The sequence below is a fragment of the Salipiger sp. H15 genome (assembly GCF_040409955.1).
Classification (GTDB): domain Bacteria; phylum Pseudomonadota; class Alphaproteobacteria; order Rhodobacterales; family Rhodobacteraceae; genus Salipiger.
Window position 1 is genome coordinate 1,229,875 of record NZ_CP123385.1, and the last position, 55,370, is coordinate 1,285,244.

At 64.1% G+C, this 55,370-nt stretch carries 55 protein-coding genes and 4 pseudogenes (2 of these 59 only partly in view); 44 read left to right on the forward strand and 15 right to left on the reverse strand.

Features of this window, described 5'->3' with window-relative positions:
* From PVT71_RS20035 to PVT71_RS20055, 5 genes are all read left to right on the forward strand, one after another.
* On the forward strand, positions 1-323 hold the final stretch of the coding sequence (locus PVT71_RS20035) for a TRAP transporter substrate-binding protein (protein WP_353474218.1). 652 nt of this gene lie to the left of the window's left edge; only the last 323 of its 975 coding nucleotides appear in the window; its start codon lies beyond the left edge, outside the window; the stop codon is at positions 321-323.
* A gap of 88 nt (positions 324-411) precedes the next feature.
* Positions 412-960, forward strand: a complete 549-nt coding sequence (locus PVT71_RS20040) for a TRAP transporter small permease (protein ID WP_224917391.1) — start codon at positions 412-414, stop codon at positions 958-960.
* On the forward strand, positions 957-2,150 hold the full coding sequence (locus tag PVT71_RS20045) for a M20 aminoacylase family protein (protein ID WP_353474219.1): 1,194 nt from the start codon (positions 957-959) through the stop codon (positions 2,148-2,150). Before PVT71_RS20040 ends, PVT71_RS20045 begins: the two co-directional genes overlap by 4 nt.
* Positions 2,137-3,504, forward strand: a complete 1,368-nt coding sequence (locus PVT71_RS20050; protein ID WP_353474220.1) for an MmgE/PrpD family protein — start codon at positions 2,137-2,139, stop codon at positions 3,502-3,504. Before PVT71_RS20045 ends, PVT71_RS20050 begins: the two co-directional genes overlap by 14 nt.
* Positions 3,504-3,998, forward strand: a complete 495-nt coding sequence (locus PVT71_RS20055) for a DUF3237 family protein (protein ID WP_353474221.1) — start codon at positions 3,504-3,506, stop codon at positions 3,996-3,998. The genes PVT71_RS20050 and PVT71_RS20055 overlap by 1 nt, the downstream gene beginning before the upstream one ends.
* Positions 3,999-4,090: 92 nt before the next feature.
* On the opposite strand, the gene PVT71_RS20060 is transcribed toward PVT71_RS20055, so the two are convergent.
* The 3 genes from PVT71_RS20060 to PVT71_RS20070 form a co-directional block, all read right to left on the reverse strand.
* Positions 4,091-4,984: a LysR family transcriptional regulator gene (locus tag PVT71_RS20060; protein ID WP_353474222.1), complete on the reverse strand. Its 894-nt coding sequence runs from the start codon at positions 4,982-4,984 to the stop codon at positions 4,091-4,093.
* 122 nt (positions 4,985-5,106) lie between these two features.
* Entirely contained in the window at positions 5,107-5,601 is a 495-nt protein-coding gene (locus PVT71_RS20065; RefSeq protein ID WP_224917317.1) for a hypothetical protein, read from the reverse strand.
* A 45-nt stretch (positions 5,602-5,646) separates the two neighbouring features.
* Positions 5,647-6,165 (reverse strand): DUF6152 family protein, encoded by a 519-nt coding sequence (locus PVT71_RS20070; protein WP_353474223.1) that lies wholly within the window; start codon positions 6,163-6,165, stop codon positions 5,647-5,649.
* A 289-nt stretch (positions 6,166-6,454) separates the two neighbouring features.
* Between PVT71_RS20070 and PVT71_RS20075 the strand changes: the two genes are divergently transcribed.
* The 3 genes from PVT71_RS20075 to PVT71_RS20085 all read left to right on the forward strand — a co-directional run bounded on the left by PVT71_RS20075 (position 6,455) and on the right by PVT71_RS20085 (position 9,339).
* A complete protein-coding gene (locus PVT71_RS20075; RefSeq protein WP_224917321.1) occupies positions 6,455-7,390 on the forward strand; it encodes an SDR family NAD(P)-dependent oxidoreductase in 936 nt (311 codons plus the stop codon).
* A gap of 90 nt (positions 7,391-7,480) precedes the next feature.
* Positions 7,481-8,149, forward strand: a complete 669-nt coding sequence (locus tag PVT71_RS20080) for a hypothetical protein (RefSeq protein WP_353474224.1) — start codon at positions 7,481-7,483, stop codon at positions 8,147-8,149.
* A gap of 26 nt (positions 8,150-8,175) precedes the next feature.
* Positions 8,176-9,339, forward strand: a complete 1,164-nt coding sequence (locus PVT71_RS20085) for an arabinose transporter (protein ID WP_353474226.1) — start codon at positions 8,176-8,178, stop codon at positions 9,337-9,339.
* A gap of 15 nt (positions 9,340-9,354) precedes the next feature.
* Here the strand turns inward: PVT71_RS20085 and PVT71_RS20090 are convergent, their stop codons facing one another.
* Together PVT71_RS20090 and PVT71_RS20095 are read right to left on the reverse strand one after the other, a co-directional pair.
* Entirely contained in the window at positions 9,355-9,696 is a 342-nt protein-coding gene (locus PVT71_RS20090) for a cyclophilin-like fold protein (protein ID WP_353474227.1), read from the reverse strand.
* Positions 9,697-9,818: 122 nt separating this feature from the next.
* Positions 9,819-11,015 (reverse strand): MFS transporter, encoded by a 1,197-nt coding sequence (locus tag PVT71_RS20095; RefSeq protein WP_353474228.1) that lies wholly within the window; start codon positions 11,013-11,015, stop codon positions 9,819-9,821.
* Between the two features lie 224 nt (positions 11,016-11,239).
* Between PVT71_RS20095 and PVT71_RS20100 the strand changes: the two genes are divergently transcribed.
* From PVT71_RS20100 to PVT71_RS20115, 4 genes are all read left to right on the forward strand, one after another.
* A complete protein-coding gene (locus tag PVT71_RS20100) occupies positions 11,240-12,331 on the forward strand; it encodes an alpha/beta hydrolase (protein ID WP_353474229.1) in 1,092 nt (363 codons plus the stop codon).
* A gap of 234 nt (positions 12,332-12,565) precedes the next feature.
* Positions 12,566-13,207, forward strand: coding sequence for an aldehyde dehydrogenase iron-sulfur subunit PaoA (paoA, locus tag PVT71_RS20105; RefSeq protein ID WP_353474230.1), 642 nt, complete (start codon positions 12,566-12,568; stop codon positions 13,205-13,207).
* Positions 13,204-14,154: a xanthine dehydrogenase family protein subunit M gene (locus tag PVT71_RS20110; protein ID WP_353474232.1), complete on the forward strand. Its 951-nt coding sequence runs from the start codon at positions 13,204-13,206 to the stop codon at positions 14,152-14,154. The genes paoA and PVT71_RS20110 overlap by 4 nt, the downstream gene beginning before the upstream one ends.
* A 4-nt stretch (positions 14,155-14,158) precedes the next feature.
* Complete coding sequence (locus tag PVT71_RS20115) at positions 14,159-16,342, forward strand: xanthine dehydrogenase family protein molybdopterin-binding subunit (protein WP_353474234.1); 2,184 nt, start codon at positions 14,159-14,161, stop codon at positions 16,340-16,342.
* Positions 16,343-16,404: 62 nt separating this feature from the next.
* On the opposite strand, the gene PVT71_RS20120 is transcribed toward PVT71_RS20115, so the two are convergent.
* A complete protein-coding gene (locus PVT71_RS20120) occupies positions 16,405-17,307 on the reverse strand; it encodes a LysR family transcriptional regulator (protein ID WP_353474235.1) in 903 nt (300 codons plus the stop codon).
* Between the two features lie 292 nt (positions 17,308-17,599).
* Between PVT71_RS20120 and PVT71_RS20125 the strand changes: the two genes are divergently transcribed.
* Positions 17,600-18,067 (forward strand): cyclophilin-like fold protein, encoded by a 468-nt coding sequence (locus tag PVT71_RS20125; protein WP_353474236.1) that lies wholly within the window; start codon positions 17,600-17,602, stop codon positions 18,065-18,067.
* Between the two features lie 407 nt (positions 18,068-18,474).
* Here the strand turns inward: PVT71_RS20125 and PVT71_RS20130 are convergent, their stop codons facing one another.
* Together PVT71_RS20130 and PVT71_RS20135 are read right to left on the reverse strand one after the other, a co-directional pair.
* Complete coding sequence (locus PVT71_RS20130; protein WP_353474238.1) at positions 18,475-19,221, reverse strand: SDR family oxidoreductase; 747 nt, start codon at positions 19,219-19,221, stop codon at positions 18,475-18,477.
* A gap of 87 nt (positions 19,222-19,308) precedes the next feature.
* A complete protein-coding gene (locus PVT71_RS20135) occupies positions 19,309-19,662 on the reverse strand; it encodes a cyclophilin-like fold protein (protein ID WP_353474239.1) in 354 nt (117 codons plus the stop codon).
* A gap of 335 nt (positions 19,663-19,997) precedes the next feature.
* Here PVT71_RS20135 and PVT71_RS20140 point away from each other — a divergent pair, with 335 nt between their 5' ends.
* From PVT71_RS20140 to PVT71_RS20190, 11 genes are all read left to right on the forward strand, one after another.
* Entirely contained in the window at positions 19,998-20,456 is a 459-nt protein-coding gene (locus PVT71_RS20140; RefSeq protein WP_353474240.1) for a cupin domain-containing protein, read from the forward strand.
* Positions 20,446-21,453 (forward strand): PQQ-dependent sugar dehydrogenase, encoded by a 1,008-nt coding sequence (locus PVT71_RS20145; RefSeq protein ID WP_353474241.1) that lies wholly within the window; start codon positions 20,446-20,448, stop codon positions 21,451-21,453. Before PVT71_RS20140 ends, PVT71_RS20145 begins: the two co-directional genes overlap by 11 nt.
* Positions 21,454-21,509: 56 nt before the next feature.
* Complete coding sequence (locus PVT71_RS20150) at positions 21,510-22,439, forward strand: LysR family transcriptional regulator (protein ID WP_353474242.1); 930 nt, start codon at positions 21,510-21,512, stop codon at positions 22,437-22,439.
* A 109-nt stretch (positions 22,440-22,548) separates the two neighbouring features.
* Positions 22,549-23,310: a carboxymuconolactone decarboxylase family protein gene (locus tag PVT71_RS20155; RefSeq protein WP_353474244.1), complete on the forward strand. Its 762-nt coding sequence runs from the start codon at positions 22,549-22,551 to the stop codon at positions 23,308-23,310.
* A 51-nt stretch (positions 23,311-23,361) separates the two neighbouring features.
* On the forward strand, positions 23,362-24,000 hold the full coding sequence (locus PVT71_RS20160) for an NAD(P)-binding domain-containing protein (protein WP_353474245.1): 639 nt from the start codon (positions 23,362-23,364) through the stop codon (positions 23,998-24,000).
* A gap of 29 nt (positions 24,001-24,029) precedes the next feature.
* Positions 24,030-24,425, forward strand: coding sequence for a cupin domain-containing protein (locus PVT71_RS20165; RefSeq protein WP_194137993.1), 396 nt, complete (start codon positions 24,030-24,032; stop codon positions 24,423-24,425).
* 215 nt (positions 24,426-24,640) lie between these two features.
* Entirely contained in the window at positions 24,641-25,357 is a 717-nt protein-coding gene (locus PVT71_RS20170; RefSeq protein WP_353474246.1) for a dihydrofolate reductase family protein, read from the forward strand.
* Positions 25,354-26,733 carry an MFS transporter gene (locus PVT71_RS20175; protein ID WP_353474247.1) on the forward strand — a complete coding sequence of 460 codons (1,380 nt, stop codon included), beginning with the start codon at positions 25,354-25,356 and terminating at the stop codon, positions 26,731-26,733. The genes PVT71_RS20170 and PVT71_RS20175 overlap by 4 nt, the downstream gene beginning before the upstream one ends.
* Before the next feature lie 182 nt (positions 26,734-26,915).
* Positions 26,916-27,362: a (2Fe-2S)-binding protein gene (locus tag PVT71_RS20180; RefSeq protein WP_353474249.1), complete on the forward strand. Its 447-nt coding sequence runs from the start codon at positions 26,916-26,918 to the stop codon at positions 27,360-27,362.
* A 3-nt stretch (positions 27,363-27,365) separates the two neighbouring features.
* Positions 27,366-29,561 (forward strand): xanthine dehydrogenase family protein molybdopterin-binding subunit, encoded by a 2,196-nt coding sequence (locus PVT71_RS20185; protein ID WP_353474250.1) that lies wholly within the window; start codon positions 27,366-27,368, stop codon positions 29,559-29,561.
* A 57-nt stretch (positions 29,562-29,618) separates the two neighbouring features.
* Positions 29,619-29,921, forward strand: a complete 303-nt coding sequence (locus PVT71_RS20190; protein WP_353474251.1) for a cytochrome c family protein — start codon at positions 29,619-29,621, stop codon at positions 29,919-29,921.
* Positions 29,922-29,994: 73 nt separating this feature from the next.
* On the opposite strand, the gene PVT71_RS20195 is transcribed toward PVT71_RS20190, so the two are convergent.
* Positions 29,995-30,459, reverse strand: coding sequence for a group III truncated hemoglobin (locus tag PVT71_RS20195; protein ID WP_353474252.1), 465 nt, complete (start codon positions 30,457-30,459; stop codon positions 29,995-29,997).
* Positions 30,456-31,058 (reverse strand): metalloregulator ArsR/SmtB family transcription factor, encoded by a 603-nt coding sequence (locus PVT71_RS20200; RefSeq protein WP_092430582.1) that lies wholly within the window; start codon positions 31,056-31,058, stop codon positions 30,456-30,458. The genes PVT71_RS20195 and PVT71_RS20200 overlap by 4 nt, the downstream gene beginning before the upstream one ends.
* A 151-nt stretch (positions 31,059-31,209) precedes the next feature.
* Between PVT71_RS20200 and PVT71_RS20205 the strand changes: the two genes are divergently transcribed.
* The 3 genes from PVT71_RS20205 (at position 31,210) to PVT71_RS20215 (ending at position 32,751) form a co-directional block, all read left to right on the forward strand.
* The gene (locus tag PVT71_RS20205; protein WP_353474253.1) at positions 31,210-31,812 is read left to right on the forward strand and encodes a superoxide dismutase; all 603 of its coding nucleotides are present in this window, start codon (positions 31,210-31,212) and stop codon (positions 31,810-31,812) included.
* 67 nt (positions 31,813-31,879) lie between these two features.
* A complete protein-coding gene (gene fdxA / locus PVT71_RS20210) occupies positions 31,880-32,218 on the forward strand; it encodes a ferredoxin FdxA (RefSeq protein ID WP_353474254.1) in 339 nt (112 codons plus the stop codon).
* The gene (locus tag PVT71_RS20215) at positions 32,215-32,751 is read left to right on the forward strand and encodes a flavin reductase family protein (RefSeq protein WP_353474255.1); all 537 of its coding nucleotides are present in this window, start codon (positions 32,215-32,217) and stop codon (positions 32,749-32,751) included. Before fdxA ends, PVT71_RS20215 begins: the two co-directional genes overlap by 4 nt.
* Before the next feature lie 10 nt (positions 32,752-32,761).
* On the opposite strand, the gene PVT71_RS20220 is transcribed toward PVT71_RS20215, so the two are convergent.
* Both PVT71_RS20220 and PVT71_RS20225 read right to left on the reverse strand, forming a co-directional pair.
* Complete coding sequence (locus PVT71_RS20220; RefSeq protein ID WP_353475568.1) at positions 32,762-33,058, reverse strand: helix-turn-helix domain-containing protein; 297 nt, start codon at positions 33,056-33,058, stop codon at positions 32,762-32,764.
* Positions 33,059-33,778 carry an AraC family transcriptional regulator gene (locus PVT71_RS20225; protein ID WP_353474256.1) on the reverse strand — a complete coding sequence of 240 codons (720 nt, stop codon included), beginning with the start codon at positions 33,776-33,778 and terminating at the stop codon, positions 33,059-33,061.
* 232 nt (positions 33,779-34,010) lie between these two features.
* Between PVT71_RS20225 and PVT71_RS20230 the strand changes: the two genes are divergently transcribed.
* The 8 genes and pseudogenes from PVT71_RS20230 to PVT71_RS20265 all read left to right on the forward strand — a co-directional run.
* Positions 34,011-35,141, forward strand: coding sequence for an S-(hydroxymethyl)glutathione dehydrogenase/class III alcohol dehydrogenase (locus tag PVT71_RS20230; RefSeq protein WP_353474258.1), 1,131 nt, complete (start codon positions 34,011-34,013; stop codon positions 35,139-35,141).
* A 279-nt stretch (positions 35,142-35,420) separates the two neighbouring features.
* The gene (locus PVT71_RS20235) at positions 35,421-36,281 is read left to right on the forward strand and encodes an aldo/keto reductase (RefSeq protein WP_353474259.1); all 861 of its coding nucleotides are present in this window, start codon (positions 35,421-35,423) and stop codon (positions 36,279-36,281) included.
* A 292-nt stretch (positions 36,282-36,573) separates the two neighbouring features.
* The gene (locus PVT71_RS20240; RefSeq protein WP_353474260.1) at positions 36,574-36,723 is read left to right on the forward strand and encodes a hypothetical protein; all 150 of its coding nucleotides are present in this window, start codon (positions 36,574-36,576) and stop codon (positions 36,721-36,723) included.
* A gap of 1,217 nt (positions 36,724-37,940) precedes the next feature.
* The gene (locus PVT71_RS20245; RefSeq protein WP_353474261.1) at positions 37,941-38,894 is read left to right on the forward strand and encodes a TniB family NTP-binding protein; all 954 of its coding nucleotides are present in this window, start codon (positions 37,941-37,943) and stop codon (positions 38,892-38,894) included.
* Positions 38,895-38,913: 19 nt separating this feature from the next.
* The gene (locus PVT71_RS20250; protein ID WP_353474263.1) at positions 38,914-40,746 is read left to right on the forward strand and encodes a TniQ family protein; all 1,833 of its coding nucleotides are present in this window, start codon (positions 38,914-38,916) and stop codon (positions 40,744-40,746) included.
* 490 nt (positions 40,747-41,236) lie between these two features.
* Positions 41,237-41,485, forward strand: a complete 249-nt coding sequence (locus PVT71_RS20255; RefSeq protein ID WP_353474264.1) for a hypothetical protein — start codon at positions 41,237-41,239, stop codon at positions 41,483-41,485.
* A 256-nt stretch (positions 41,486-41,741) separates the two neighbouring features.
* Positions 41,742-42,945: pseudogene (locus PVT71_RS20260) on the forward strand (IS3 family transposase).
* A 157-nt stretch (positions 42,946-43,102) separates the two neighbouring features.
* A pseudogene (locus tag PVT71_RS20265) lies at positions 43,103-43,834 on the forward strand (IS3 family transposase); the annotation flags it as partial.
* Between the two features lie 329 nt (positions 43,835-44,163).
* Here PVT71_RS20265 and PVT71_RS20270 read toward each other — a convergent pair.
* Positions 44,164-45,433, reverse strand: a pseudogene (locus tag PVT71_RS20270) (IS3 family transposase).
* 46 nt (positions 45,434-45,479) lie between these two features.
* Here PVT71_RS20270 and PVT71_RS20275 point away from each other — a divergent pair.
* Positions 45,480-45,632, forward strand: coding sequence for a hypothetical protein (locus PVT71_RS20275; protein ID WP_353474266.1), 153 nt, complete (start codon positions 45,480-45,482; stop codon positions 45,630-45,632).
* Between the two features lie 180 nt (positions 45,633-45,812).
* Here PVT71_RS20275 and PVT71_RS20280 read toward each other — a convergent pair.
* Both PVT71_RS20280 and PVT71_RS20285 read right to left on the reverse strand, forming a co-directional pair.
* Positions 45,813-46,283, reverse strand: a pseudogene (locus tag PVT71_RS20280) (transporter substrate-binding domain-containing protein); the annotation flags it as partial.
* A 330-nt stretch (positions 46,284-46,613) separates the two neighbouring features.
* Positions 46,614-47,528: a GntR family transcriptional regulator gene (locus tag PVT71_RS20285; RefSeq protein WP_353474268.1), complete on the reverse strand. Its 915-nt coding sequence runs from the start codon at positions 47,526-47,528 to the stop codon at positions 46,614-46,616.
* Between the two features lie 275 nt (positions 47,529-47,803).
* Here PVT71_RS20285 and PVT71_RS20290 point away from each other — a divergent pair, with 275 nt between their 5' ends.
* From PVT71_RS20290 to otnC, 8 genes are all read left to right on the forward strand, one after another.
* Positions 47,804-48,790 carry a tripartite tricarboxylate transporter substrate-binding protein gene (locus PVT71_RS20290; RefSeq protein WP_353474269.1) on the forward strand — a complete coding sequence of 329 codons (987 nt, stop codon included), beginning with the start codon at positions 47,804-47,806 and terminating at the stop codon, positions 48,788-48,790.
* A gap of 64 nt (positions 48,791-48,854) precedes the next feature.
* Complete coding sequence (locus PVT71_RS20295; RefSeq protein ID WP_353474270.1) at positions 48,855-49,286, forward strand: tripartite tricarboxylate transporter TctB family protein; 432 nt, start codon at positions 48,855-48,857, stop codon at positions 49,284-49,286.
* A gap of 9 nt (positions 49,287-49,295) precedes the next feature.
* Positions 49,296-50,840, forward strand: coding sequence for a tripartite tricarboxylate transporter permease (locus tag PVT71_RS20300; protein WP_353474272.1), 1,545 nt, complete (start codon positions 49,296-49,298; stop codon positions 50,838-50,840).
* An 84-nt stretch (positions 50,841-50,924) separates the two neighbouring features.
* Positions 50,925-52,010, forward strand: a complete 1,086-nt coding sequence (locus tag PVT71_RS20305; RefSeq protein WP_353474273.1) for an isocitrate/isopropylmalate dehydrogenase family protein — start codon at positions 50,925-50,927, stop codon at positions 52,008-52,010.
* 111 nt (positions 52,011-52,121) lie between these two features.
* On the forward strand, positions 52,122-52,796 hold the full coding sequence (locus PVT71_RS20310) for an aspartate/glutamate racemase family protein (RefSeq protein ID WP_353474274.1): 675 nt from the start codon (positions 52,122-52,124) through the stop codon (positions 52,794-52,796).
* Positions 52,793-53,842, forward strand: coding sequence for a methylglyoxal synthase (locus tag PVT71_RS20315; RefSeq protein WP_353474275.1), 1,050 nt, complete (start codon positions 52,793-52,795; stop codon positions 53,840-53,842). The genes PVT71_RS20310 and PVT71_RS20315 overlap by 4 nt, the downstream gene beginning before the upstream one ends.
* Positions 53,836-55,119: a 3-oxo-tetronate kinase gene (gene otnK, locus PVT71_RS20320; protein ID WP_353474276.1), complete on the forward strand. Its 1,284-nt coding sequence runs from the start codon at positions 53,836-53,838 to the stop codon at positions 55,117-55,119. Before PVT71_RS20315 ends, otnK begins: the two co-directional genes overlap by 7 nt.
* Positions 55,116-55,370 carry the 5' portion of a 3-oxo-tetronate 4-phosphate decarboxylase gene (gene otnC, locus PVT71_RS20325; RefSeq protein WP_353474277.1) on the forward strand. 387 nt of this gene lie beyond the right edge of the window, so only the first 255 of its 642 coding nucleotides appear in the window; its start codon is at positions 55,116-55,118; the stop codon falls past the right edge of the window. Before otnK ends, otnC begins: the two co-directional genes overlap by 4 nt.

Consider the following 55,370-nt stretch of genomic DNA (forward strand, 5'->3'; position numbering starts at 1 on the left):
ACACGGATATCCTCAAGAATTACGCGCCGCTCGACGCAATGCCCGTGGCGCGCGTGATCATGGTCTCTCAGGACTGGTACGACAGCCTGTCCGCAGAAGAGCAGGGATGGGTCAACGCCGCGCTCGACGACGGCATCGCAGCCAACCGCGAATGGTCGGCGGGCTATGGTGCCGAAATGATCAACCAACTGGGCGATATGGGCGTCACCGTTACGACCCTCGAACCCGGCGAGCGCGAGAAGTTCGCAACGGCGACCAAGGCTGTCTGGGCCGAAACCGCCGATCCGGCCGTGATCGAAGAACTGCAGAGCTTCCTGAAGTGATCACATCGGAGCGTGCGCAGCGGCGCACGCTCCGACCCCAAGCCCATCCCTCAACTACGCAGTCCCATCGAAAGGATCCGATTTGCTGATGAATGTTTCCCGACGCCTGAACACCTTCAGCCGTGGGCTCAACCGCCTGGTCCTGGCGTGCGGCTGTCTGTTCCTGGTGGCCATGGTCGCCCTCATCTGTCTTCAGGTGATCGCGCGCTACGGCTTTGCCTCGCCCCCGGCCTGGACCGAAGAACTGGCACGTTATGCCATGGTCTGGGTCGGACTTCTTGGGGCCAGCGCGTCGTATTACGAGCGTTTCGATCCCGCATTGGTCAAGATCCCGGCCCGGGCACCGCGCTGGCTGAAGCTGGCGACCGCCACGGTTCGCGCCCTGGCCCTGCTGCTCTTTCTCGTTCCAATCCTCTGGTACTGCTTTTTCGGGCCCGGGACGAATTTCACGCGCGGCTTCCTTAGCCGCAACATGACGATGATGGCGGAAACGGTGTCAATGCCGATGATCTGGATCGCCGCCGCGGTGCCGGTCTTCATCGTCCTGACGTTCCTGCACGGCATCGCCCGTACCTTCAGCACGGTTACCGGTGCCGAAGACGCAGACCCTACAACGCATGCAAAGGCCCCCCAATGAAGATTTCCGATGCCGCTACAATTGCTTCGGACCACGAATTCGTCGCGCGCCTGACCGCAATCCGGCATGATATCCACCGTCACCCCGAAACCGCATTCGAGGAAGTCCGCACTTCGGATCTGGTCGCAGCCTTTCTTAAAGAGCGTGGCATAGAGGTGCATCGCGGCCTTGCGCGCACCGGTGTTGTGGGTGTCCTGAAGGGACGCCGGCCGGGGAACCGGCGCATTGCGTTGCGCGCCGACATGGACGCGCTTCACATCGACGAGAAAACCGGCAAGCCGCATGCCTCGACTGTTCCCGGAAAGATGCACGCCTGTGGCCATGACGGTCATACGGCGATGATGCTTGGCGCCGCCGAAAAGCTTGCAGCGGATCCCGATTTTGCGGGCACTGTCCAGTTCATCTTCCAGCCTGCGGAAGAGGGCCTGGGGGGGGCGCGGGTCATGATCGAAGAGGGGCTCTTTGATCTGCACCCCGCAGATGCGGTCTACGGTCTGCACAACATGCCGGGGAAACCCCTGGGCGATTTCAACACCCGCTCCGGCGCCATGATGTCGGCCGGCGATACCTGGGAGTTGACGTTGCGCGGGACCGGCGGGCATGGCGCTATGCCCCACTTCGGGACCGACCCGACCATGGCGCTGGCGACCTTCCTTTCCGGCCTCTCAACGATTGTCGCGCGCAATGTCGAAAGCTTTGACAGTGCCGTCATCTCGGTCGGGCATATCAGCGCCGGTGATGCCAACAGCCCCAATATCATTCCCGCAGAGGTCCGACTGCGTGGAACCGCCCGCACCTTCCAGCCAGCGACCCGCGATCTGGTCGAGCGACGGCTGGCGGAAATGGCACATGCGGCCGCAGAGATGCATGGCTGCACCGCCGAACCGAACTTCATCCGCCGTTATCCGCCGGTCGTGAACTGGCCTGCGGAAACGGCTCGAGCAATCGAAGCCGCGCGGGCGACGGTGGCGCCGGACAAGGTCAACGGAGACGCTGAGCGGGTCGGGGCCAGCGAAGATTTCGCCTTCATGCTGGAGAAGGTTCCTGGTTGCTTCTCGACCGTCGGCAACGGCACCGACAGCGCCCTGGTGCATACGCCCCTGTATGATTTCAACGACGCCGTAATCCCCTACGGGGTGGCCTATTGGCTGAACGTCGTGCAGCAGGAGCTTGATCATGACGCTGAGTGAGTTCTCGTCGGTGACACTGGCAAAATGGGCTGCCACAGCCGATGCCTCGGCTCAGGCCTTGATCGAAAGCGCTGGCGCAGCGTTTGCCGATACGTTGGCCTGTATGCTCGGCGGCCGAAACGACAGTGCGACGCAGGCCGTCCTGCAGGCTGCGCGTGCGACCCATGGGGCAGGAGAGGCAGCCGTTTGGGGAACCGGACAGACCCTGTCGCCTGCGGGGGCCGCCCTGGTTGAAGCAACTGCCGCCCACGCGCTCGATTTCGATGACAACTTTGCACCGGCGATCTCTCATGCCAGCGCGGTTTTGGTGCCAGCCCTGCTTGCGATGGCAGCTGGACGCTCCGCCATTTCCGGTGTCGATCTGATGCAGGCCTATTGCATCGGACTTGAGGTGCAGGCCCGTATCGGCGCGGTGATGCAGCCCGAGCACTACGGTGCGGGTTGGCACTCTACGTCGACCGTGGGGGCAATCGGTGCGGCAGCGGCCTGCGCCCGACTGATCGGGGCCGATGGCGATGCCATGGCTCGAGCAATGAGCCTGGCCTATTCCCAATCCTCGGGGTCCAAGCTGCAGTTCGGCAGCGAAGCGAAGCCGACCCATGCGGGGCTTGCCGCCCGCGCCGCCGTGACGGCGGCCGCTTTGGCCGAGGCGGGGCTGGGGGCGAAGCCGGAGTTTGTGGCCGGCCCCTGGGGCATGGCCGATCTCTTTGCGGGGACCGAGCGCGCCATGGTTTTGGACGACCTGGGAACAAGCTGGGCACTGCTGACCGACGGCTTGATGGTCAAGCGCTTCCCTTGCTGTGCCGCGTCGCACCGCGCCCTTGACGGGGTGGAGTTCCTGATGACCGAGCATGACTTCAAGCTCGTGGATGTAGAGAGGGTGGAGGTGGAGATGCCGGATCTCCTGGCCCGCAACCTGCGCTACGATGCTCCGGAAACCGCGGCCGAGGCGCGGTTCAGCCTGTCCTATCCCGTCCTGCGACTGCTGAGCGGCGAAGGGCTGTCGCTTTTCCATTTCACGCAGGAGGCCGTCTCTGCGATCGAGGACCGGACTGCCCTGGCGCGGATCATCCGAAAACCCGTGGACCCAGGCCCAAAAGGTATGCACCGCCCTTACGGCATAAAGATCACGCTACGCGATGGCGATGTCCTGTTCCACGAACAGACGTCCTTGGTCGGCACGATCGGACAGCCCCTGTCACAAGCGCAGATGGACACGAAAATCGCCGATTGTCTTGCCTGGGCCGGATTGAAGGGGTGGGAAGGTCGCTTTGATGCTGCACTCGGCGCCTTGCCTGAAACCCCAGACGTGCTTGCCTGCCTCGCACCCCTTGCCGAAGGGGGGCAGGCGTGATGGCCGCCCCTCAGCCTGACAGCTCCGTTCTTGACCGCACCCCGGTCTTCACACTGGGCCACCGGATGCTGTGGGAGGCGGTAATCGAGATCGGGCCGCGCATCGAATTGGGCCGCGGCCCTCATGGCAACCGACGCAGGATCGACATCCTTGGGGGGTGCGTCCGCGGCGGTGTCGAGGTCCCCGGCCTTCGTGGCCGTGTTCTGGCGGGAGGATCGGATCGGCAGCTGGATCGTCAAGATGGAGCTCGGGAACTCGATGCGCTATACGACATTGAGATCGACGACGGCACCGTGCTGACCCTTCGCAACCGGGTCATCATAGATGAGCGCCCGGAACGGGGACGCTACGCAATGTCGCATATCGAGGTGCAGGCGCCGGAAGGGCCGTGGAGCTGGCTGTCGCGGCGGATCATTGTCGGAACGCTGCAATCGCAACGGCCGACGTTGGACGCTGTGGTCATTCGGGCCTTCGAGATCCGCGCCGCCGGATAACTTGCGTTCCTGATCGAAAGCCCAAGATGCCGTGGTCTAGATGCGCATGGAACTGGCAGCGAGATACCCTCGATGAGTGATGCGCATCGCAGCTAGGTGTTCCTGCGCAGAGCCGCCAACACGGCCCTGAATGCAGGCGATGCCTGCCTGCGGCTGGGGTAGTAGAGGTGGAAGGGATCGAAGAAGGGGCAGTAGTCATCCAGCACCTGCAAGAGCCGTCCCGCTTTCAAGTGCGGCTCGGCCAAGTCGACCGACATATAGGCATAGCCAAAACCGGCAAGGGCAGCGTCCAGCACCAGGAAGATGTTGTTGAACGCCAGCTGGCCCTCGACCTTGACGCGAAGGTCGTGCCCATCTTCCCGGAATTCCCAAGGGAAGTTGCGATTGGCGGATTGCAGGCGGAAATTGACACAAGGAAGCTGCGCCAGATCACGGGGGTGCTGCGGGACCGGGTATCTCTCGACGACTTCGGGTGCGGCCACGACGATGTAACGCAGGTCGTGGCCAATCCGCGCCGAGATCATGTCTCGGGCTAGGTGTTCACCACGTCGAACGCCGGCGTCGTATCCTTCAGAGACGATGTCGTTGAGACCGTTGTCGAGCGTGATCTCGACCTTGATGTCCGGGTTTTCCTTCAGGAGCGGTTGCAGCTTGGGCCAGAGAACCTGAGAAATCCCGAGCTCGGACGAGACAATGCGCACGGTGCCAGCAGGTGTCTCCCGTAGCGCACCCAAGGCATCAAGCTGCGCGTCAATTCCCTCAAAATGATCGGCGATGCCTTCCAGAAGGCGCTGTCCAGCTTCTGTCGGCGCCACCGCCCGTGTTGTGCGGGCAAGCAGCCGCACGCCAAGCCTTGCCTCCAGTTGTCGGATGGTATGGCTGAGCGCGGACTGCGACACGCCCAGCCGGGCAGCTGCGCGGGTGAAGTTGCATTCTTGGGCGACAGCGACAAAGGCCCTGAGGTCATTGAGGTTCTCTTGTGGCACAACCACCTCCCATTTGTGAGCGCTGACTTAGTAAAATTATGAACAATATACGTTGTTCATCAATATTTGGGCCGGGGCTGGATGAAGGCGCACGTTACGATCGTCGTCGGCCGGAGGCTGGCTCAGAGGTATGCGAGATAGCGGCCAGCGACGAGCACGCAGACCCAGCACACCGCTGACATTCCTCCCGCCAAACGCGCGCTGATCGGGGGATGTGCGCTTCCATCCCAATGCGCGACACGCCGATGGATCCCGAAGTGAAAGACGACGATATTGAGGGCCGCGACCCCGATCAGGCCGAACTTCCATGGCGCTGCCGCGCTCTCGCCGACCGACCTGGCGACGGCGGCAAACAACAGGGCCCCACTGACAGACACAAGGCCAAATCCCAGATGCGCCAGCGGGAGCAGGACGTTCGACAGATCGGTGACGCGCAGGTGTCGCCCCCATAGCCCCATGAGACGCAGGTCGACGGCGATCACCGATCCAACCAGAAGGGCGATCCCCAGAATGTGGATGCACTCAAGGATCGGATAGACGTGCGGGACAAGCCGGATGGCATTGGCCAATCCGGATTGCTCGATGTCCCGCAACAGGGTTGCGATCCATTCAGGCACGGTTGCCTGCCTGTTTGGGCGTCGCGACCATGGACACTGGCAGGATCAATTTGCAGGCTCGGGACGCGTCGGGAAGGACGTGAGTTGCTGGTAGACCGCAGTTCCGTCTTCAAGCCAGAACATGACCGCGCGCAGGTCCTGATCATTCGCGGAGCCGAGGTAGCCGACGACTTCGAGGGTTTCTCCGACTTCGAGCGGCCGGTCGAGCCCCCAGCGTGTCATCCAACTTGGCTCGGCCATCGTCAGGCGAATTTGCGAATGCTCCCCCTCGTAGGGGCGCGCGGATGCAAGCGTTGCATTGGCGTCTGCTTCCCGGGCCTGCTCAGGCAGCGGCCGATCCCGGAGCCCTTCGGGCAGGTCAGTCTCGTCGACGGAGATCGTGATGATCGAATGGGGATTGCCCCAGCGGACATCCGTGATCTCACCCCGGATGTAGTATGCCCTACGCGTGTCAAAGGTGCTCCAGCCGTGATGGGCGATAGCCGTCCCGGCGGGCACAAGGGCCGCGCTTGTCGCCGTCAGGACTGCGGTGAGCAGAAGGCCTTTGGTCGTCATTTTCGTCATCGCGATCTCCGAATTTCATGCGTTCTGAGGCGTGCCAACTTTCGTGCGGGTCAGGGGCGCAGTGGCATCTTCGTAAGCATCTGTGATGGATCGCGGGGCGGGCCAAGGTGACGGGATTCGTAGCTGCCATGAAGCAGATTCATGCGTCCCTTCGGCCTATTGGTGAATTCCATTCATAGCGACATGCAGCGCCGGGGCATGTCTTGTGAGGCTCACAGGGACTACGTCTCTCGAAGACAGATATTTAGAAGGAGATGACTGGATGCCCGCGTTCAGCCGAAGACAATTCATGCGCGCCACCACCGCATTCGGTGTGACGGGAGGCTTTGCAATGGCCGCAGGTCACCCGACCTTCGCGGAGAGCTCCGGCCCGGCCCCCCGAGGTCAACGCTATGGCGCCGGGGTCTACAATACGGATCAGGTGGCCGAAGAACTGCGCTACATCGAAGACACGGTCCAGCGCTCAAGCGATACGCAGGCAAAACGCATCCTGATCACCGGCTCGACCGCGGGTGTCGGCCAGCTTGCCGCCGCGTATCTTCTTCGCCGGGGTCACCAGGTGGTCGCCCACGCACGCAATGCGCAGCGTGCTTCCGAAGTGGCGCGTGACCTTCCCGGAATCGAAGCGGTTGTGGTCGGAGATCTCATCAACCTTGATGAGACTAGAGACCTCGCGGACCAGATCAACCGTTTGGGGACCTTCGATGTTATCGTGCATAACGCAGGCGAGTACGGCCTTTCGGATGCCGAGACCATCAATGCGAACTCGGTGTCGCCCTACCTTCTGACAGCCCTTGTCGATGCCCCGCGAGAGGCAATGGTCTACCTCAGTTCCAGCCTGCACACCGGCGGAGACCTCAAGCTCGACACGCTGCGCAGTGGCGGGACGAACGTCAACTACAACGACAGCAAACTCCACATGGCGACGCTGGCAACGGCAGTCGCGCGGCAGCGCCCCGGCCTGCGCGTCAATGCCGTGCGTCCGGGCTGGGTCGCGACCCTCATGGGCTTCCACAACGGGCCGCACGCGCCGGATGATCTTCGCGCAGGATACATGACGCAGGTCTGGCTGAGTGAGGGGACCGATCCGGCAAGCGATGTGACCGGCCGCTTCCTGTTCCATCAGCAGGAGGAAAGGCGCGTGAACCCGAGTGTCTACGACGAGGCGGCGCAGGATGCTCTGCTTGCCGCCTATGCCGCCCGAACCGGTGTCACGCTGACCTGAGTTGCCCAAGGGCGTTTCCACGAACCCGAACAATCGCGGCATTGCGCGCGGTTTTTCAATCGAGACCGATCCAGCCGGAAGGAGCCAATCATGCCCGACCTGATTTTCAATGAGCACGCCGGGGGCTTGCAGTCCGGGATACCGCGACTGAAAGCGACACGTGCAGCGCCTCTGTCGTTCCTGCCGGGGTTCTTCGTGCGATCTTTCGTTCTGGAGCGCCCGCAGGGCAACGTCATCGTCTATAACTCGCCCGCTCTGAGTGACGCGGCCCCCGCCGTGCGCGGACTTGGTGATCCGCAGCGGCTCTTGCTCAACCATCACCACGAGGCGATGTGCGGGATGCCAGACCTGGATGTTCCGGTCTGGGTCCATGAGCGGGATCTGCCGAAGGTCGCGATGCCGATTGCGGGCACTTTCAGCGAACGGCAGATGATCGACGACGATCTCGAGATCATACCGATCCCCGGCCATACCCTGGGCGCAACGGCCTTCCTCTGGGACAATGGCACGCATCGCTGTCTGTTTCCGGGGGATTCACTCTGGGTGAAAGGTGGCACCTGGAGGGCGGTGCCCCTCGCCGAAAGTGATAGGTCCGCATATGTAGAGAGCCTGTCGCTCATGGCGGATCTGGATTTCGACCTGCTCCTGCCATGGGGAGGCGAAGAAGGCGCCCCCTATGGCTATGTCGTCTCAAAGGAGCAGGCCCGCGCGGGCTTTGATCAGGCTTTGGCGCAGCTGACGGCCGACGGGCGATCCTGATGTCAGACGTTGCCGGACAGGCCCACATGAAATCACCGACCATGGGTGCGGCTCTCCCGGTGATGGGCGTGGTCTTCGTTTCGTTCCTGGTGATCGGCATCGGCCTGCCGAGCCTGCCGCTGCACGTGCATCAGGATCTGGGGTTCGGCCCCGGCATTGTCGGCCTTGTTGCCGGCAGCCAGTTCTGCGCGGCGCTGGTCTCGCGGCTCTGGGCCGGAAATCTGGCAGACCGTCGTGGAGCCAAACGTGCTGTAGAGCTGGGGCTGATCCTCGCCGTTTTCGGAGGTCTCACTTACTGCGTGTCGCTTCAGTCCACCGCGCCGGTGCTGGCGGCATCGGTGCTGGTCCTCGCCCGCACGCTCATCGGCGCGGCGGAAAGCCTGATCATCACGGGCGGTATCGCCTGGGGGCTTGGGCTGGTGTCCGCAGGTCAGGAGGGAAAGGCGATCTCGTGGATCGGGATGTCGATGTTTGCGGCTTTTGCCTTTAGCGGGCCCTTGGGGGGCTTCCTCTACAAGCAGTTCGGGTTCTGGGCCATCGCGCTGCCGACCCTGATCGTGCCGGGCGCCGTTTTGCTCTGGGTTCGCGGGATGCCAAAGGTTGCGCCAACGGGAAACCGCCAGGGATCGGCCCTAAGCGTGTTGCGCTCTGTCATGCTCGCCGGCATCGCTTTTTCGCTCAGCGGCGTGACGTTCGGAGCGATGGTCTCCTTCGTCGTGCTCTACTACGCGGCGCAGGGCTGGAATGGCGAGTTCCTTGCTTTCAGCGTATTCGCCGCCGCCTTGCTCCTGACGCGGCTGGTTGCGGGTGGGCTGCCCGATCGTCTCGGGGGTGCCCGCGTCGCATTGGTGTGCCTTGTGATACAGGCGGTTGGCCTGTTCATCGTGGTGCTCAGTCCGGGCATGATGCTGGCCACTCTGGGCGTTGCACTGGCAGGGGTCGGATTTTCGCTGGTGTTCCCTGGTCTGGGGCTCGAGGCGATCCTGCGGGCGCCTGAGCAACAGCGCGGGCTTGCCATGGGCACCTACAACGCCTTTCTGGATCTGACGCTTGGTCTGGGCAGCCCGCTTCTTGGCGCTGCCGCCCATGTCTTTGGATTGGGTGCGGTCTTTGCGGTAGCCGGTCTGGGGGCGTTGCTCGCCATTCCCCTCGTCCTGAGATTGCAGCGCGCGCCTCACACGGGCCAATAGCCTCACTGACGCGCTTCAGAGCATCTCGATACGGACGGGGTAGGTGCCCTTGTGGCGCAAGGGGGCAAGGCTTCCCTCGATATGTCCCAACCGGATCAGGTCGTTCCTGAAGGTGAAGTCGTCGTAGAACATGGCCAGATTGCCCCAGCCGAGAAAATAGCACAGATCGCCCGGTGTCTCGTCATCGAAGGCATCAAAGCCGCCCTCATCCAGCCTTCGGGGAAGGCGGGCGATTTTCTCGTTGGTCGAGAAGTCGGTGATTTCCAGCTCGGCCGGAAGCATGGAGATCAGATCGCGCGCCGTCGGGTTGTCGTTCATGCGGTAGACGATGACCTCGCTTGCGAAGCTCACCTGCATGCGGGGTGGAGTTTGCGACCTCGCGACCGCAGGGACAAGCAGCGAGGCGGCGCTCCCTGCAATGAACGCACGGCGTGTCGGGTGGGACTGTGAGGTCTTATGCATCTTCGGTTGGTCCTTTCTTATACCTGTCCGGTGGGCGCGCGAAGTCGGTTGCCGCGTCCGATGACCGCGATGGCCGCAAGGGCGAGCAGAACGCTTCCGACGAAACTTGCGTCGACAGAGAACCGGTCCAGCAAAAGCCCCCCGAACACGCCGCCCAGAAGGATCGCGGCCTGCATGGTTGCGACCATCAGCGCACCTGCGGTCTCGGGCATGTCGTCGACGACCCGGGACATCCAGCTCATCCAGATGACGGACATCGCCGTGTTCATCGCCCCCCAGATGGCCAGCAAGACACCAATCGCGACAAGGGAGTTTTCCGTCAGCAGAAGCAGCGCCGTGGTGCCGCCCATGACGACAGCAGGAAGCGCCAGGATCCGTTCGACCCTGCCGGTGCCGATGCGCCCCGACAGGGCCGAGCCGATAAAGCCAGCGGCCCCAAGGGTCAGCAGCAGAAGGGAAAGTGTCTGCACATCGACACCCTCGAGGGTCTCGAGGAAGGGGCGGAGATAGGTGAACATGGTGAACGCCGATCCCCAGGTGAAGGTGATCGCAACAAGACCTGTCCGGAAGTGGGGCCGGGCGAGCAGCACCCGAAAGCTGCGCAGGCTCTGGCGCTGGTGCGTTGGCAGCGACGGAAGCGCGACAAGGTGCCAGACGAGGTTCACGGCAACCAGCGGAGCCAATGCCCAGAAAATTCCGCGCCAACCCACCAGATCACCAAGGTAGCTGCCCAGGGGCGCGGCGAACGCGGCTGCAATCGCCTGACCTCCGTACATCATGCCCAAGGCACGCGGGACGCTGGCCTCGGGCACAAGGCGCATGATGATCGAGGTGGCAAGCGACCAGAAGCCGCCGACAGCGACACCGAGCAGAGCGCGCCCCACCATCAGTACAGTGAATGACGGTGCCATCGCGACGATGACCAGCGACGCCAGCATGACCGCAGTCAAACCCACAAGGACGACCTTGCGATCCATCCGACCCGCTGCGGTCGCAATGAAAAGGCTCGTCGCCACGGCGAACAGGCCGCTGATGGACACGGCTTGACCCGTCTGCCCGCTTGTCGCGCCAAGCGAGGCCGCAATCGGCGTGAGCAGACTGACGGGCATGAATTCCGAGGCGATGAGCATGGCTACGCAGAGCGACATCGAAAAGACTGCGGCCCATTTGGCCTGATCTTCCTGTGCATGTTTGGGGGGAGGGGGGACTGGCACGGCTGGGCTCCTGGATTGGTGGCCCGAGGTCTAGCCGTTTTGCGGACCGCGAATTATAAGTGATTTTCGCATGTAGAGATGGGCGGCATGAGTAAATGATCATGCCCTACTTTTGCGTCGTGCATTCATGAAATCTGCTCATTGCTGCATGCGATGAGCCGCGGCTGTTAGTGCCCGGTCCGAGGGACCATCTGTGCCTTGTCCAACACAGATGAGGTCCTGAAATGTCCGAAATCGAACTCAATCCCCTCGATACAACTGCAGCCAACGAGCATCGAAGAAATTTCCTGAAGATGGCTGGCATCGGTGCTGCCGCCCTTGGCTCCGTCGCGGCCTTCGGAACACCGCTGCGCGCGCAATCCGCCGAGTGGGACAAGACCTTCCCGCAGAGCGACGCGGTCGACCATCGCAAGGTAGAGTTTGCCAACCGCTATGGCATCACACTGGTAGGCGATCTCTACATGCCTGCCGATCGCCCCGCAGGAGCGCTGCCCGCATTGGCCATCGCAGGTCCGTTCGGCGCGGTGAAGGAGCAGGCGGCAGGCCTCTATGCTCAGATCATGGCAGAGCGCGGTTTTGTGACCGTGGCCTTCGATCCCTCCTATGTCGGTGAAAGCGGCGGCCAGCCCCGTTCGGTTGCCTCCCCGGACATTAATACTGAGGACTTCATGGCCGCGGTCGATTTCCTGGGGCTGCATGACGCGGTGGACCGCGAGCGGATCGGCATCATCGGCATCTGTGGTTTCGGGGGCATGGCGCTCAACGCGGTCGCTGCCGACAAGCGGGTCAAGGCCGTCGCGACGACCAGCATGTACGACATGTCGCGCGTCATGGCGCGGGGCTACTACGACGCGATGACCGACGAGCAGCGCGCGGCCGGGCTGGAACAGATGAGCCGCCAGAGGTGGGAAGACGCCGCAAACGGAGAGCCTGCACTGGCCGGCGGCCTGCCGGACAGTCTCGATGGCATCGATGACCCGGTGATCCAGATGTACTACGCCTACTACAAGGACCCGGAGCGCGGCTATCACCCCCGGTCGGTGAACTCCAACGCAGGGTGGACGGTTACCAACCCGCTGTCGTTCATGAACATGCCTCTGCTGAGCTATGTGAACGAGATCGCCCCGCGGCCGATGTTGGTCATCGCCGGATCGGAAGCGCATTCGCGCTATTTCAGCGAGGATGCCGTCGCAGCGGCTGCTGAACCCAAGGAGCTCATGATCATCGACGGCGCAGATCATGTGGACCTTTACGATCAGGTAGACATCATTCCGTTCGACCGTCTCGAAGCGTTTTTCACTCAGCACCTCGCCTGAACATTTCGTGAAGCCCGCGCGACCTCGCGGGCTTCTTCCCTTTTCCGGGCGTGCGTTGCGCCAGAGCGTCAATGTCTCAAGGCGCTATGCCGCTCGGCTGCGAGGGCGGGCCGGTGGATGAACTCAACTCATCCCATGCATGAACCCAGCCTTCTGGATTTGCCGGCCAGCCCGGCCACCTCTGACTTGTCCCCATCCCGAACATCCTGGGCAGACCTCAAGGAAGGAAGCTTTATGCCACCACCCATTGAATTTGAACTTCGTCGCCGGACGCTTCTTGCGGGCACTGCCGCTGTGGCCGCTGCATCGGTGGCGCGTCTCGCCCAGGCTCAGGAGGCATCCGTGTCGGTGGCTTCCGCCCAACAACAATCCGACATCGCGCTAACCGTGAACGGGGCGCAGCACCGGATCACGGTCGACAACCGCACCACGCTTCTCGATGTCCTGCGTGAAGACCTTCGCCTGACCGGCACCAAGAAGGGCTGCGATCACGGCCAGTGCGGGGCCTGCACCTGCTCCGTCAACGGCGAGAGGATCAACAGCTGCCTCAGCCTTGCGGTCTTGCACGATGGCGACGAGGTCACCACCATCGAGGGACGCGGGGCACCCGGTCAGCTCGATCCGATGCAGGCGGCCTTCGTGTCGCATGACGCGTTCCAATGCGGCTACTGCACCCCCGGCCAGATCCAGTCGGCACATGCGGTCATCGAGGAAATTCGGGCAGGCATCCCGAGCCATGTCACAGGCGACCTGACGGCGGCCATCGAGCTCACCGAGGCAGAGATCCGCGAGCGGATGTCCGGCAACATCTGCCGTTGCGGCGCCTACTCGAACATTCTGGCGGCGATCACGGAAGTTGCGGAGGATCAGGCATGAAGGCGTTTTCCTTTGAACGCGTAAGCTCGGCCCAGGCAGCAGCTGCCCGCGCCGCAGAGGTCCAGGGGGCGAAGTTCATCGCCGGCGGGACCAATCTCGTGGACCTGATGAAACTCGGGATCGAAGCGCCCACGCATCTGATCGACGTGTCGGGACTCGGCCTCGATCGTATCGAGGAAACAGGTGACGGAGGTCTCCGGATCGGCGCCATGGTCAGCAATACGGCCTTGTCCGCGGATGCCCGTATCCGGCGCGACTATCCGGTGCTGACCCGCGCCATCGCCGCTGGCGCCTCGGGCCAGCTGCGCAACAAGGCTACCACCGGTGGAAATCTGCTGCAACGCACCCGCTGTCCCTACTTCTACGACACGGCCCAGGCCTGCAACAAGCGCGTACCAGGGTCTGGTTGCTCCGCTCTCACCGAAGGCGCGTTCTCGAGACAGCTCGGCGTGATCGGCACGTCCGACGCCTGCATCGCAACGCACCCTTCCGATATGGCGGTTGCCATGCGCGTGCTTGATGCCACCGTCGAAACGGTGACGCCGACGGGGCTGACCCGCCGCATCCCGCTCGAAGAGTTCCACCTGTTGCCGGGCGACACGCCGGAGCGGGAAACGGCCCTCATGCCCGGTGAGCTCATCACCGCAGTGACGCTGCCTGCCCCTGTCGGCGGGAGCCAGCGCTATCATAAGGTCAGGGATCGGGCATCTTATGCGTTTGCACTGGTGTCTGTCGCCCTGATCCGGCAAGCGGACGGATCGGGACGTGTCGCGCTTGGCGGCGTGGCACCGCGTCCGTGGCGTCTGGCTGCCGCCGACGCGGAGCTACCGAATGGGGCGCAGGCCGTGATGGCCCGGCTCTTCGAGGGCGCGCGCCCGACGGAAGAGACCCAGTTCAAGATCACCCTGGCCGAGCGGACGCTCGCAGCCCTTCTGCTGGAGGAGTAATCTCATGGAGTTCAACGAACCCGCAGGCCAGAACCTGTTCGACACTGCCCGGCTCGTCGGTAAGCCCACTGCACGAGTGGACGGCCCGCTCAAGGTTTCCGGTCTTGCCCCCTATGCCTATGAACGCCACGATGTCGTGGAGGGGCAGCTGTACGGCTATCCCGTTGGCGCGACGATTTCGCATGGCCGCATCCTTTCGATGGACGTCGAAGCGGCCCGCGCGGCGCCGGGCGTAAGGGCTGTTGTCACGACCCTCGAAATCGCGCCGCTGGCTCTTGGCATGTTGAACGTAGCGCGCCTGTTCGGTGGCGATGAGGTGCAGCATTATCATCAGGCCATTGCCGTCGTCGTCGCCGACAGCTTCGAACAGGCACGGGCCGCAGCGGACCTGATCACGGCAGAATACGAGCGGGGCGAGGCTGCTGATTTCGACCTTCACGCGGCGTTCGAGCGGCTGGAGGGGTCCGGCGATCCCGACACCCTGATAGGCGATGTGGACACCGCGTTCCGGTCTGCCGCAGCGGTGGTTGATCAGATGTACCACACCGCGCCCATCACCCATGCGGCGATGGAGCCGCACGCCTCCATCGTGGACTGGTCCGATGGCGGGCGCATGCGGGTCTGGACCTCGAACCAGATGATCAACTGGACCCGCAACTCGATTGCCACCACCTTCGGGATCGACCCGGAGCTGGTGCACCTGGAAAGCCCCTATGTCGGCGGCGGCTTTGGCGGCAAGCTCTGGTTGAGGTCGGATGCGGTCCTGGCGGCGATCGGCTCGCGTGCGGCCGGTGCCCCAGTCAAGCTGGCGCTGCCACGGCCCTTCGTGATGAACAACACCACTCATCGCGCTGCGACCGTCCAGAGGGTGCGCCTCGCGGCTGCCTCTGACGGCCGTCTGACCGGGGTCTGGCACGAGGCCGCGTCGCATTCCCTGCCGGGAGGGCGCGGCGAGAACGCGACGGCACAGACACCGTATTTCTACGCGACCGACACGATGCGGGTGAAGCACCACATCGTCGCCATGCCGCTGCCCGAAGCCTCGGACATGCGCGCCCCCGGCGAAGCCAGCGGGCATATGGGGCTTGAGGTCGCCATGGATGAACTGGCCGAGGCGCTGGAGATGGATCCCGTCCAGCTCCGGATCGTCAACGATACGCAGGTCAACCCGTCCAACCCCTCGCAACCCTTTTCCGAGCGAAACTATGTCGCCTGTCTGGAACGCGGGGCCGAGGCCTTTGGCTGGTCAGACCGCAATGCAACGCCCGGACAGCGCCGTGAAGGGCAGTGGCTGATCGGCATGGGCATGGCCGGTGCCTATCGCGGGGCGCCCGTCCGCCCCTCGGGTGCCCGCGCCATCCTGGAAGGCGGTCGGTTGATCATCGAAACCGACATGACCGACATCGGCACAGGCAGCTACACGATCCTCGCTCAGACCGCAGCCGAAGTGATGGGCCTTGGGCTCGACGACGTCGAGATGCGGCTTGGCAGCAGCCTCTACCCTGTGTCGTCCGGCTCTGGCGGGCAGTTCGGGGCCGCGTCCTCGACCGCGGGCGTCTATGCCGCCTGCATGGCGCTGCGCCGTGAGATCGGCGTGCAGCTTGGCCTTGACGCGCCCGAGTTCCGCGACGGTCAGGTGGTATCCGGCGACAACAGCCAAAGGCTGGCCGATCTGGTAGGGCGGTTCGAGGCGGTCGACGAGATGACCATCGGCGACTTTCAGGGCGACTACCTTCTGGCGACCTTCGGTGCGCACTTCGCAGAGGTGGCGGTTCACGTCGCTACGGGTGAGACGCGGGTGCGCCGGATGGTCTCGGCAATCGATGCGGGCCGCATTTTGAATCCGACGACCGCGCGCAGTCAGCTCATCGGCGGCATGACGATGTCAATTGGTGGTGTCCTGTCCGAGGAGATGGCGCTGGATACCGGGCGCGGCTATTTCGTGAACCATGACCTTGCCGGCTACGAGGTGGCGGTTCACGCCGATATCCTCAATCAGGAGGTGATCTTTCTGGATACGGCGGATGCGATTGCGACCCCGCTCAAAGCCAAGGGGGTGGGAGAGCTGGGCGTCTGTGGCGTCGGCGCAGCGGTCGCCAATGCGGTCTACAATGCAACAGGTGTCCGGGTGCGGGACTTCCCGCTCACCCTCGACCGACTGCTGGACGGGCTGCCCGAACTCGCGTGAGCTTTCTCCTGCCAGCCTTTCGGGGCTGGCAGGATAGCCCCGGCTATAGTCTCTTGCTGTGCTCAGTCGCGATATCGAAGTCGGTCGATCAAAAGACGCATGGCCGACGTGACTTGCCTGCGACCGGCATAGAACAGGTGGAATCCTTCGAATTCCGGGCACCAGTCGGTCAGAACGCGGCGCAGGCTTCCTTCCTCGATATCCTCCGACACCTCCGCCTCGGTCACGAAGCAGATCCCGTGCCCCAAGCGTGCCGCGTCAATCGCCATAGTGCTGTCATTGAAGATGAACGGTCCTGAAATCCGTTTGACGATCTCTTCGCCGTCCTTCTCGAATTCCCAGTCGTATGGGGCGTCATGCACGTTGAATCGCAGGGCGATGCAACGGTGGGCGTCCAACTCAGAGGGATGCTGCGGCGCCGGATGTTTCTTGAAATACTCAGGCGAGGCGACTGCGGCCAATCGGATACTGGGACCGACGCGGACAGCGATCATGTCTGGCCCAATGTATTCCCCCAGTCGGATGCCGCAGTCGAACCTGTCCTCCGTCAGGTCGGCAAGCTTGGGGTCCGTATTAACCTCGACGCAGATCTCGGGATAGTCCTTCACGAGCTGGTTGACGACCGGCCAGAGCACCGTCTTGGCGGCTGCACGTCCGGTCGTGATGCGGATCAAGCCCTTCGGGGTATCGCCCAGCAGGCGAAGTTCCTCGATGCGAGCCTCTACCTGACCGAATCCGGGACGCAAAGCCGCGAGCAGCTTTTCCCCGGCATCCGTTATGGTCACCTTCCGGGACGATCGGTTCAGCAGCTTGACGCCGATTGAACTCTCGAGTCTCCGAACGGTGTGGCTGATGGCAGACTGGGAGACACCCATGCGCGTTGCTGCCCGGGTAAAGCTGCACTCTTCTGCAACGGCCATGAATACTGCCAGATCCCCAAGTTCATCCCGTTTCATGCGCGACATTGTCGTTTCCTCAAGGCTGGCCCGGCTTGAATGGTAGGGCGGATCGCTCTCCCGTTTGGCCTGTCGGAAACTAGCAGCCTGCAGAGGGCGTGGGAAATCCAAATCCATGATCTGAATTCATGGCGGCGACGAATCTGGACCTCTAGAAACAAGGCTCTCCGAGCGCAGTTTTATTGAGCAAGGCAGGTGATGCCGTTCGTTTGCAAGGAGCATTCCAACGAACGATCCGCGTCGTCGGCGCTCTGGCTGACAGCGGTCTTGCGCAAGAAAACGGACTTAACTCGGAGGAACCATGATCTTAACTGAATTCAAGCACACCCTTGCGGCACTTACTCTGTCTGCGGGAACGGTCCTGACGGCCTCGGCTGGTCTAGCCCAGGACGCCGGGGGGATCCCCATCCGCATCATAGTGGGCGATACCGTCTTCGAAGGGGAGCTCAACGGCACTACGATGGCGCAGAGCCTCTTCGACCGTTTGCCAATGACCGTGACCTTCGGCGAACACCCCGGAGGCGGCGGGTTCTCCACCAAGGTCACGCATCTTGAGCCGCCGCTTCCCACCGAAGGTACTGAGTTGGGTGCGGCACCCGGGCCGGGGGACATTGCGCTCTACGTACCTTCGGGCAACCTTGGTTTCTATTATGGCCAACTTGAACGTTGGCCGGGAGCAGTGGTGCTGGGGACCTACGAAGGTGACCCGAGCTTCTTTGAACGTCAAATCGGCGAGTTCACGGTGACGATCGAAGCCGCAGAGGGCTGATCGTAGCGCAAATGGCCGCGGCTCGTACCCAAGCGATGCTCCCATTATCTCGTGAGCCGCGGACCGAAGGTAGCCGTTGATCGACAGTTTGCCGGTTCTCACGTGGGGGCTGATTTGGGAAGGAACTGGGCCATATGCGGTGGAATGCAAGAAATACCCGTGCACTTGGATGGTGTCTTCATGATGCCCGTCTCGGAAGGTCGGTCACGACGACCTTCGATATCCCGGCCACCGACAGGAAAACTTGACGGGCGCGGTGGCGCTCGTCGCCTTGTTCGATAGCAATTCTGGCGCATGCGCCGCGATCATCCTGGACGAGACCCTGGCACGGGGCTCATGCTGCGTCAGACCGATTGTCATGATGTTTGGATACCACAAGTACTTCCGTTCAAGGGAACGGCCGCGGATCACTCCGGCTGCACGGTGGGGCGGAACAGGATCTCGTTCACATCGACGTTCGCCGGCTGCGAGATCGCGAAGGCGACCATGTCGGCCATGGTCGTCGCAGGCACGCCGATCCTGCTGACCACATCGCGCACCGCATCGCCGAGACCTTCCTCGGTGATGTGCTGGGTCAGCTCGGTGTTGACCGCGCCGGGCGAGATCACAGTGACGCGCACGTTGTAGTCCTTGACCTCCTGCCGCAGGCCTTCCGACAGCGAGCGCACCGCGTGCTTGGTGGCGCAGTAGACGGCGCCGGTGGCGACGGTTTTGTGGCCGTAGACCGACGAGACGTTGATCACCTGGCCCGACTTCTGCTCCTTGAAGATCGGCAGCACCGCGGCGATGCCGTAGAGCGTGCCCTTCATGTTCACGTCGATCATCTGGTTCCACTCGTCGATGCGCAAGCTGTCCAGCGGCGAGAGGGGCATCAGACCGGCGTTGTTGAAGATCACGTCGACGGTGCCGAAGGTCTCTTTGGCGGTGTCGACGAGCTTCTGAACGTCTTCGAGCTTGGTGACGTCGGTGGCCACCGCGATGGCCTCGCCGCCAGCCGCCTTGATCTCTTTCACGAGAGTCTCGAGCCGGTCGGCGCGGCGCGCGCCGAGCGCAACCTTGGCACCCTTGGCGGCGAGGTCGCGGGCGGTGGCTTCGCCCATGCCGCTCGAGGCGCCGGTGATAACGACGACTTTGCCGGTGATGTTGTCGGTCATGCTAGTCTCCGTCCTAGGGAATGCGGAGCGCCGGGACGGACCTTTTGGCCTCTTGCGGCGTCACGGGTGAATTTGCTGCGGGCCGGGTCAGTTGGCGCGCGCCAGGCTCACCTTGAAGCTGCCGTGCCGGAGCAACGGCTCGAAATCGCCGTCGAAGGCACCAAGGCGGACGAGGCCCGCCGCGGCCTGAAATGGCTTGTAGAAGATTGCGAGGTTGCCCCATGGCGCATACAGCGTGATGTCCCCCGCCTTCGCCGCGTAGCGCGCCGGGGCATCGGTGGTGTCGAGCTTGCGAGGCAGGTCGGCGACCTTCTCGATGCCGTGATAGTCGCTGAGGGTCAGCTCCAGCGGCAGAAGCGCTGCGAAGTCACGCCCGGCGGGCGTGTCATCGAGCGTGGCGGAAAGAACCGCCTCGCCGACAGTCACGTGTATCTTGGTCATGGCTGATCTTTTCCATCTGGGTCATCGAAGACCGAGGCGAGGGCGCCTCGGACAGCGCATCATCTAATCTATCCGCTGCGCAGGATAATCGGGCGCTCAATACATGCAGCCATGAATGACGCTCATGAAACGGGAAGCGCGCCAAGGGTACTCCGTCTCCGGGCTCAGGGAGGAGTCGGGGTGGTGACGCTGGGCTTTCATGAGGTCCGCTCATGAGCGTGTCCTGAACCGCTGGCATTATACGCCAATACGGCATCGCCATCTCATTTGGGCAGGCAGGGAATGACCCCTGCTGCGGGCCCTATGGCCGCCTCATGCACAATGGAGACGACCTGATGAAAACAACCCTTGCAGCACTCGCCCTTACGCTGGCCGCGGCTCCCGCTGCCTTCGCGCAGGAGATGACGCAGACAACGACGCTGGATCGTGGCGGCCAGATCGGCAGCGAAGACACCTTCACCGGCACCGTGTTCGTCGCGCCGGTCTTCGGGCCGAATATGAACGATGTCAGCGCCGGCGAGGTGACGTTCATGCCGGGGGCGCGCTCGGCTTGGCACACGCACCCGATCGGCCAGTACCTGGTGGTCACACAGGGCACCGGTTGGTACCAAGAAGAGGGTCAGGAAAAGCAAATCATGCGTACCGGCGACGTGGTCTTCGCTCCGGCGGGCGTGAACCATTGGCATGGCGCGACGGGCAGCACCTCGGTCACCCACTATGCGATCCAGGCCGCCGAAGATGGCTCGGCAGTGACCTGGGGCGCGCAGGTGACGGACGAAGAATATGGCAGCTAAGGCTGCAATCGGGCGCGGCCTGCTCATGGCCGCGCTTCTCCCGCTGGCTGCACAGGCGCAGGAAACAGTGCTTGAGGGGCTCGACTACCCTTGGGACATCGCGGCGCAGGGCGAGGTGATCTACGTAACCGAGAAGGGCGGGACCATCGGCATCTTCGACGGCGAGAACTTCGCCCGGCTGCCGGTCGAGACCAGCGCGCCGATCCTGAATGACCGGGGTGGCGGGCTGCTTGGCCTCGCGCTGCGGCCCGACTTTGCGCAGAGCCGCCGCGCGGTGGTCTATCAGCACATGGGCACGCCGGAGGACCGCAGAAACCGCGTCATCGAGATCGAGTTGGGCAACGATGCCTGGCATGAGACGCGCGTGCTTCTCGACGGCATCCCTGGCCATCCGCTTTACAATGGCGGACGCGTGGCCTTCGGCCCGGACGGGATGCTCTACGTCACCACAGGCTGGACAGAGAACCGTGAGCGTCCGCAGGACGTAGGGAGCCTCGCGGGCAAGATCCTGCGGCTGACGCCGGAGGGTGCGGTTCCCGAGGACAATCCGTTCGACGGCTCGCCGGTCTGGTCGCTGGGACATCGCAATCCGCAGGGTCTCGCGTGGGACGCCGGTGGGCAGCTCTACGCGGCGGAGCACGGTCAGTCCGGCCATGACGAGGTGAACCGGATCGAGCGGGGCGCGAACTACGGCTGGCCGCTGATCCAGGGCGATGAGACGCGGGACGGGATGCAGGCGCCGCTGGCCCATTCCGGGCGCGGCACCTGGGCGCCGTCGGGCCTTGCCTGGGAGGGCGAGCGCCTGCTGCTGGCCAGCCTGCGCGCCGGGTCTCTTCTCTCGGTCGGCACCGATGGCGCGGTGTCCGAAGCCCTGAGCCTCGGAGAGCGGGTGCGCGACGTGTTGGTGACCCAGGGGTACATCTACGCGATCACCAGCAACCGCTCACCGCGCCGGGACGGCGCGTCCGATGACCGGATGACCCGGCTCCCCCGGTAACGGGATAATCAGTGGACGTCATGAGCCACGCACATATATCGTGAGGGAGACCCGTTGTGATCCTCGAGCACCAGATCAGGGCCTCCCTCATGCTTCGTGAAAACATAAACGATCTCATAGCCTTGTCGGCAGTTGCCGAGGAGCGGAGCTTCACCCGCGCGGCGGCCCGGCTCAACGTGTCGCAGTCGGCCCTGAGCCATACGATCAAGGGGCTCGAGCAGCGGCTCGGTCTGCGCCTGCTGACCCGGACCACGCGCTCGGTGGCGCCGACGCTCGAGGGCGAGGATCTTCTGGCGACGCTCAATCCCTGTTTCGAAATGATCGAGGCGCGGCTCAAGGCGCTGAATGACGCGCGCGATCAGCCCACCGGCACGGTGCGGATCGTCGCGGTGGAATACGCCATCGACACGATCCTCTGGCCCAAGCTCTCGCCGGTGCTGAAGCAATACCCTGCGGTGAACGTCGAGTTCGTCATGGACTACGGCTATACTGATCTAGCGAGTTCGCAATGCGATGCCGGGGTGCGCTACGGCGAACAGGTGAGCGAGGGCATGATTTCGATGCGCATTGGCCCGGAAGAGCGGATGATCTGCGTCGGTGCCCCCGAGTATTTCGAGGCGGCGTGCGCCCCGCAGGTGCCACACGACTTGGCCGAGCATCGCTGCATCAATTTGCGGCTGTCGACCCATGGCGCGCTTTATGCCTGGGAATTCGAGGACAAGGACGGCAACGAGATCCGCGTGAAGGTTTCGGGCCAGACCTGCTTCAACACGATCAACCCGGTGATGCGCGCGGCGGCAGACGGCCACGGACTCGCGCTGATCCCCGAACGGCTTGCGGCGGGACACCTGGCCTCCGGGGCTCTGCAGACCTGCCTTGATGACTATTGCCCTTACTTCCCGGGGTTCCATCTCTACTACCCAAGCAGGCAGCGTCCGTCTTCGGCCTTCGAGGTGGTGCTGGAGGCTTTGCGCGAGCGGGGCTGAGCCATTCATGAGGCGCTGTCATGAGTGGGTTGGCCCAATCGGGCATTAAGGTTCCGCGGCGCCCGACCACATGAAGGGGGTAACCGGAACCAGCCCGACAGGAGCTCCCATGAAGACCTATGTTGCCGCTTCGGCCCTCGCCCTCATGACCACCGGCGCCACCGCGCAGGAGGTGTCCAGCACCCTGCCATCCGCCGTCGGCGCCGTTGCACCCGCGCTCGAGGCCTATTCGACCAATGATCTTTTCGGCTCTGTCTGGGCGGGTGAAGAACTCTCCATGCGCGACCGCGCGCTTGTCACCTTTGCGGCGCTGATGACGCGCCATGAGACAGAGACCCTCGGCAGCTATGTCGAGCTGGCGCTCGACGCGGGCGTGACCCCGGCCGAGCTGTCAGAGACGATCACCCATCTCGCCTTCTACACCGGCTGGGGTAATGCCACCGCCGCCGCCGAGGCGATGGCGCCGGTCTTTGAGGCGCGCGGTGTCACGGCAGAGGAGCTGCCGGCGCTCGAGCCCGAGTTGCTTCCGATCAATGAGCAGGCCGAGGCCGCCCGTGAGGAAACCGTGCGCGGCAACTTCGCCAATGTCAGCATGGGTGTCGTCGACACCACGCGCGAGCTGCTGTTCAACGATCTGTGGCTGCGCCCGGCACTGGAGCCCCGCGATCGCAGCATGGTGACCGTCGCCGCGCTCATCGCCGCCGGTCAGCCCGAGCAGATGACCTTCCACTTGGGTCGCGCGATGGACAACGGGCTGACGCAGGAAGAGGCGGGTGCCATGCTGTCGCATCTCGCCTTCTATGCTGGCTGGCCCAAGGTCTTCTCGGCGCTGCCGGTGGCCAAGCAGGTCTTCGAGGCCCGTGCGAACTAAGTCTTCGGGCGGCGGGGCTTCGGCTCCGCTGCCGCAATTCAGGAGAACAGCATGAAGATCGGCATTCTCGGATCAGGTCTGATGGGCGGCAAGCTCGGCACGCTCTGGGCGGCCTCTGGCCATGACGTCACCTTTGCCTATGCGCGCAGTGCGTCGAAGCTTGAGCGCCTTGCGCGGGAGAGCGGCGGGCAATCGGGAACGATTGCCGACGCCGTGGACGAGGCCGACGCGCTGCTTCTGGCCGTGCACTGGTCGAGGGTCGGCGACGTGCTGGAGCAGGCGGGTGATCTGGCGGGAAAGGTGGTGCTGAACTGCTGCGTGCCGCTCGACGAAGCCAACCGGGACCTCGTCGTCGGCACCACCTCCTCCGGCGGCGAGGAGTTGGCCCGGATGCGCCCGAAGGCGCGCTGGGTGTCGTGCTTCAATACCACGCCCTCCGAGAGTTTCGCGCCGGTTTTCGCCCGCAAGGGGCAGGAGCCCGCGCCGCAGGTCTTCACCTATGGTGACGACGCGGGTGCCAAGGAAATCGCCAGCCAGCTCATCCGCGACATCGGCTTCGAGCCGCTAGACACCGGCGGGTTGCGCAACGGCCGTTATATCGAGCCCTTTGCCATGGCCACAGTCGAACTGGCTTACGTCCAACCGGGCGGGCCAGCGCTTACCTACAGATTTACCAAGCTGCGCGGCTGACCGCGCAGCGAGACAGAAGGAGAAAGACAATGAAAATCATCCGCGCAGGCAGCATTCCTTCCGGCCCCGGTCCCGAGGACTATTTCACCGGCACCGTGCGCATCGACCCGATGTTCCAGGCCGACGCGCCCGGCCGCACCAGCGGCGCGCATGTCACCTTCGAGCCCGGCGCGCGCACCGCGTGGCACACCCATCCGGCGGGCCAGACCATCATCATCACTTTCGGCAAGGGTCGCGTGCAGCGCGAAGGCGGTCCGGTCGAGGAGGTCACTGCCGGCGACATCGTTTTCTTCCCAGCCGAGGAAAAACACTGGCACGGCGCCGCGCCGGAAAATGCCATGTCGCACATCGCCATCCAGGAAAGCATCAACGGCTCGCCGGTGACTTGGATGGAAAAGGTGGCCGATGAGGACTACAACGGCTGATCCGGCAATCCGCCGTTCTTGAGGGCCGGGCGCTTTCCAGCGCCCGGCTCTTTCAGCTTCCAGCGCCACCGGCAGGGACCTCGCGCCATTCATGAGCCGCGCTCATCTCTGCAAGGCGGAGACCGGGCATACACTGGAGCTACACGCGCCGCATATGAAGGGGCAGCCCGCCTCGCGACCGCGAGGTCGCCAGTCGCAACCGAACGAGCCGATCCATGACCCGCCCCCATATCATCTGCCACATGATCACCTCCATCGACGGTCGGCTGCTTGCTGACCGCTGGCCTTGCGAAGAGGAAGAGCTGCTCGAGGTCTATGACGCCGCCGCGGCCCGGCTGGACGCGGACGGATGGATCGTCGGACGCACGACCATGGAGGCGCATTACCTCGAGGCCGCCGACCCAGCGCCGCTCGAGGAGATCGGCCCGCGGGCCGATCACATCGCGCCGGAGCACGATGCACTTTCGGGCATCGGCATCTGCATCGACCGTACGGGTCGGCTCCGCCCCGAAAGCGGCGACATTGACGGCGCGCATCTGGTGATGGTGCTCGGGGAGCAAGCCTCCCGCACGCATGTCGAGATGCTGGTCGCGCGCGGCGTGTCAGTGGTTTTCCTAGGCTCGGGTGAGAGGGCGCTGGCCGATGCGCTGGCGCGGATCGCGCTTGCCTTCGGCGCAAGGCGGCTGATCCTCGAAGGCGGTGGCGAGATCAATGGAGCTTTCCTGGCAGAGGGGCTGATCGACGAGACCAGCACGCTCGTCTACCCGGTGGTGGACGGGCAGGGCGGCATCCCCGCCATCTACGAACACCGCGGCACGACTAAAGCCCGTGGCCTCGAGTTGTTCGCCGTGGAAACCCTCGACAAGGGCTGTGTGTGGATGCGCCACCGAGTGCTCGCCGGCCGCCCGGCTGCACAAGGGGGTGCGGAATGACCCCCCGCGCCGCATCGGGGACCTTGGCACCGAAACTGCCGCTGGTCCTCGTCGCGCTGGCGACGCTGCTGGCACTTGTGGTTTTTACCGCGCCTCTGACCACGCTGGACGCCATGACCTCTGCGCTCGATCTCGGCGCGGCGGAGCAGGCCTGGGTGATGAGCGGCATGCCGCTTGGCGCCGCCTGCGGACTGCTCACCGCTGGCGCCTTCGGTGATGCGCTGGGCCGCCGCCGCACCTTCGTGGCCGGCCTTTGGATCACTGTGGTCTCGTCGATCGGCGCGGCGCTGGCCGGCAGCGCGGAGATGCTGATCGTGATGCGTATCGTTCAGGGGCTCGGTAGTGCCGGGATCATGGCCTGCGGGCTGGGGCTTCTTGGGCAGATCTACCAAGGCGAGGCGCGCAAGCAAGCCGCCGCGATTTGGGCGGCTGCGCTCGGGGCTGGGGTGGCGACAGGGCCGATCCTCTCCTCCGCATTTCTCTCGGTCTCGGGCTGGAACGCGATCCATTGGATCATCGCCTTGATCTCCACGCCGCTGGCGCTGGCATCGGTGCAACTTCCGGAGAGCCCCCGCACGGGGCTGCGGGTGGACCTGCCGGGCGCGCTCGCCTTGATGGTTGGTATGGCGGCGCTCATGTCTGCGCTTGTCGAGGTCCGTGTTGGCTCCTCGCTGCTGGTGATCGGGCTGATCGCACTGGCCGGGGTCTTGCTTGTGCTTTTCGTCCGGCTGGAGCGCCGCAGCCCGAACCCGATCCTTGAGCTGCGCCTCTTCCGCAGCCCGGCCTTTGTCGGCGCGACCCTGGCTGCCTTCGCTTCCGGAGCCGGGGTCTTGGCACTGATGTCCATGGTGCCGACCGTCCTGGTGCGCGGGCTGGGCCTCAGCCCACTCGCCGCCGCTGTCACCATTCTCGCCTGGTCCGGTGTGACCGTCGTTGCCGCGCTCGGCGCGCGCTTCCTGCCGGCGGCGCTCTCCTCGCGGGCAAGGGTGATCTGGTCGATTCTCGGCTGTGCGGTCGGGCAGGCGCTCCTTTTCGTCGCCGGCGCGGACAGCACCTGGGCCGTGCTGCTGCCCGGCCTTTTCGTGGCGGGCGTCGCCAACGGCATCCTCAACGCCTCGCTGGGCCATGAAGCGGTGCAGACCGTGCCGCAGGAGCGTACGGCCATGGGCTCGGCTGCCAACAACACTGCCCGCTACCTCGGTTCGGCGCTCGGCATCTCGCTGATCTCGGTGCTGATTGCCGGGGCGCAGGGCGAGAGCTTCTTCGAGGGCTGGCATCGGGCGGTGGTCGCGACCTCGGTCATCAGCCTGCTGGGCGTGCTGGCGATGCTGCTTCTGTCACGTCGCGATGGTGGCGGTCGGGCGCTGCCCGCCTGACAGCCCGGCCATTCATGAGGCTGGCTCATAGGCGCTATCTGGTTTCGACCCATAGCGTCGAAGCAAGCCTCGTAGGACACTTGGCCTTGCAGAGATCCCTTTTCGGCATGGCGCCTGCGCCCGCTCTTCGGGCCGTGCCCCGCCATCGTCGCGACAGACCCATCGAACCGACAGGTATGACAATGCAGCTGAACATCAACGGCGCGACGCATGACGTCGACGTGGAACCCGATACCCCGCTCCTGTGGGTGATCCGTGAGGAGCTTGGCCTGACCGGCACGAAATACGGTTGCGGCATCGCGCAATGCGGCGCCTGCACCGTGCTGATCGACGGTGTGGCGACACGCTCCTGCGTGACCCCGGCCGACAGCGTCGCGGGTCTCGAAATCCGGACCATCGAGACGGTCGAGGACACCGAGATCGGCCGCCGCGTGGTCGAGGCCTGGGTCGAAAACGAGGTCGCGCAATGCGGCTATTGCCAGTCGGGGCAGGTGCTGGCGGCAACGGCGCTGCTGAGCGATATTCCCAACCCCACGGACGCGGACATCGATGGTGCGATGACCAACCTCTGCCGCTGCGGCACCTACAACAAGATCCGCGCCGCCGTGCGCAGCGTGTCGGAGGCCTGAGCCATGGGTGTGATTGATCAACTCGCGCGCCGCCTCGGGCAGGCGCCGGTGAACGTGTCGCGGCGGGGCTTCCTCGCCGGGTCCGGCGCGCTGGTGCTGGCCACCGCGCTGCCGCTGCGCCCGGTGCGGGGCCAGGAGGCCGCTGCCGAGGCACCTGCCGCCACGGCCTTCCTCGAACTGCGCCCAGATGGCACGGCGCTGCTCCGCAGCCCGTTCATCGAGGGCGGGCAGGGCATCTTCACCGCCATGGCGCAAATCGTCGGCGAGGAGCTTGACCTCGCGCCCGAGAACTTCTCGGTCGAGATCGCTCCGGCGGGCGGCCCCTTCGGCGTTATGGGCGGCTACCGCATAACCGGCGGCAGCATGTCGACCCGCACCGGCTACCCGGTGATGCGTCAGCTTGGCGCTGCTGCGCGGGCAATGCTGGTCGAGGCGGCGGCTCAGGAGTGGGGCGTGGAGGCCTCCGAGCTGGTCACCGAGCCGGGCGTCGTGGTGCATGAGGGGTCCGGCCGCCGTGCGACCTATGGCGATTTGGCTACGGCGGCCATGGACCTGCCGGTGCCCGCTGCTCCGGCGCTCAAGGACCCGGCCGACTTTCGCTGGATTGGCACTGCCATTCCGCGCATGGATGTGCGGGCGAAATCCACCGGGCGCCAGACCTACGCCATCGACGTCGAGGTCGAGGGCATGCTGCTGGCCGCCCTTCGCCACGCGCCGCGCCTTGGCCTGACGCCCGCCGCGGTAACCAACCAGGCCGAGATCGAGGCGATGCGCGGTGTGCATTCCGTGCAGATGCTGGACGGCGCCGTGGCCGTGATCGCCGAGAAATTCTGGCAGGCCCGCCGCGCCATCGACGCCGCCGAGATCGACTGGATCGAGGGCGAGGCGCAATGGCCGATGCCCGCGGGCTTCTCCTCCGCCGGATTCCGCGACACGCTGGCCGGTGCCACGGGCGAGGTGGTCGAGGTCGAAGCTGCGGGCGATGCCGCCGGCGCGCTTGAGGCCGCGGAAACGGTGATCGAGGCCACCTACGATGCGCCCTACGTGGCGCATGGCCAGCTCGAGCCGCCCTCGGCCACGGCACGGTTCAACGAGGACGGCACTCTCGATCTGTGGATGCCCTGCCAGGCTCCCGAGATGTTCCTCGGTGCGGCTGCTGCGGCTGCGGGTCTCGAAGCGAGCCAGATCAACTTGCACCAGCAGGTGCTTGGCGGCTTCTTCGGTCGGCACTTCCTCTATGCGACTGCCAACCCCTTCCCGCAGGCGATCGCGCTGGCCAAGACCGTGGGCCGTCCGGTCAAGCTGATCTGGACCCGCGAAGAAGACTTCCTGCGCGATGCGCCGCGGCCGCTAGGCCTCGCGCGCTTCCGCGGGGCCGTCGGCCCGGACGGCCCGACCGCGCTGCAGGTGGAGGTGGTGGGCGAGGGCCCGACCCAGCGCTGGTACCAGGCGCCTCCGGGACAGGACGCGTCGGCGACCGAGGGCATCTCAGGCAAGACCTACGCGATTGCCAACAAGCACATTGGCCAGATCTTCCACGCCAATCCGGCGGTGATCGGCTACTGGCGCGCCGTGGGCCACTCGATGCATGACTTCATGTACGAAAGTTTCCTCGACGAGCTGGCGCAGGCGGGCGGCCTCGATCCCTTCGAGATGCGCCTGTCGCTGCTGGCGGGCTCGCAGCGTCACCGCAGGCTGCTGGAGCGTGTCGGCGACCTCTCCGGGGGCTGGACGCCCGGCCCTTTCGAGGCCGAGGACGGCAGCACCCGCGCGCGGGGTGTGGCCATGGCCTCGCCCTTCGGCTCCGAGGCCGCGGTGATCGCGGAGGTGTCGGTGGACGGCGGCGAAGTGCGCGTGCACCAGATCTGGGTCGCGCTCGATCCGGGGCAGGTGGTGAACCCCAGCACGGTAGAGGCGCAGGTGCAGTCGGCGGTCGCGCTCGGCACCTCGCAGACGCTGGTCGAAGAACTGGTCTACGAGAACGGCGAGCCCACGGCGCGCAACTTTGATATTTACCCGATCCTGCGCCTCGACCAGATGCCGCAGGTCCACACGGCCATTGTCGAAAGTGGTGCCCCCATGGGCGGCGTCGGTGAGCCTGGTCTTCCGGCGGTCGGCCCGGCCATCGTCAATGCGGTGGCAACGCTCACCGGTCAGCGCATCCGCAGCCTGCCCCTGTCGAAACACGACTTCGGATAAATGATGAATAAAATTGGCACTATCGTTCTCCTCGGCCTGCTGGCCGGGGAGCCCCTGATGGCGCAGGATGCTGCCGAAGGCGAAACCGTCTTCCAGCGCCGCTGCGCCGCCTGCCACACGCTCGACGGGTCCAATCGCGTCGGACCCAGCCTGCAGGGCGTGGTCGGTCGTGAGGCGGGAACCGCCGAGGGCTTCCGCTACTCGGGCGCAATGGAAGGCAGCGGCCTGACGTGGGATGCCGAGACGCTCGTGCAATACCTCGAGAACCCGCGCGACATGGTACCCGGCACGCGCATGGTGCTGCGCCTGCCGGACGAGGAGGATCGCCGGAACGTGGTGGAATTCCTGTCCACGCAGTAGGGCAGGTGTGTGTAACGAGTGATGTGTTCACGGGAGGCGGCTTCGGCCGCCTCTTCCGCGTCAGCGGGGCCGCTCAAGGATACTCCTCGCGGGTGAGCGGCGGGCGGAAGGTGAGGATATCGCCGCGGTGCATGGCGATGTTCATCCTGAACGCCTCGGCCACGCGCTCGGAGCGGGCGATGAAGAGCGCGGCGGTGCGCTCGGGGCAAAGCTCGGTCACCGTGTACCGGAAGATCGCGAGCCAGCGGCGGAAGTGCGCGTCCTCCAGCTCTTCGATGGCCTGATGCTTGGGCATCGGCTTGCCACTGTAGCTGCGCGTGCCGAGCAGGGCGGAACTCCAGAAGGCGGTGATCTTTTCCAGATGTTCCGGCCAGTGGTCGTCGGCGATGCGGGCATGGAAGACCGGGCCGATGAGCGGGTCGGCGCGGACCTGGTCGTAGAAGCGGTGCACCACGCAGCGGACCATGGCCTCGTCCAGACCTTCGGCAATCGCCTCGTCGGTGGTGGGCTCTCCGGCGCGCGACAGGGAAGGGCTCATGCGCCGTTCTCCCGCACAATATAGGTGCAGCGCCGCCCGCCGCTGACGATGTGCTCGTCTCGTTCAATGGTCGCGCTGGAGCCGAGGGCATTTTGGAACACCGCCTTCTCGGCGCGGCAAAAGCCCTGACAGAAGCTGGCGGCGGCGCAGATCGGGCAATGGTTCTCGACAAGACGCAGCGTGCCGTCCTCGTCCTCCTCGACCTGCGCCATGTAGCCTTCGGCACTGCGCAGTTCGGCCAGCCGCTCCAGCCGGTCGCGGGTGCTCTCGCAACCCGCCATGGCGTCGCGGTACTGCGCGAGCGTTGCCACCTCGCGCTCGGCGATGATCCGGTCCAGCGCGTCCGACCCCAGCACCTCGGTGATGCTGCGCAGGATGTCCACGGTCAGCGCGGCGTGGGTGTCGGGAAAGCGCGCCTGAGCCTTGTCGGTCAGGTGCCAGTAGGTCGCGGGTCGCCCGCGGCCAGCGCTGCGGCGTTCCTCGTCCACCAACCCCTCTTCATGCAGCTTCATCAGCTGCTGCCGCGCCGCCTCGCCGGTGATGCCCTGCCTGCGGCCGACCTCGGCCGAGGTCTGCGCGCCGTGCATCTTGAGTGTCATCAGCAGCCGCTCGGAAGGAGCCCGCGGCGACCATGCTTCTTTTTCCAAGTCATCGCTTGACATATTGGCTCCGATGTTTTTCAAAGTCGTTGCTTGTTTAATTAACCAAACGGGCCGCATCGCGCAAGCGCTGGCTCGAAAGGAGACCGAGATGACCTTCGAACTTCCCGCCCTGAGCTATTCCCATTCCGCCCTTGCCGAGCGTGGCATGAGCCAGGAAACGCTCGAGCTGCACCACGACAAGCATCACCTGGCCTATGTCACGGCGCTCAACGGTTTCGTCGAGGGCAACGCCGCCCTGCAGGGCAAGACGCTCGAGGAAATCATCGCGCTGTCCTATGGGGATGACGCGCTTGCCGGCGTGTTCAACCAGGCCGGCCAGCACTGGAACCACATCCACTTCTGGAACGCGCTCTCGCCGAATGGCGGCGGCATCCCCGGCACGCTCGAAGCCAAGCTGGTCGAGTCCTTCGGCTCGGTCGATGACTTCAAGTCCGCCTTCAAGACCGCGGCGACCACGCAGTTCGGCTCGGGCTGGGCCTGGCTGATCCAGAAGGCCGACGGCAGCCTCGGCGTCACCAAGACTCCGAATGGCGTCAACCCGCTGGCCACCGGCGAGGGCACCGCGCTGCTCGGCCTCGACGTCTGGGAGCACAGCTACTACGTCGACTTCCGCAACCGTCGCCCGGACTACGTGACCAATTTCCTCGACACTCTCGCGAACTACGAGTTTGCCGAAAGCAACCTCGCCTGATCGGCGCGGACCTGTCCCGCCGTGCAGCTGCACGGCGGGGTGTTCCGCCATGGCGGATGGAGATGGAATGACTTACGTCGTCACCGAGAACTGCATTGCCTGCAAATACATGGACTGTGTCGAGGTCTGCCCGGTGGACTGCTTCTATGAGGGGGAGAACACGCTTGTGATCCACCCCGATGAATGTATCGATTGCGGCGTCTGCGAGCCGGAATGCCCCGCCGACGCGATCCGCCCGGACACCGAGCCGGAAATGGACAAATGGGTCGAGTTCAACCGCAAGTACGCCGAGCTCTGGCCGGTGATCATCGCGCAGGGAACGCCGCCGGAAAATGCTGCCGAAATGGACGGCGTTCCGGACAAGCTCGCCACGCTGTTCTCGCCGAACCCGGGGAGCGGACAATGAAACCTTGGACAAGCCAATACGGCACCGGCGAAGCCGGGGAGGACAGCACCAGCGCCGATCCGCAGGTGTTCCGCGACGCCATGGCGACACTCGCGGCGACCGTCTGTGTGGTGACCTGCGGCTCCGGCGACGCGCGTTTCGGGCGGACTGTCACGGCGGCGATCTCGCTCGGCGTGGCACCGCCTGCGATCCTCGTGTCGATCGCGGCTGGCTCGGAGCTCGCCGATCGGATCCGGCAGAAGGGGCGCTTTTCATATTCCATGCTCTCGGAGGGGCAGGACGATATCGCCGACGCCTTCGCGGGTATGCTGCCGCCCGAAGAACGGTTCTTCAAGGCAGACTGGATTTCCTGGGCGTCGGGGGAGCCGCGGCTGCTGGATGCCGTCGCCTCCATGGATTGCCTCGTGGCGGATGCCTTCGAGGCCGAGGGTCACGTGCTCTTTGTCGGCCATGTGCAGGAGATCGCGCGCAGCACACGGCGCAAGCCGCTGCTCTGGTACGGGCGGCGCTACGGCACGGTCAGCCCGCAATAGACACCAATATTTAGGCGGCGGTAGAGAAGCGTTCCCGATACTCGCGGGGGGTCAGCGAGAACTTGCGGTTGAACACCTTGCGCATCTGGTCGTCCGAGGAAAATCCGACCCGGTGCGCGATGGTCTTGACCGGCAGTCCCGTCTCCAGCAGCAGCGTCGTTGCACGCTCGCAGCGGGCGTTCATCACGTAGTCCGAGGGGTTCTGCCCGACATCCCGGGTGAATTGGCGCACGAAGTTGCGCTCGCTCATCCCGGCGCGCTGCGCCAGATCGCCGGTCTGCAGCTTGCGCTCGAGATTGGCGTGGATCTAGGTCCGGATGTCGGCGATGCCGGAGTGGACCTGCGCCTGCCCGGTCAGAACCGCGCTGAACTGCGACTGGCCGCCGGGGCGTTTGAGATAGATCACCATGTCGCGCGCCACAGACAGTGCGAGGTCGCGCCCAAAATCCTGCTCGACGAAGGCCAGCGCGAGATCGATCGCGGCGGTCACGCCGGCCGACGTGTAGAGGTTGTCCTCGCGCAGGAAGATCGCGTCGGCCTCGACCCGTACGTCGGGATAGGCCTGCTGCAGCCGTGCAGCGACGCTCCAGTGCGTTGTGGCGCGACGTCCATCCAAGAGCCCGGCCTCGGCTAGGAAGAAGGTGCCGGTGCAGAGCGAAGCGAGGCGGCGGGCCTGCGCCGCGTGGCGGCGGCACCAGTCGACGATCTGCGGATTGCCGCGGAGCGCCTCCTCGATCTCCAGCGCCCCGGCGATCATCACCGTGTCCTGCGGCGTGGCCTCCGCCAGCGCGCGCTCGGCGGTCAGCGTCAGGAAGCTCTCGGACTGCACCGGGCCCGGGGTCGGGGCGATCAGTTCGACGTCGTAGCGCGCCGGGTGCGAGGCCGCCGCGAGGTATCGGTTGGCGGCGGTAAAGACGTTCACCGGCCCGACGGCCTCCATGCATTTGAAGCCCGGGTAAATCACGATCTGGACGTGGCGCAGCGCGCTCGGCGCGGTGACAGGCTCGGTCGGCGAGGAGGCAAGCACAGCGGCTCCATTCTTGGCATTGCTCGGCGCAATTCAGGGGTGACTTGTCCGGAAACGTCCGAACATCCCGATTGCACCGGCCTTGGGGGTATAGGACTTTTTCCCCATGGGGAAGGCGCGGCGGCACCTTGGTGTCTTGCCCTTCACGACAATTGTCAGCCCTGAGGACCGCCCTTGCTCGAGGAGCGTCGCCGCAGAGGTTGTCAGGACATTCTTTGAAAGGAACAACGACATGAGAACCCGTGCAGCCGTGGCGCTCGAGGCCGGCAAACCGCTCGAAATCATGGAAGTGGAGCTCGACGGGCCGAAGGCTGGCGAGGTGCTGGTCGAGATCAAGGCCACCGGGCTCTGCCATACCGACGAGTTCACCCGCTCCGGCGCCGACCCCGAGGGGATCTTCCCCTGCATCCTCGGCCATGAGGGCGCGGGCGTCGTCATCGAGGTGGGCGAGGGCGTCACCACGCTGAAACCCGGTGATCACGTGATCCCGCTCTATACCCCCGAGTGCCGCCAGTGCCCCTCGTGCCTTTCGGGTAAGACCAACCTCTGCACCGCGATCCGCAATACCCAGGGCCAGGGGCTGATGCCGGACGGCACCACGCGCTTCAAGATGCTCGATGGCACGCCGATCTATCACTACATGGGCTGCTCGACCTTCGCCAACCACACGGTGATGCCGGAGATCGCGCTGGCGAAAGTGCGGGACGACGCGCCCTTCGACAAGATCTGCTACATCGGCTGCGGCGTCACCACCGGCATCGGCGCGGTGATCAACACCGCGGGCGTGGAGATCGGCTCGACGGCGGCGGTTTTCGGCCTCGGCGGCATCGGGCTCAACGTGATCCAGGGCCTGCGCATGGCCGGGGCCGACATGATCATCGGCGTGGACCTCAACGACTCCAAGGCCGAGATGGCCAAGAAGTTCGGCATGACCCACTTCGTAAACCCCTCGAAGATCGAGGGCTCCGTCGTGCAGGAGATCGTCAACCTGACCAAGCGCGGCGCGGACCAGATCGGCGGCGTGGATTACTCCTTCGACGCCACCGGCAACGTCAAGGTGATGCGCGACGCGCTCGAGTGCTCGCACCGCGGCTGGGGCGTGTCGGTGATCATCGGCGTGGCGCCGGCGGGGGCCGAGATCTCCACCCGGCCGTTCCAGCTGGTCACCGGCCGGGTCTGGAAGGGCACCGCGTTTGGCGGTGCCAAGGGCCGCACGGATGTGCCGAAATTCGTCGACTGGTACATGGACGGCAAGATCGAGATCGACCCGATGATCACCCACAAGCTCAAACTGGAAGAGATCAACCACGGCTTCGATCTCATGCACGAGGGCAAGTCGATCCGCGCGGTGGTCGAGTTCTGATCCGGCGCTTCGGCACAGAATGAAATTCCCCGGCAGGCACTTCGCTTGCCGGGAGTTCGACATTTCCCTTCCTACCCGGACATTCGGAGCCAAGCGGCGCTGTTCTCCGGGCAATGGGCCCATTCATGCATCCCTTTCATGAGTGCCTTCCGTTCTGAGCGGGTTATCTGGTCGGGCAGACTTTCCTAAATACCGGCTCATGAAGCGGACAGGGCCGGTGAAGCGTCAGCGACATCCATCGGCTGCACCTTTCCGGGAACAAGATATGGAGGGACTCAGATGATCCTCGAAGAATCTTTCACCCTGCCCAACGGCGTCGCCATGCCGAAACTCGGCCTCGGCACCTGGATGATCCAAGACGATGTCGTGGCGGACGCTGTGAAGGCGGCCATCGCGATGGGCTATCGCCATATCGACACCGCTCAGGCCTATGGCAACGAGCGCGGTGTCGGTTTGGGCATCCGCGAGAGCGGCGTCGCCCGTGACCACCTCTTCCTGCAGACCAAGCTGGCGGCTGAGGTCAAGGACTACGACGGCGCCAAGGCGGCGATCGACGGCTCGCTCAAGACCCTCGGGCTCGATTATATCGACCTGATGATCATCCACAGCCCGCAACCCTGGGTAGAGTTCGGCGGCGAGGACCGCCGGTTCGATGGCAACCTTGCTGCGTGGAAGGCGCTGGAAGAGGCCTACGACGCCGGCAAAATCCGCGCCATCGGCGTGTCGAACTTCAAGCAGGCCGACCTGCAGAACCTGCTGGATAACGCCACCGTCAAGCCGATGATCAACCAGGTCCTCGCGCATATCAGCAACACGCCGTTCGAGCTGATCGACTTCTGCCAGCAGAACGGCGTGATGGTTGAAGCCTATTCGCCCATCGCGCACGGCAAGATCCTCGACAACGCCGAGATCAAGGCGATGGCCGACACATACGGCGTCACCGTCCCGCAACTCTGCATCCGCTACGTGCTGCAACTGGGTCTCGCGGCGCTGCCGAAGACCGGCAACCCGGCGCACATGAAGAGCAACGCCGAGCTGGACTTCGTGATCTCGGACGCGGACATGGACGCCCTGAAGAGCGCCGAGGAGATCAAGGACTACGGCGACGCCAGCATGTTCCCGGTCTACGCCAAGAGCTGACCTTCCAGACCGGGACGGGGATGGAGTGTGCCGAGAGACGCCGCGCAGTTCGCGCGGCGTCTTATTTGTGCCGGGCTGCTGCCCTCTACAGAGCGGGGATGGTCCAAGTCTCGCCAGGTTCGACCGCCCTCGCCCGCCTCGGGGACGCCGTGGCGGGCGAGGGCGCGGAGCAGGTCGGTGCGCGGCGCGGTTCGTGCCTCGTTGGTCAGCTGGATCGTGCCCCAATGATGTCCGACCGCATAGGTGGCGCGCGTCAAAAGAAACGCGCCTGCCGTCCGCAGGCTCCGCAGCCATGGACGTCCTTTCCAGCGGTAATCAGCCTGATGGGGACGATGTCGTCGCTTCCGGCCGCTTTGGCTCGATCCAATTTTCCGACCATCAGCCCGGCGATGGCGCTGACTCGACTGATGACGGCGACGATTGGAACCTGGAGGTCGGATGACCGCGGGTACGGCACTTCTCACCACGAACGAAAAATTCGCAGCCGTGGAACGGCTGCGAGACAAATATCTCTCGACGCCGCGAGGCGTCCATTTATTTTGGGGTAAATTTTGGCTGACTTTGCGCGCTCTGTATCCTCAATGGCGGTAGTCCGGTTTTCCTGGTGATTGATTTTCTCGTCTTAGAGTGGTGCTGGTGCCACGAGGACTGAATATGATGCTGCGGCTCACGTGACGCGATGTCTTCGAGGAGTGGAGTTCTCGGTAAAAAGTAATGATTCTTGGTGCGAGGTATTTCAGAATGATGCGATCAGGTATCATCCGATCAGGTCGGCGGTTACCGTTGTGATCAAGTGCTGAACGATGTACACGAGAATTATTCGTTGTTGTTTTGGGCGCCAAGTAAGCATGTGACGCTATAAGGCTTTGAAGCCAGTGATTTTCAATCTCTCGTGGTTTGAGAGCTTAGATGGATCGACACTCACAACGCAGTTCGTCCCGCTGCAGCGACCCTCCGCCCAGTAATTTATGCCGCCAAAAGGCTTAGTATCGAACGCCTCATAGCCGTCAAAGGATTCACTTTGAGCTACGAATCCGAGTCGGGCGCATGCGACGACAATTTCAATTTTGTGTTTTGCGGTAAGAATTGCGAGCTCGTCGAGGAAAGATTTCATTTGCTCTGGTGACATATGGTCCTCCTAGCTTTGGTCTGAAATTGTGAAGGTTCTTTATTTTTGATCATGGCAGAAGTGAGATTGGCTAGGCAGGCCAGAAGCGAAGAAGAAAAATTTTTGAAATTTGATCTGCCTCGTCTCGAGGTATTCTTCTGATGCAAAGGCTTTCGTTTGGGCGTGCGCAGAAGGCTTTCCTCAAGAAATTACTTCGTCATTCTCTCATGTGGCCTATCTCCTCGTCGAAGCCACCTTGCGAAAGGGTTGTGCCCGGTGGAGTTGGCTCCTCTAGGGGCATCTGTGCCGCGCCAGGAGAGCATGAGGAAGGAAATTTCGGTTCGCAGAGGTATCCTAAATATATTTAGTATCAATAGCTTGCGTGTCGATGGGAGGGATGAAGCCCACTCATGCGTCGCCGATTTTCGATGACTTAACGTCAACCTGTTTCCGCGGCGAATTCGATGAGCACAAATACTTGGAACAGACCGACCAGTAACCAGCCTGCAGGCGGGTCGGCTGCAGACGCATCATAGCTGGAGACCACCAAAATGAGCATGGCCTCGACCAATCCGCATCAGACAGTCGCGGATCTTCGCGGGATGTACATCAAGACAGCTCGTGACGATCTTCTTCGAACACAGCTCGACCGGCTTCTGCAGTGCAATTCGGACGGGCAGCCGATCCCGAGGCCTGTGATTTTCACGAAAACCGGCAACGATGAGGGCGATACGCGAGGTGTAGTGCTCGTCGAAGGGGCCGGTGGGGGAAAGACGTCTCTGATACACCATGTTCTGTCGACCTATCCCGCGCTACAAAGCGACGATTCAGAGTGTCGACGTTGGCTTGGGGTGCGTGTCCCGAGTCCTGCCACGATAAAAGCCCTGGGCCTCGAGATCCTGCGAGCGTCCGGCTATCCGGAGGTGTCTTCGTCTCGCAAGGAATGGGATATCTGGAAACTCGTGCGGCATCGCCTCCAGGAGTTGGGTACCGCTGTCCTGTGGATCGACGAGGCGCATGACCTGTTCCGGGCCGGCAAGCAGGTCGAGGACATTCTGAAAATGTTGAAGTCGGTCATGCAGGGACCGGGCGCGGTCATCATGATCCTCTCCGGCATCGACAGTCTTTGGAACATCGCGTCGTATGATGACCAGGTCAAACGGCGCTACGCCAAGGTCTCCTTGCCCGCTGTCTCTGCCGCCAGCCACGAGGGTCAGTTGGTTCGCTTGATGGGCAAGTATTGCGAGAAGGCGGGGCTCTTGCCCCCGCCGTCCTCTGACTTGATCTCGCGGCTCGTCTTCGCCAGCCGAGGGCGTTTCGGGCGCTGCATCGAGAACATCATTGCCGCAATCGAAGCGGCTCTCCTTCGCGGCGACAGCCAATTGGCGGTAGAACACTTCGCGGAAGTCTGGGCGATGCACGAGGGGGCCGCACCTGGCAAGAACGTGTTCCTGTCTTCGAGGTGGACAGAGATCGATCTCTCGAAGCTCCACCTCGCTGCGTGAAACGAGAAGGGCAGCAACCATGCTTACTCCTCATGTGCCTTTTGATCTGAGTGAATCCGTGATGGGCTTTGCCGCCCGCCTCGGCGACTTCCACACCGGCGGTCGAACCGGTCCGTTCCTGCGGGATATCGGCGTCAACGTCGTCGACCTGGCGCGCGGCCAGAAGGGGGCCATCGAGAAGCTCTCGAGCTGCGTCGGGGTCTCGCCAAAAGCAATGCTGTTCAACGCTCCTCGTGGCATCGATCGTCGGCATTTTGAAATCCGCGGAGAAACCGTGTCGGCCGAGTTCTTGTCATCGCCGCACACTGTGTTTTGCCCTGCCTGTTTGCTGGAAAACGACCAAGCGTCGGGTGGGAGGACGGGGGTTCGTTGTCACCGGTGGATCTGGCAGCTGAACGTGGTTCGGACCTGTCCCGACCACGGGCTGCCGCTTTTGAGACGCAAGGCGGATTTCTCGGGCGACCGTTTCCACGAACTGGCGATCATGGTGCCCGAGACCGGGCCGGAGCTTTCGAAGCTGGTAGCGTCGCTCGACGCGCGGGCCGTTTCGCCGTTGCAAGCCTATGCTCTCGACCGCCTCGAGGGCAAAGCAGGGCCGGCCTGGTTGGACAGCCAGGATGTCGACCAAGCGGTGAGAGCCAGCGAAATGCTCGGCGCACTTGTCATGTTCGGGCCAAAGCCCAACCTCGACCAGTTTTCCGCATGCGACTGGGACAGGGCAGGGGCCGCCGGGTACGCCATTACCTCCCGAGGCGAAGAGGGAATTCGTGGCGCGCTTTCCGACATCCAGGCAGCGGCAGAACGAAAGGGGGGCAAACCGGGACCTCAAGCGATCTTTGGTCGGCTGTATCAATGGCTTTCCCGCTCCCGCGCTCAGAAGGACCCCGGGGACCTGAAGCGCATCCTGCGCGATCAGATCGTCGAAACCATGGAGATCCCTGGTGGTACTTCAATCCTCGGTGAAATCCTGCCCGAGCGTCGCCTGCATTCTTGCGCCACTCTCGCCAGCGAAATGCGGCTCGACCCGCGCACTCTTCGGAACGTGCTCGTGGCGAAGGGCCTCATTCCCGCTGATGCGAAGCCGGGGGCGAACAATGTCTTCGATGCGGCCCGTGGCCGGGAAATCGCGCAATTGGTTCGTCGCCTTGTCGCGATTGCGGGCCTGCCGAAACGGCTCGGCTGCACCCGTCCACGTGCGGAAGACCTCGTGAACGAAAGGATCCTTGCACCGATCGCGGAGAATGCTTCGGATGCCCCAGGTCGCCAGAAGAAGGCTGTCGACGAAAAGGACGTCGAAAACCTTCTCGCCCGCCTCGAGGCCGCGGCAGACCCCGTTGAGGTATTGCCTGCCGACATGGTCGATCTCGCGACCGGCGCCATGAAGTCGAGGGTTCCGGTTTATGAGATCGTGCACCTCATCCTCGCAGGTAAACTGTGCAAAGTAGTCCGTCTTGCCGGGGAGCATGGCTTTGCGGCAATCCACATTGATCCGGCCGAGACGAAGGCAGTTGCTGCAGAGGTCATGGTCGGCTTGTCGCCGACTGCCGCCTTTGCCGAGGTACGGCTTCCCGTCGCTTCGGGTTGGGAGTTGATCCGCCGCGGGTATATTTCGGCAGTTGAAGTCCGGTGTGGTGATGGTGACCACGTGATCCATCGTATCCCTCCGAAAGCCCTCGAGGCATTTCTCGCCGAGTACACGACCGAAGTGATCATCGCGGCAGCCCTAGAGATGGGTGTTCGTGATCTGAAGGGCGAGATGAAAAAAGCAGGTGCGAAGACGCATCTCCGAAAGAATGATCTCGGAATGCGCATCTTCCGCCGCAGCGAATTGCCGGAACGTTTCCGAGTGTAGAACGAAGAAAAACCTACTGCTATTCATGATCGGTCGCCTTCGGGCGACCGTTTTTTTGTGCTCGCGTAAGAAATTTCAACCGCCAATGCTAAGTTGCGAAATGGCCGTTTTAGCCGCCGATTTCGATTTTGAAGTCAATAAAATCAATATCTTGCGATCACGGAATGGCCAAAGTTAGGTGTGTTTTCACAGTCAGAGAAAGCAGATGAATGCGCAAACGGAAGCATAAGTCTGCGCAAGGGGTGTCAAGGGCGAAACGTACCGCCTCGTGCCCTTCGGCTGCTCTCTGAAGGACGGTGATAGAGGCGCCGGGGCATATGCTCCGGCGCCTTTCGCGTATGGAGGGGATGCGCGGTTCGTGGCATGAAGCCGCGGATCCGGCGGAGGGCCGTTGTGACCTCCCCGTATGAGCCTTAGCATGGCGCAGTGGGGCTGGCTTGCGATGGTGAGACCCTGGACACGAGGTCGCTTAGAAGCGGTGGGAACTCCGATGAAGACCATGAAGCCGACGCAAGCTGTCGCTACGATCCTGAGCCGATATCAGCGTCGGAGAAATTGTCAGGTGCCCGTCACAGCAACGGACGTCTACGGCGACACCCTTGCTCGCGTCTGTGGAGACGACGTTGACCTCGACCCCGTCGAACGGGGCCTCATCCATCTAAAGCGCCAGAAGGTGATTTCCGGCAGAAGACTGGTCACGCTTCTTGCTCGCCATCAGCGCGAGATCAAACCTGAGTGAAGCCTCCCGAGGGCTTCCTGGGGTACTGGGCTCAACCCCAGATACGAATACACGAAGGCCACCACTCTGGGAGAGAGAATGGTGGGCTACAAGCGGTCGATGAAAACCGTTCACGTCCGGCGCAGTATGGTGAACTGCTCTGGCTCGAAGGGCGGTTTCAGGAAGTTCGCTGCATCTTGTTCGAAAGTCCTTGACCTGCTCCCCTGAAAAGTCCGCGGTTTGAGGTTAGCCTGTTCTCGAAACGAGGAGACAGACGATGCGGAAAAGCCGTTTCAGCGAAGAGCAGATCATCGGCATCCTGAAGGAGCGCCAAGCCGGGATAGGTGCTATGGAACTCTGCCGGAAGCACGGCATAAGCGATGGCACATTCTACAAGTGGCGCTCGAAGTATGGGGGCATGGAAGTGTCCGAGGCCAAGCGGCTAAAAGCGCTCGAGGTTGAGAACGCGAAGCTGAAGAGTTGGAGGGATCAGCAAAGGCCCCAGTGGGGCGTTTGCCCCGAACAACGCTGGCGGAGCAGATGCTCGATGTCGCCACGCTCAAGGAGAAGAGGCTGGGAATGGAGGCGGGTGAACGTCTCCGGTGCAAGAGAACCTGCCGACCCTTCTGAAGCCCGGTGCAAGGCGACGCGCTGTGGACTGGGCCATGACCGAGAAGAACTACAACCAGCGCCGGGCCTGTGCCTTGGCCGGGATCGATCCGCGTATCTACAGACGACGATCAACCAGACCTGCGGACACCGAGCTGCGAGAGAGGCTGAACGAGCTGTCCAGCGAACGGCGTCGCTTCGGCTATCGAAGGCTGCACCTGCTTCTTGGCCGCGAAGGCTGGAAGGTGAACTGGAAGAAGCTCTACCGCATCTACCGAGAAGAAGGCTTAACAGTCCGTAAACGGGGCGGTCGCAAGCGGGCCCTGGGGACCAGGGCGCCCATGGCGATCCCGCAGGGGCCGAACCAGCGCTGGTCGCTGGACTTCGTGTCAGACAGCCTGCTCGATGGTCGCCGCTTCCGGGTGCTCTGCGTCATCGACGACTTCAGCCGGGAATGCCTGGCCGCGGTCGTGGACACCTCGCTGTCAGGGCAGCGCGTTGGGCGTGAGCTCGACAGCATCGCTCGGGTGCGAGGCTATCCATGCATGGTGGTCAGTGAGCGAGCCTTGTCCGCCATTGGTCCGAGGACAATGGCGAGCGGCACGGAGCTGACCTCGAACGCCATCCTCAAATGGCAGGAGGAGCGCCGGGTCGAATGGCACTACAACGCTCCGGGAAAACCGATGCAGAACGGCTTCGTCGAGAGCTTCAATGGACGGCTGCGTGACGAATGCCTCAATGAGCACCTGTTCGCCAATCTGCGCCATGCCATCGCCCATCGGGCTCGGACCGATGGCGTCTCGATGGACGATCCTGATCGAGGCGTGGCGCGACGACTCGAGGCGACGGGTGGCGCGAAGTCCGCGGTTTGAGGTTAGCCTGTTCTCCACAACCACCACCGCCCCTGAAGGAGCACCAAGCCGGCATGGGAGCCAAGGAGCTGTGCCGGATCGACCCGCGGGCTGGGAAAACATGAAAGCTGTGGACTGGGCCAGAAAGAAAGAACTACAACCAGTCTATCGGCGTGGATCAACCAGGCCTGCAGACATCAAGTTGCGAGAGAGGTTGAAGGAGCTGTCCGGCGAACGGCGGCGCTTCGGCTATCGGCGACTGCACCTCCTGCTGGGCCGAGAAGGCTGGCAGGTGAACTGGAAGAAGCTCTATCGGATCTACCGTGAAGAAGGCCTGACAGTGCGCAAGCGCGGCGGTCGCAAGCGCGCGATCGGAACGAGGGCGCCGATGGCGATCCCGCAGGGGCCGAACCAGCGATGGTCCCGGGACTTCGTCTCGGACAGCCTGTCGGATGGGCGCCGGTTCCGTGTGCTGTGCGTCATCGACGACTACAGCCGGGAATGCCTGGCAACGGTCGTGGACACCTCGCTGTCTGGGCTGCGCGTTGGCCGTGAGCTCGACAGCATCGCTCGGGTGCGCGGCTATCCATGCATGGTGGTCAGCGACAACGGCACGGAGCTGACCTCTAATGCCATTCTGAGTTGGCAGGAAGACCGGAAGGTCGAGTGGCACTACATCGCGCCTGGGAAGCCCATGCAGAACGGCTTCGTCGAGAGCTTCAACGGCCGCCTGCGAGACGAGTGCCTCAACGAGCACCTGTTCGCAAACCTGCGCCACGCCCGGGAGCTGATCTCGGCCTGGCGCGACGACTACAATCACCACCGCCCCCACACGAGCCTCGACGGGCTCACCCCGTGGGAGTATCACCAACGGTCAGTAAAGGACCAAACCCTGAACAGAGCGAACTAATAACCGCGGACTCCACGGGGAGCAGGTCAATTTGCTCACCCTCCGCACCCTCGTCGTCGGCGCGCTTAGCCCGGTCCCGAGTGGCTGCAGTTGTTCCAATCTTTTATTTGTGTGTCGCAGGGCCTGCGATCATCCCGTGTCGCCCCCTTGGAGACGAGGGTGTTTGGTCTCCCCGAACAATGGGTTGGCGGCGACAAAGCGCGGATTCACTTGGTTTCGCCGCTGCGGCGTGAACGTCAAGGTCAACACAGGATATCATTTGAGCCACCAAGATGCGTTCAGCGTAGACGAACTCAGCAATACATCAGGTGCATTGCAGAATAACTTCGCTAAGTGCCGGGCGTGTCGCTGAGCTGACCCCATCGGGTGGTCCGGGTTAAATGCTGATGCATCGTCGGCCTTCGATCCATGGGGATGAAGGTCTCCGGTGCCGGCGCCCGATATCCTGGAGCGCTATGCGGCCGGTCCATGTTGTAGTGTTTTCGCCATCTTTCGATGAGGATTTGCGGCTCCCTGAGCGAGCAGAAGACCTCGCCATTCAGCAGCTCGTCCCGGAAGCGCGCATTGAAGCTCTCGCAGTAGCCGTTCTCCCAAGGTGACCCGGGCTCGATGTAGGCGGTCTTCGCCCCCACCAGGTCGATCCAGTCGCGGACCTTCTGCGCGATGAACTCCGGGCGGTTGTCGGACCGGATGAACCGCGGCGGGCCGCGCTGGATGAAGAGGTCCGTCAGGGCGTCCAGGACATCAGTGGAGTTCAGCCGCCTGTCGACACGGATCATCAGCGCCTCCCGCGTATATTCATCGAGGATGTTGAGCGTCCGGTAGGCCCGGCCGTCGCTGGTCCGGTCCTGCACGAAGTCGTAGGACCAGACGTGGTTGGAATGCTCCGGTTTCAGCCGCACGCAGGAGCCATCGCCCAGCCAGAGCCGGCCACGTTTCTTCTGCTTGTGCGGGACCTTGAGCCCTTCGCGCCGCCGTTCGCCGCGGGCCTTGGACCGATGGCGGACCGCGGCTCACCGCGCCACCCGCTTGTGGTTCACCTGCCAGCCAGCCCGGCGCGGCAGCGCGGCGACCCGGCGGTAGCCGTAGCGGCCATACTCCCGGGCCAGTTCGATGACGTCGGCGGTCAGCCGCGCCTCATCTTCCAGCCCCGGGGCGGCTTGCGCTGCGCGGAGCGGTGCTGGTCGAGCACCCGGCTGGCCCGGCGTTCTGAGATGCCGAATGTCTCGCGCACATGCTCCACGCATTCGTAGCGGCGCGGAGGGTTTAGGGGCTCCGCCCGTTCAGGGCTCAAACGGTCCCCCGGACCGTTTCCGGGACGCCCTTCACTCCCCGTGCAGCCTCGGTCAGGATCAGCTTCTCGAGCGTCAGGTCGGACACTGCCCGCCGCAGCCTCAGGTTCTCCTTCTCGAGGTCCTTCAGCCGAGACCACTGAGCCCGGTTCATCCCGCCATACTGCTTCCGCCACCGGTAGAACGTATGCTGCGATATCCCGATCTGCCGCACCGCATCGGCCATCGACAGGCCCTGGCCGTGCAACACCTCGACCTGGCGCGGTCTAGTGACAATGTCTTCCGGCTTCTCACGCTTTCCAGCCATTCTTTAGCCCTCCTGTTCGCCAAAATCCTATCGGATTTCAGGCTTCGTGGGTGGACCACTTCAAAGGGGCTGGCTCAAACACATCCGGCTGCACGGGGCGAGGCGCCGCCTGATCGCCGAGCACTGTGAAGCGGCGCACGTCGGCTATGCCGTCGGCTACGAGAGCGCCTTGCAGTTCAGCAAGGAAAGCAAGCGCTAGTTCGGCAGGCCGCCACGGCAGGATGCCTAGCTGATGTTCGCAGCGATCTGGCCACCGGTATGACTTATGCCCTCCCGGACTGAGCCATGAGGGTTTAGGCGCCTCCAAAGGGTAGAGTTCGGCCTCCGGCATGACACCATTTCTGACCAGGCCGGGTGCCCGACTTGCCTGTCTTGATTGTCAGCTTGGGACGATCGTCGCGCTGCGGGTGACCCCAAGGGCTTCGAGAATATCTCCCACGCCGCCATCGCGAGCCATTCTGGCAAGAAATTCCTGCAAGTGCGCCCGCACATCCGGGCGACCCTTGTCGATGGCTATGGCCTGAAGGATTTCCATGCATGGCGGGGCAAGCACCCGGGCGCCGGGCCGGGTTTTGGCTTCCCGGGCCATGACCTCGCCGATGCCGGCGGCAGCCTCTACCTCGCCGGCGTCGAGCGCTTCGAGCATGGTGTGGATGTCCGGGTAGGTGACAAGGTGTTCGGCACCGGGCATGCGCGCCAGCGTCAGCGTGTAGGCCAATCCGTCGACCGTGCCGACCTGTGCGCCCGAGGCCACAAGCGCCTCCGCATCAGCGGCAGGGCAGTTTGCTCCCGCAAGATAGCGTCCGTCGATGCGGACGTAGGGTGCGGTGAAATCGAGGACTTCGGCGCGCTTTGGAACGACGGCGAGAAAGCAGACATCTCAGGCATCTTCGGTTGCCGTGTTGGAAACATCCACCGTCCGGCCATACTCGACGAAGCGCAAAGGTGCACCGATCTCGCGGGCAAGGGTGCGCGCGAGATCGACGGAGATGCCCCGTGGCGTTCCATCCGCGTCGCGTCCGATCAGGACCGGTTGCCGTGGTTCAGGGCGACGCGGAGTTCCCCACCGGGGGCATGCTGCCGGATCAGGTCGCGCATGTCGGGCCTCGCAAAACGCCGTGGGTTGGTTTGCGACACATTGTATCATTGATGGACTAAAATGCAATACCTGCCTTAGTTCCTAGTCGCGTTTGAGGCGCGCCCCGTCGGACCAGGACCAGGCGGCGGGGGACTTGCGCGTCTGCGCCCCGGCGAGATGGCGGCGCATGAAATAGGAGGCTTCGACGATCTCGCCACGCTTCAGCAGGTCGATGATCTGCAGGTGCTCGCTGGACTGCGCCTGCACGCGGACAAGATCGACCTTCGCGCGGTACTCCATAAGGCGGCGCATCCGGTTGACCCGTTCCAACGCGCTGACAAAAAAGACGTTTCCAGACATCTTGATGATTTCTTCGTGGAATTCTGCGCCCTTGGTGACGATGCTTTCCGGAGCGGTTTGCGAGACATCGATCTGCAACAGCGCTTCCTGGATCCGCTGCTGTTCTTCCAGGACGTCCCGGTTCAGCGTGAAGCCCGGCTCGAGCATCGCGGCAGGTTCGATGGCGATGCGAAAGCGATAGATTTCATCAAAGGCGGCGCCTGTCTTGGCAACGGGAAGGAGCCTCCAGCCGTACCCTTCCGTGCGTTCCGCCCAGCCTTCGCGCGCCGCGCGGGCGAGGACTTCGTTCAGCTTTGCCCGCGTGAGCTCGTAGCGCTCCCGCAGCATCTGTTCGGTGACGATCTCGGGCAGCGCGTCGGTCATCCAATCTTCGGCAAGCTGGTAGTACTCGTCCTTCCGGCCTTCTCCCTCCTCTGTGAACTCGGTGATTGCATCGCGCGGCAGAACCTCCGCCACGAAGTACCCGCGGTTTGGATAGTGTTGAAGAACCCCCTTCTTTTCCAAGCAGATGAGTGCGTCTCTCACCGGTGTCCGGGAGACGCCGTAGCGGTCGGCGATCTGCTGCGCCCGCACGTGGCTCCCGCCTTCAAGCGCTCCTGCGACAATGTCCTGTGCCAAGCGCCGCGACAGGCGGTTGGCGAGATCGCTGGCTGACATCGCGGTTCCTTCCCCCTTTTCCGAGTCGGGCGCAGGCCGGGCCGCCGACACCGAGATTTGGATTCTTGCACGCAGACGAAGTGTTGAAAAGCTGGTCGAGACGTCATTTCGAAACTGCCAGAAATCACGCCACGGCAGACAGTTAGCTCCATGTCCGCATTCATCATAGCATACATGTAACAAGAAAAGCAAAAATGATATTGGCTTTTATGTCGCTTGAGTGCAAAGTTCAGCGGAGGTCGGAGGAACCTCGGACCATTCAAGGGAGGAAGACAATGTCCATTCGAAGCACTGCGGCCGTAGCCGCGATCCTTGCCGCAACGCTCGGCGCGAGCGCCGTGTCCGCAGCGGATTTCAAGCCGAAGAACCCCGAATGCATCGCACCTTCGGCGCCCGGCGGCGGTTGGGATTTCATCTGCCGGACCACGGCCAAGTTCCTCTTCGAGGAGGGGCTGATCGACGGCACGATTCAGGTCAGCAACATGACCGGCGGGGGTGGCGGTGTTGCCTATGCGCATGTCACCAACGAGCGCAACGAAGACAACAACCTGATCGTCGCGGCGTCCAATGGCGCCACCTCCCGTCTGGCGCAGGGGGCGTTCCCGGGCGCGTCCGCTGATGACGTCGACTGGCTGGCCACCTTCGGCGCCGAATACGGGGCGATCGCTGTCGCGAAGGACTCGAAGTACGAGACCCTGAAGGACCTCATGGACGCCGTGCTCGAAGACCCGCGGCAGGTGGCCTTCGCGGGCGGCTCCGCGGTCGGCGGCTACGATCACATCAAGCCGCTGCTGCTTGGTAAGGCGGCAGGCATCGAAGACGTCCGCCAGATGAAATACGTCGCCTTCTCCGGCGGCGGCGAGGCAATCACTGCGCTGCTTTCGGGATCGGTGACCGCGGTGTCTGGTGACTTCTCCGAGATCCGGGGCTTCGTGGAATCCGGCGACATCCGGATCCTGGCCGTGCTGTCGCCCGAACGGCTGACCAACTTCCAGGACCTGCCGACCGCGCGCGAGCAGGGCTACGACGTGCTCGGGGCGAACTGGCGCGGGCTCTACATGCCCAAGGGCGCCTCGCCCGAGGCAAAGGAATTCTGGACGGGCGCGATCCGCAAGATGGCGGAATCCGAGGAGTTCCAGAAGTTCCTGATCGATGCATCCATCGAGCCGTTCAACAACTTCGGCGAGGACATGGACAAGTTCGTTGCCGAGAACATCGAAGAGATCACCTCGATCTCGCGCGAGATCGGCATCATCCAGTGATCCCGCGAGGGCCGTGCCGTCCTGCGGACGGCCCTCCTTTCCCTCTATTGCGAGAGAAAAGCGAATGAGCGACCGAATTTTCGGCAGCATCGGCCTCGTGCTGGCTGCCTTCTACATCTGGGCCGCGACCATAATCCCCGAGAGCTTCATGGCGGATGCCATCGGCCCCAAGACCTTTCCGATCATCGTCGGAATCGTACTGGCGATCGCGTCGCTCGTCTTCCTGCTGAGCCCGGACGACGATCCGGTCTGGCCGAACTGGGGCAACCTGGCCGAACTGGCCTTCGCCGCAGCGGTCATGCTGCTTTATGCCAAGTTGCTGCCCGAATTCGGCTTCCTGCTCTCGACCGCCGTTGCGACCGCCTACCTGACCTGGCGGCTCGGCAGCGCGCCGCTTTGGTCGCTGGTGACAGGCGTCGCGACCTCGCTCGGCATCTACTTCGTCTTTCATCTCGTGCTCGGCCTCTCGCTGGCCGAGGGCCCGCTCGGCTTCTGAGGGGAGATCATGGAACTTCTTGCATCCCTCGGCGATGGCTTCGCCGTCGCCTTCACTGTCCAGAACCTGTTTCTCGCGCTGGTCGGCTGCTTCCTCGGAACGCTGATGGGCGCACTGCCTGGGCTCGGGCCGGCCAATGGCGTGGCGATCCTCATTCCCATCGCCTTCTCGTTGGGCCTCGGGCCGACACCCTCGCTGATCCTGCTGACCTCGGTCTATTACGGCGCGATGTACGGCGGGCGCATCAGCTCGATCCTGCTCAACATTCCCGGCGACGAGCCGGCGATGATGACCTGCCTCGACGGCTATCCGATGGCCTGCCAGGGCAAGGCGGGCGAAGCGCTGACCCTGTCGGGCATCGCCAGCTTCGTCGGCGCCTTCTTTGCCACATGGGGGCTGGTCCTGTTGGCGCCGCAGCTGGTGAAGATCGCGCTGCTCTTCGGACCGGCGGAGTATTTCGTGCTCTTCACCGTGGCCTTCGCCACGCTCGGCGGCATCTCCTCGCAGAACCAGGCGAAGGCGGCCTTTGCCGCGGCTCTGGGGCTCGGCATCGCGATGATCGGCGTCGACACCCAGACCGGCGTGCAGCGCTTCACCTTCGGAGAGGTCCATCTCTTCGACGGCGTCGACTTCCTGATCGCCATCGTGGGCCTGTTTGCCCTGTCGGAGGTCTTCGTCTTCCTGGAGCACCATCGCGGCGGTGCCGTGGGCTCGTCGGGGGCGATGAAGATCGGAAAACTGCTGCCAGAGGGCCGGGACCTCATGCAGAGCGTGCCGACCATGGCCCGATCCACGGTGATCGGCTTCCTTGCCGGCGTGCTTCCGGGGGCAGGGGCCTCGCTCGGCTCCTTCCTGTGCTACTCGGTCGAGAAGATGATCGTCGACCCCGAAGGCCGGACCTTCGGCAAGGGTGACCCACGCGGCGTCGTGGCGCCGGAGGTCGGCAACAATGCGGCCTCGGGCGGGGCGCTGGTGCCGATGCTGGCGCTCGGCGTGCCGGGCTCGGGCACCACCGCGGTGCTGCTGGCGGTGCTCCTGTCGCTCAACATCACCCCCGGCCCGTTGCTCTTTGCCAAGAATCCCGACGTGGTCTGGGGGCTGATCGCCGCGCTCTTCATCGGGAACTTCATGCTTCTCGCGCTGAACATCCCGCTGGTCGGCCTCTTCACGCGGGTGTTGCTGGTGCCGACGCGCATCCTGATGCCGGTGGTGGCGATGATCTCCTTCGTCGGGATCTACGGCATCTCGGGCTCGACCTTCGATCTGATGCTCATGGTCGGTTTCGGCGCGCTTGGCTGGGTGCTGCGCAAGCTCGACGTGCCGCTGGTGCCGGTCATCCTCGGCATCCTGCTCGGCAACGAGATGGAGGTGAACCTGCGCCGCGCCATGACGATCTCGGACGGAGACTGGTCGGTGCTCGTCGGAAGCCCGCTGGCCATCGGTCTCTGGACCATCGCGATCCTCGGTTTCACCGCCCCGATGATCCTCGGCCGGATGACCGCGCGGCGCGGGCAGGTGACGCGCGAAGAGGCCGAAACCCTCGACGTCGATTAAGACACAAGGCCGCCATCCGTGCCGGTGGCGGCAGACAGACCCGGGCTGGACCCAAACCGCCCGCAACGATCAAGGAGACATCCAATGCGTATCATGACACTCCCCTGCGATGGCATCGGCCCGGAAATCATGGCCGAGACCCTGAAGGTTGTCGAGGCCGCCAACAAACGCTTCGATCTCGGCCTGAGCTTCCACGAGGAGGAATCCGGCTTCGTCTCGCTCGAGAAATACGGCATCACCCTTCGCGAGGAGGTTCTGGACCGTGCCCGCACCGAGTTCGACGGCGTGATCCTCGGCACACAGAGCCACATGGACTACCCGCCGCTGGCGGAAGGCGGGCGCAACGTCTCTGCCGGGTTCCGCATCGGCCTCGACCTCTACGCCAACGTCCGTCCGGCGCGCTCGCGCGCCTTCATTCCGAACAAGGCGCCGGACATGGATCTCGTGATCATGCGCGAGGCGACCGAGGGTTTCTATCCTGACCGCAACATGTTCCGCGGCGTGGGCGAGATGATGCCCGATCCGGACATGGCTCTGTCGGTGCGCAAGATCACCCGGCACAGCTCGATGCGGATCTGCCGCGAGGCCTTCAAGCTGGCAATGCAGCGCAAGAAGAAGGTCGCCGCGATCCACAAGGCCAACTCGTTCCTGATGACGGACGGGCTCTTCCTCGAGTGCTTCCGCGCCGTGGCCAAGGACTTCCCCGAGGTCGAGACCGAAGAGCTGATCGTCGACGCCTTCGCCGCGCTGCTGGTGCGCAAGCCGCAGGCCTATGACGTGGTGGTCGCCACCAACTTCTACGGCGACATCCTGTCGGACCTCGCCTCCGAACTCTCGGGCTCGCTGGGCCTTGCCGGCTCGATCAACGCCAATGCCGAGACCGGCCTTTGCTGCGCCCAGGCCCAGCACGGCTCGGCACCCGACATCCAGGGGCAGAACGTGGCGAACCCGACCTCGCTGATCCTCTCGGCGGCGATGATGCTGACCTGGCTCGGCGAGCAGCGGGGCGTGCAGAAGCTGATGGACGCGGGCGCCGCGATCGCCGAGGCGGTCGACCAGGTGATCGACGATCCGGCCAAGCGCACCCGCGACCTCGGCGGCAGCGTGAACACCGACCAGTTCGGCAGCTTTGTTGTCGAAGCGCTCGAGGCGCAGGCCGTGCCGGCCTGATCTCACGACCCTCCCCGGGCCGGTTCGCCGGCCCGGACACCGGGGCAGCGTTCCTTCTCCCGCGCTGCCCCGCCCTAAACGTCAGGCCCGCCCGTCACCTCAGGAAAGACCATGGCAGAACATCCCCGGATCGTCCTGATCCACGCCACCCGCGTCGCCATCACCCCCATCGAGGCCGCCTTCGCCGAGCTCTGGCCCGAGGCCGAAACGGTCTCGATCCTCGAGGAAGGTCTGGCCCTCGATCTCGCGCAGGGGCGCGCCTCGCGCGGCGCGCTCGATCACCGGATCAACGCGCTGGCTGATTACGCGATGGGTCTTGGCCCGGATGCGCTGCTCTACACCTGCTCGGCCTTCGGAACCGGCATCGAGCGCGCCGCCGCACGGCTGGCGCTGCCGGTCCTGAAGCCGAACGAAGCAATGTTCGATGCGGCCCTAGCTGTCGGCGCGCGCATCACGATGCTTTACACTTTCCCGCCCGCGGCGGAGGGCATGGAAGAAGAATTCCGTACCGCCGCCGGCGCGGCTGGCAAACCCGCGCAGATCACCTCGGTCTTCGTGCCCGACGCGCTCGATCTTCTCAAGTCCGGCGACAAGGCGGCGCATGACGCGCTGATCGCCGAAGCCGCGAAGGGCCTGCCCGCCTGCGACGCGGTGCTTCTCGCGCATTTCTCGATGACCAGCGCCGCCGAAGGCGTGCGCGCAGTGACCTCCGTTCCGGTGCTGACCAGCCCCGAGACAGCGGTCAACGCCCTCCGGCATCGCCTCGCGGTCGGGGCAGCGAGATGAAACAGCGCATCGCGATGGTGGCCCACGACAGCCAGAAACCCGCGATGGTGGACTGGGCCAGGGCTCATCGCGACGTGCTGAGCGCCCACACGCTGTATGGCACCGCGTCCACCGGGGGCCGTGTCGCCGAGGGTGCCGGGCTTGACGTGACGCTGCTCAAGAGCGGCCCGCTGGGCGGCGATCAGCAGCTCGGCGCGATGATCGCCGAGGGCCGGCTGGATATCCTGATCTTCTTCACCGATCCGCTGTCGGTGATGCCGCATGACGTCGACGTGAAGGCGCTGCTGCGCATCTCGACGCTGAACCAGACGATCATGGCCTGCAACCGGGCCACCGCCGATTGCGTGATCCGTTCGGAACTCATGTCCACGACATGTCCCGCGGCCGCCAAGCCGAGCCGGACCGTGACCCCGATCGCGCCAAGCTCGACCAGGCTCCTGCTCCTCGCGGGCGACTTTGTTGAGGATTGCGAGGTCATGGTGCCCTTTCAGGCGTTGCAGGCGCTGGGATTCACCGTGCATGCGGTCTGTCCGGACAAGCGCCGCGGCGAGAAGATCCGGACCGCGATCCACGACGTCGAGGGCGATCAGGCCTATGTCGAGCGGCCCGGACATGCGTTCAAGCTGACCCATGATTTCGACAGCGTCGACGCTGCCAGCTACGCCGGGCTGATCCTGCCGGGCGGACGGTCGCCGGAATACCTGCGCACCAATCCTCGGGTGATCGGGATCGTCGAGCATTTCATCCGGGCAGACAAGCCGATCGCGGCCATCTGCCATGGTCCGCAACTGCTGGCGGCGGTTGAGCCGGGGCTCCTGCACGGCCGGCGGCTCGCGGCCTATCCGGCCTGCGCCCCCGAGGTTCGGCTCGCGGGGGCAGACTATGTGGAGCTTGGGCTTGCCGAGGCGGTCACCGATGGCGCGATCGTCACCGCCCGCGCCTGGCCCGCACATCCCGCGTGGATCGCGCAATTCCTTGCCGTGCTCGGCACGCAGGTCGTCCACGCGCAGAACGTTCAGACTACGGAAGGACAGGCAGCATGCTGATCGGCGTCATCGCGGATGATTTCACCGGCGGGAGCGACATCGCCAACACGTTGGCCAAGGGCGTGGCACCGGAAGGCGGGCTGCGCACCGCGCAATATCCCGGAGTGCCCAAGTCCCCCGCGGATCCGGAGGTCGAGGCCGGGGTGATCTCGCTCAAGAGCAGGTCGGCGTCCGTCGAAGACGCCGTGGCCGAGAGCCTCGCCGCGCTTGACTGGTTGCGGGCGCAGGGCTGCACGCAGATCATCTTCAAGTATTGCTCGACTTTTGACTCCACCGACGAGGGCAACATCGGCCCGGTGGCCGACGCGCTCACCGAGGCGCTTGGCACACAAGCCGTTGCGGTCTGCCCGGCGTTCCCCACGGCGGGGCGCACCGTCTACCAGGGGCATCTCTTCGTCTTCGACCGGTTGCTCAGCGAAAGCGGCATGCAGAACCACCCGCTAACGCCGATGATCGACCCCGACCTGCGCCGCGTGCTGTCGCGGCAAACGGGCGCCGGGATCGGATTGGTGCCCTGGGCCGCGGTCGCCGCCGGGGCAGGGCGCGTGCGCGAGGCACTCGCCGGGATCGCGGCAGCGGGCCAGCGCTACGCGGTGCTCGACGCGATCGCCGGTGCCGACCTGCTGACGCTGGGCGAGGCGCTCGCCGATGCCCCGCTGATCACCGGCGGCTCGGGCATCGCGCTTGGCCTGCCGCGCAACGTCATCCGGGCGGGCAAGGCCACCGGCGGCGCGGGCGAGTTTGCCCCGTCCGGCGGTCCGGGGGCGATCCTCGCCGGCTCCTGCTCGGGGGCCACGCGCGGGCAGGTGGCGCGCCATGCCGAGGCGCACCCGGCGCTGGCGATCGACGTCGAGCGGGTGATGAGCGGCGAGGTCACCGCCGACACGCTTCTCGACTTCATCGCATCCCACGCCGGAACCGCGCCGCTGGTCTACTCGTCGGGCGAGCCGGCGCAGGTGCGCGCGATGCAGGAGCGCTTCGGCGCAACCGCCGTATCCGCCCGGCTCGACGAGCTCTTCGCCGAGACCGCCCGCCGCCTCGTCGTGGGCGGCATGCGCCGCATCGTGGTGGCCGGGGGCGAGACCTCGGGCGCGGTGGCGCAGGCGGTGACCGGCGCGCTCGGGATCGGCGCGATGCGCATCGGGCCCGAGATCGACCCCGGCGTGCCGATCCTCAGCCTCGGCGACGCGCCGGTGCTGCTGGCGCTGAAATCCGGCAATTTCGGCGCGCCCGACTTCTTTGAAAAGGCCCTGCGCATGATGGAGGCCGCGGCATGAGCCCCGAGGAACTCAAGGCCCGCGAGGAAATGGTGCGCCTCTGCCGCTCGCTCTTCGAGCGCGGCTTCTCGGTCGGGACGGCGGGTAACGTCTCGGTCCGCCTGCCGGACGGCATGCTGATGACCCCGACCAACGTGCGGCTCGGGGATCTCGAGGCCGAGCGCATCGCCAAGATCGGCCTGGACGGGCAGCACCTGGCCGGCGACCGCCCGACCAAGGAGGTCTTCCTGCACCAGGCCTTCTACGAGACC

What these genes read in the sequence shown, in the direction of transcription:
- PVT71_RS20155 (WP_353474244.1), top strand. Translation starts at nt 22,549, where the DNA reads ATGAAGACCTATGTTGCCGCTTCGGCCCTCGCCCTCATGACCACCGGC.
- PVT71_RS20160 (WP_353474245.1), top strand. Translation starts at nt 23,362, where the DNA reads ATGAAGATCGGCATTCTCGGATCAGGTCTGATGGGCGGCAAGCTCGGC.
- PVT71_RS20240 (WP_353474260.1), top strand. Translation starts at nt 36,574, where the DNA reads ATGGACGTCCTTTCCAGCGGTAATCAGCCTGATGGGGACGATGTCGTC.
- PVT71_RS20055 (WP_353474221.1), top strand. Translation starts at nt 3,504, where the DNA reads ATGGCCGCCCCTCAGCCTGACAGCTCCGTTCTTGACCGCACCCCGGTC.
- PVT71_RS20135 (WP_353474239.1), bottom strand. Translation starts at nt 19,662, where the DNA reads ATGACCAAGATACACGTGACTGTCGGCGAGGCGGTTCTTTCCGCCACG.
- PVT71_RS20090 (WP_353474227.1), bottom strand. Translation starts at nt 9,696, where the DNA reads ATGCAGGTGAGCTTCGCAAGCGAGGTCATCGTCTACCGCATGAACGAC.
- PVT71_RS20045 (WP_353474219.1), top strand. Translation starts at nt 957, where the DNA reads ATGAAGATTTCCGATGCCGCTACAATTGCTTCGGACCACGAATTCGTC.
- PVT71_RS20200 (WP_092430582.1), bottom strand. Translation starts at nt 31,058, where the DNA reads ATGACACTCAAGATGCACGGCGCGCAGACCTCGGCCGAGGTCGGCCGC.
- PVT71_RS20255 (WP_353474264.1), top strand. Translation starts at nt 41,237, where the DNA reads ATGAAGACCATGAAGCCGACGCAAGCTGTCGCTACGATCCTGAGCCGA.
- PVT71_RS20175 (WP_353474247.1), top strand. Translation starts at nt 25,354, where the DNA reads ATGACCCCCCGCGCCGCATCGGGGACCTTGGCACCGAAACTGCCGCTG.
- PVT71_RS20050 (WP_353474220.1), top strand. Translation starts at nt 2,137, where the DNA reads ATGACGCTGAGTGAGTTCTCGTCGGTGACACTGGCAAAATGGGCTGCC.
- PVT71_RS20110 (WP_353474232.1), top strand. Translation starts at nt 13,204, where the DNA reads ATGAAGGCGTTTTCCTTTGAACGCGTAAGCTCGGCCCAGGCAGCAGCT.
- PVT71_RS20190 (WP_353474251.1), top strand. Translation starts at nt 29,619, where the DNA reads ATGGCGCAGGATGCTGCCGAAGGCGAAACCGTCTTCCAGCGCCGCTGC.
- PVT71_RS20300 (WP_353474272.1), top strand. Translation starts at nt 49,296, where the DNA reads ATGGAACTTCTTGCATCCCTCGGCGATGGCTTCGCCGTCGCCTTCACT.
- PVT71_RS20165 (WP_194137993.1), top strand. Translation starts at nt 24,030, where the DNA reads ATGAAAATCATCCGCGCAGGCAGCATTCCTTCCGGCCCCGGTCCCGAG.
- PVT71_RS20140 (WP_353474240.1), top strand. Translation starts at nt 19,998, where the DNA reads ATGAAAACAACCCTTGCAGCACTCGCCCTTACGCTGGCCGCGGCTCCC.
- PVT71_RS20130 (WP_353474238.1), bottom strand. Translation starts at nt 19,221, where the DNA reads ATGACCGACAACATCACCGGCAAAGTCGTCGTTATCACCGGCGCCTCG.
- PVT71_RS20195 (WP_353474252.1), bottom strand. Translation starts at nt 30,459, where the DNA reads ATGAGCCCTTCCCTGTCGCGCGCCGGAGAGCCCACCACCGACGAGGCG.
- PVT71_RS20085 (WP_353474226.1), top strand. Translation starts at nt 8,176, where the DNA reads ATGAAATCACCGACCATGGGTGCGGCTCTCCCGGTGATGGGCGTGGTC.
- PVT71_RS20170 (WP_353474246.1), top strand. Translation starts at nt 24,641, where the DNA reads ATGACCCGCCCCCATATCATCTGCCACATGATCACCTCCATCGACGGT.
- PVT71_RS20290 (WP_353474269.1), top strand. Translation starts at nt 47,804, where the DNA reads ATGTCCATTCGAAGCACTGCGGCCGTAGCCGCGATCCTTGCCGCAACG.
- PVT71_RS20245 (WP_353474261.1), top strand. Translation starts at nt 37,941, where the DNA reads ATGAGCATGGCCTCGACCAATCCGCATCAGACAGTCGCGGATCTTCGC.
- PVT71_RS20125 (WP_353474236.1), top strand. Translation starts at nt 17,600, where the DNA reads ATGATCTTAACTGAATTCAAGCACACCCTTGCGGCACTTACTCTGTCT.
- PVT71_RS20080 (WP_353474224.1), top strand. Translation starts at nt 7,481, where the DNA reads ATGCCCGACCTGATTTTCAATGAGCACGCCGGGGGCTTGCAGTCCGGG.
- PVT71_RS20235 (WP_353474259.1), top strand. Translation starts at nt 35,421, where the DNA reads ATGATCCTCGAAGAATCTTTCACCCTGCCCAACGGCGTCGCCATGCCG.
- PVT71_RS20185 (WP_353474250.1), top strand. Translation starts at nt 27,366, where the DNA reads ATGGGTGTGATTGATCAACTCGCGCGCCGCCTCGGGCAGGCGCCGGTG.
- PVT71_RS20115 (WP_353474234.1), top strand. Translation starts at nt 14,159, where the DNA reads ATGGAGTTCAACGAACCCGCAGGCCAGAACCTGTTCGACACTGCCCGG.
- PVT71_RS20250 (WP_353474263.1), top strand. Translation starts at nt 38,914, where the DNA reads ATGCTTACTCCTCATGTGCCTTTTGATCTGAGTGAATCCGTGATGGGC.
- PVT71_RS20120 (WP_353474235.1), bottom strand. Translation starts at nt 17,307, where the DNA reads ATGTCGCGCATGAAACGGGATGAACTTGGGGATCTGGCAGTATTCATG.
- PVT71_RS20310 (WP_353474274.1), top strand. Translation starts at nt 52,122, where the DNA reads ATGGCAGAACATCCCCGGATCGTCCTGATCCACGCCACCCGCGTCGCC.
- fdxA (WP_353474254.1), top strand. Translation starts at nt 31,880, where the DNA reads ATGACTTACGTCGTCACCGAGAACTGCATTGCCTGCAAATACATGGAC.
- PVT71_RS20100 (WP_353474229.1), top strand. Translation starts at nt 11,240, where the DNA reads ATGTCCGAAATCGAACTCAATCCCCTCGATACAACTGCAGCCAACGAG.
- PVT71_RS20230 (WP_353474258.1), top strand. Translation starts at nt 34,011, where the DNA reads ATGAGAACCCGTGCAGCCGTGGCGCTCGAGGCCGGCAAACCGCTCGAA.
- PVT71_RS20070 (WP_353474223.1), bottom strand. Translation starts at nt 6,165, where the DNA reads ATGACGAAAATGACGACCAAAGGCCTTCTGCTCACCGCAGTCCTGACG.
- PVT71_RS20180 (WP_353474249.1), top strand. Translation starts at nt 26,916, where the DNA reads ATGCAGCTGAACATCAACGGCGCGACGCATGACGTCGACGTGGAACCC.
- PVT71_RS20215 (WP_353474255.1), top strand. Translation starts at nt 32,215, where the DNA reads ATGAAACCTTGGACAAGCCAATACGGCACCGGCGAAGCCGGGGAGGAC.
- PVT71_RS20205 (WP_353474253.1), top strand. Translation starts at nt 31,210, where the DNA reads ATGACCTTCGAACTTCCCGCCCTGAGCTATTCCCATTCCGCCCTTGCC.
- PVT71_RS20040 (WP_224917391.1), top strand. Translation starts at nt 412, where the DNA reads ATGAATGTTTCCCGACGCCTGAACACCTTCAGCCGTGGGCTCAACCGC.
- PVT71_RS20285 (WP_353474268.1), bottom strand. Translation starts at nt 47,528, where the DNA reads ATGTCAGCCAGCGATCTCGCCAACCGCCTGTCGCGGCGCTTGGCACAG.
- paoA (WP_353474230.1), top strand. Translation starts at nt 12,566, where the DNA reads ATGCCACCACCCATTGAATTTGAACTTCGTCGCCGGACGCTTCTTGCG.
- PVT71_RS20295 (WP_353474270.1), top strand. Translation starts at nt 48,855, where the DNA reads ATGAGCGACCGAATTTTCGGCAGCATCGGCCTCGTGCTGGCTGCCTTC.
- PVT71_RS20315 (WP_353474275.1), top strand. Translation starts at nt 52,793, where the DNA reads ATGAAACAGCGCATCGCGATGGTGGCCCACGACAGCCAGAAACCCGCG.
- otnK (WP_353474276.1), top strand. Translation starts at nt 53,836, where the DNA reads ATGCTGATCGGCGTCATCGCGGATGATTTCACCGGCGGGAGCGACATC.
- PVT71_RS20145 (WP_353474241.1), top strand. Translation starts at nt 20,446, where the DNA reads ATGGCAGCTAAGGCTGCAATCGGGCGCGGCCTGCTCATGGCCGCGCTT.
- PVT71_RS20075 (WP_224917321.1), top strand. Translation starts at nt 6,455, where the DNA reads ATGCGCGCCACCACCGCATTCGGTGTGACGGGAGGCTTTGCAATGGCC.
- PVT71_RS20305 (WP_353474273.1), top strand. Translation starts at nt 50,925, where the DNA reads ATGCGTATCATGACACTCCCCTGCGATGGCATCGGCCCGGAAATCATG.